Source organism: Enterovibrio nigricans DSM 22720 (assembly GCF_900167155.1).
Classification (GTDB): domain Bacteria; phylum Pseudomonadota; class Gammaproteobacteria; order Enterobacterales; family Vibrionaceae; genus Enterovibrio; species Enterovibrio nigricans.
This window is the reverse complement of sequence record NZ_FUXU01000029.1, coordinates 1-50,651: the sequence shown is the minus strand read 5'-3', so window position 1 is coordinate 50,651 and position 50,651 is coordinate 1. Positions and strand designations below refer to the sequence as shown.

Genomic DNA, 50,651 nt, shown 5'->3' with positions numbered 1-50,651 from the left:
AGACTACGACGTAGATAGGTCAGGTGTGTAAGCGCTGCGAGGCGTTGAGCTAACTGATACTAATTGCCCGTGAGGCTTAACCATACAACACCCAAGGGGTTTTAGCGGACTCAAGTAAAGAACATTGAATGTGTAGAGACACTGGTCAGTAATTTCCCAGATTTTAGTTTTTCGCGATAAGCGGGGAATACAACAAATTTGCTTGGCGACCATAGCGTTATGGACCCACCTGACTCCATGCCGAACTCAGTAGTGAAACGTAACAGCGCCGATGGTAGTGTGGGGTCTCCCCATGTGAGAGTAGGACATCGCCAGGCTTCAAATAAGAAAAAGCCCTGACCATTTGGTCAGGGCTTTTTCACGTTTATTACCCAAGATAGTGGTATAGCTTTACCTTTCTGTAAGCAAATCTCACTTCAAAACTCAGTCATTACTCCCGTTTCTGGCGCGCTGCTACCGACAAATGCTGGCTCTCCACCTACACTGAATGCACTTTGTGACCCGACTGGAGCATTGCTATGCCATCACAACGTTCTCGACGACTAAGAAAGAAGTTATATCTGGATGAGTTTTCGGTCTTCGGCTTTGTTATCACCTTAAAGCTCAATACGGACGATGATGAAGCCCTCGATAATTTTATTGAATCACTGGCTGACTATGCAGAATCTCGCCATCTGCTCGTTGGAGGCGGTGGTATGAAGAATATAGAACTCGTGATTGGCTCCGCGTTGCGCTATGGCTCTGCGACCGAACAGGATAGAGAGTTGCTCAAGGCGTGGATAGAAGAGCGAGAGGAAGCAGAACTGATTGCGATGGGTCCTTTATTGGATCTTCACCAAATCGAATTCGCTGAATAGTAAAAAGCCCAGCAATGCTGGGCTTTTTTGTGTTTGTTTATCGCAGTGCGGGATGGGTTCTTGCCATATAGAAGACGTCGACATATTCGCCGTTTCTAAATGCGTAACTTTTTGTGCGGCCTTCTTCTACAAATCCAAATTTCTTGTAGAGTGCAATTGCTGGTTCGTTGTCGCAGTATACGGAGAGTTCAATACGACGCAGGTTAATCCAATTGTCTGCCAACTCTATCATTACCGCTATTAGTTTACTGCCTACACCTTTTCCCGTGTGCTCATCATGCACGGCCATACCGAACTCACCAACATGATGGCGGCGCATGTTCTTGCACACCTCAAAGCCAAGCTGGCCAATGATTTGTCCCTCTTCTTCGGCGACTAGGCAGTAATGGTCATCCGGTAGGTGACTAAGTCGCTTTTCCCACATAGCCAATGACGGCATTGGTAGCTGTAGCGTACCCGTATGTGCATTGGTACAAGAATACAGTTTGTGGATGGCGGGGATATCGCGAGGCTCTACAGGACGAACAGTTACAGGCATGGTTACTCCTTCATGCTATGCCAAGGGAGTTTTGATATTTGCCTGTAACTGTCAGAAAAGCAAGAGAAAAGCTCTTTGAGTAATCGCTTACTCAAAGAGCGAGAGACTCTCAGTTCAATTTACTCAAGGTGCAGGTCGAGCGGGGTTTTACTGTCGCGGCCACCGATCTCTCGGGTAAGGCGAGGGACCAAATAGCCGGAGACTTCTTTGATGAGACCCGCCATCAATCTCTTCGCTTCCTCGTCATCCACCAAGAAGTGCGCCGCACCTTGTACCTTGTCTAATACGTGGAGGTAGTAAGGCAAGATACCAGCGTCAAACAAAGCATTACTGAGGTTTTTAAGCGTATCAACAGAATCATTCACCCCTTTAAGTAACACACCCTGATTCAACAGAGTGACCCTCGCTTGTTTTAGACGTGTCATCGCTGCACGAAGCTCTTCGTTGATCTCATTGGTGTGATTGATATGGGTGACCAATATCACATCAAGGTGCGTTGATGCCAGCATGTTAGTGAGTGCTAACGTCACCCGACTTGGAATAACCACAGGTAGTCGTGAGTGAATACGCAGCCTTTTCACGTGCGGCACAGACTCAATGGCCTCAATCAGCCACTCAAGCTCGTGGTCTTTCGCCATCAAGGGGTCGCCACCAGATAGAATTACTTCATCCACTTCAGGATGTGCTTGTAGGTAAGTGATCGCTTCGCGCCATACTGATTTTCCGCCTTTGTTCTCTTCATAGGGGAAGTGACGTCGGAAACAGTAACGACAATTAATGGCACAACCACCTTTGAGGATCATCAAAACGCGGTTTTTGTACTTATGCAGAAGGCCTGGTTGTTCATTACCCTGCTCTTCTAGCGGATCGGTGGTGTAACCGGGTACGTCTTCAAACTCGTCGATGACGGGCATTACCTGACGCAATAGTGGGTCATTAGGGTTACCCTTTTCCATGCGATCGATAAAGCTTTGCGGTATGCGCTGCGCGAAAAGATCGCGAGCTCTGAAGCCGGACTTCCATGCCGTGGGCTCTAATTCAAGCTGTTGCAACAGAATTTGAGGATCTGAGACAGCATTTGCCATTTCTTTGAGCCAGTTTTGCTCAACAGGCGGCACGTTTCGGGTTATTATGTCCGGCATTTATGACAACTTCGAAGATGTTAAGAGGATAGACATGGCGTCTTTTAGCACCAATGAATTCCGCGGCGGAATGAAAATTATGCTCGATAACGAGCCTTGTGTCATTATCGAAAATGAGTTCGTGAAGCCGGGTAAAGGCCAAGCGTTCAACCGCGTGAAGATCCGTAAACTTCTTTCAGGCAAAGTGCTGGAGAAGACGTTTAAGTCTGGCGACTCTGTGGAAGCTGCAGATGTTATCGATATCGAGCTGGATTACCTGTACACCGATGGTGAATTCTGGCACTTCATGAACGCGGAATCTTTTGAGCAAATCGCAGCTGATGCAAAAGCAGTTAGCGAAAACATCAAATGGATGAAGGAGAACGATCGTTGTACTCTGACGCTGTGGAACGGTAACCCAATCGCAGTAACTCCGCCAAACTTTGTTGAGCTGGAAGTCACAGAGACTGACCCTGGTCTAAAAGGTGACACTGCAGGTACAGGTGGTAAGCCAGCGACGCTGATTACTGGTGCTGTTGTACGTGTGCCGCTGTTCATCCAAATCGGTGAAACGATCAAAGTTGACACTCGTTCGGGTGAATACGTAAGCCGTGTGAAGTAATTACACAGCGATATAAAAAAGGCCGCTTTCGCGGCCTTTTTGCTTTGTAGGGGGAGGTATGATAATTAATTCTTAGCGTAAGAAACCAGCAGCACGCATTTTCTCGGCAACGATTTCTTTTTGTTCTGCAGTGAGTGCACGTAATGGTAGACGTGGGTTACCTGCATCGATGTCATGCAACGCCATCGCGGCTTTACCTGCCGCAACACCACCGAATTCAACCAACACGCGTATCAAATCGATTACGGTATCCATCGCTTCAATTACGGCATCATGGTTGCCCGCTTTGAAGTCTTCAATCATCTTAAGGTTGTGCTTAGCTGCGTAATTGTAAGTACTGCCCACCGCACTTGTCGCGCCCACTGCCAAGGCACCTGGTAGGTGTTCATCCACACCGAATGGAATATCAAACTTACCGTCGCAAGCGCGAAGGCAGCGTTGGTATTCATACAGATCACCACTGTTAAATTTCAGGCCAGACAAGTTTGGAATTCGTTTGTCTGCTTTGATCAGGAATTGCTCCATATCGAAATTCACGCCAGACATGCCGGAGTGGTAATAGTAGAAACCTTTTGAAGGTGCTGCAGCGGCAACAGTTTCGCAGTACGCCACCAGATCGTCCAAGCTACCAGGCTTAAAGAAACAAGGACCAATGACAGAGGTTGCTTCAATATCCAAGGTTTCAGCGTGGCGAGTCAGCTCTAGTGTATCCACAATACTTAATGCGCCAGTGTGGATAATTAAATCTAGCTTTCCTTCCGATGCCGCAACCCAGCGCTGTGCAATAGCTTTGCGTTCTTCTACCGAGCAATGAATACCTTCACCAGTGGTACCACAGATGTAAGCGCCCGTGACGCCATCTGCGATCAGGTGCTTGGCGATCTGATCGATCACGCTAAAGTTAACTTCACCGTTTGCATCGAAAGGTGTATGAGGAGCAGCAATAAGTCCAGACAGTTTTTTCATCGTAATATACCGTGAAGTTAAACTTCATTAATGATTGATGAAGTGGAGTTTGGGTTTATGTTATGGAGTAAAGTTTCACTGTGCAATGCAAATTCATCGATTTAAGCAGGATTGAATTCAAACTGTGATATGCATAACAACCTATTGCTGTTAATAAAATTGAGAGGGCTAAGTTCGTGAACATAGACTGAATTTGTGGAGCTTTACTTCACAAAAGCATAAGGAAATGTGAGAATCGACGGTAAATCGCCTTCATCAATCGGAATCGAAACATGCCATCCAAACACTTGCCGGTAAAGACAGGAAAAGTTCTCGACATGATGGGCAGCATGCAAGAAAGCATGACGCCGTCAGCTCGCCGCATTGCGGATTACGTAAACCGTCATGCGGAAGATGTGACCAAGCTATCCATCGCAGAGCTTTCTCAGCAGGTGAGCGTGGGCGAGGCGACCATTATTCGTTTTTGCCGCATGTTGGGGTTTAAAGGTTTTTAGGATTTTAAAATGGATCTGGCGATTGAGTTGTCATCAATCAACCAAAGTGACAAATCCATACTCGATACAGATATTGCGCCACAAGACAGTGCGGAGCTTATAGGGCAGAAGCTACAGCAAGGTATCAACAATGTTCTGACAGAGACCTTGAACTTGTTGAACTTTGACACATTGGAACAGGTTGCTCACCAGATCAAAGCATCAAAGGGTGTGTATTTCTTTGGCGTAGGCTCATCAGGAATTACCGCAGAGGATGCGAAAAACAAATTTATGCGGATTGGCTTCAACGCTGATGCACTGACCAATAACCACTTCATGTACATGAAGGCTTCTTTGCTGGATAAGAATGACTTAGCGATTGGCATCAGTCACTACGGGAATTCTGTTGAAACCACCAAGGCATTGAAACTGGCAAGAGAGGCGGGAGCGAAGACTGTCGTATTGACGCACAATCCGAAATCCACGATTTGCCAGCATGCTGATTGGGTGCTCTTGAACGGTAACCGTCAGGGCCAAATGCAGGGCGACTCAATAGGCACCAAGATTACTCAGCTATTCGTGCTCGACTTACTTTATACCTTGCTTGTTAAAGAAGACGTGACAGGGACAATGGATAAAAAACTCCGAACTACGCGATCTCTTGATATCTAGAACTTTCGAAGCCGGGCGAATTCGTCCGGCTTTTTCTTTCCGCATTACCCTTTCTCAAACCCACTGATCCTCGCTAACTTTCGCACAAATACCCTCACCACATATTTGGATTTATCCTCGTTAAAAATGAGGTGTTTATCTCCATTTTGAAATTTATAGTTTGAAGTTTAACTCCACTTTCATTAGTTTGAAATAAAGCTTCACGAAAATCTGTGCTATTGGAGTTAAACTTTATGTCTGTTTCTGGCGATAAATTGTTAGCCACTTTAAAAACGGGATTCGTGTCTTCTTGCCAACCGGTGGATGATGGCCCGATGGATGTGCCGGAGATTGTGGCGGCAATGGCTCAAGCCTCGATTGCGGGCGGTGCCGTTGCACTGCGGATTGAAGGTGTTGAGAACGTCAAAGCCACGCGAAACAAAGTCGAGGTGCCAATCATCGGCATCATTAAGCGTGACCTTTCCGACAGTCAGATCAGAATCACGCCTTTTATTGAAGACGTTGTCGCGTTGGCAGAAGCTGGCGCAGACATTATCGCCATTGATGCGACACATCGTGATCGTCCAGTCTCCATTAAGGAGTTGGTGGACGCGATACATGATGCAGGTTGTATCGCAATGGCGGATTGCTCCAATTTTGATGAAGGCATGGCAAGCTATGACCTTGGTGTTGAAATTATCGGGACGACCATGTCTGGTTATGTCGGTGAGTCGGTGCCAAGCGTCCCTGATTTTGCGTTTGTGACAGCGCTTAAAAATGCAGGGTGTTTTGTCATGGCTGAAGGGCGTTACAACAGTCCCGAACTCGCCAAACAAGCCATTATCGCAGGCGCCGATTGCGTGACTGTTGGCTCAGCCATCACGCGTATTGAGCACATTTGCACCTGGTTTGCAGGTGCCGTTTCTGATGCAAAAGGCTTATGCCACGAGGCTGTGGCATGAAAACCACCCTGGCCGTCGATCTTGGCGGAACGAAACTCGCTGCAGCGCTGATTCGCGGCAACGAGATCATTGAGAAACATCAAGTAGAAACACAGTCTTCAGATAACTCTGATGTGTTGCGCGGTGCATTGCGTGATCTTCTTATCCCTCTTTCTGACCGTGCTGACAATGTTGCTGTGGCATCAACTGGCATCATTGATAACGGTGTTTTGACGGCACTTAACCCTGACAATCTCGGCGGATTAAATCGCTTCCCTATTCAAACCGTGATTTCAGACCTCACCGGCTTACCTACGCAAGTTATCAACGATGCGCAAGCGGCGGCATGGGCAGAGTTTCAGGCATATAACGCGCACTATTCAAATCTGGCGTTTATCACTGTTTCCACAGGTGTAGGAGCCGGTTTGGTGCTGGATGGAAAACTTAAAACGGGTGCACGCGGCGTTGCGGGACATGCAGGGCACATGCTCGCAGACCCTTGGGGTTCGCGCTGTGGCTGTGGTCGCACAGGCTGTGTCGAAGTCATAGCATCAGGTACGGCAATGGGCCGTGCGGGTGTGCCTTTCTTTGGTGTGGAAACCACCGGACGTGATGTGTACACGCACTACCTTGCTGGCAGTGAGGATGCGGCAGTGATCGTGACGCGATCAGCGTCGACAATTGCACAGCTTATTGCCGATTTAACGATTTTGCTCGACCTCGATGCAGTCGTTCTTGGCGGCAGTGTTGGACTGGCCGAAGGCTATCTGCAACTCGTCAAAGACGCACTGTCTTTGCTGCCAACGGTTTATCAACCTGAATTACTGCCTGCTTTGAGTGGTGCCGACGCTGGACTCATCGGTGTATCGCTTTGGGCTGGCACTGAAACAAAATAATAAAAATAGAAATATCAATTATCTCACCCTACACAAATTGAGGAAAAACTCATGGAGATACAAGCATTCGGGACGCTGAACTATATAGTTCTCATCGCCTATCTCGCCGTCATCATGTTGGTTGGCGTGTATTTTGCCAAGCGCCAGAAATCGGCAGACGATTATTTTAAAGCAGGTGGTCGTATTCCTGGTTGGGCGGCGGGTATTAGTGTATTCGCGACTACCCTGAGTTCCATCACATTTATGTCCATTCCGGCAAAGGCCTATACCGATGACTGGACGTTCTTGATTGGTCAGTACATTGCGATTGCGATCCTGCCTTTTGTTTTCATCTATTACATTCCGTTTTTCAGAAAACTGAATCTGACTTCTGCTTATGAATATCTGGAAAAGCGTTTTGATGTACGTATGCGTTTGTTTGCCAGTATCTCGTTCATGCTTTTCCATATCGGGCGGATTGCGATCATCACATATCTGACTGCTTTGGCTCTGATGCCGTTTGTCGATATCGATCCACTGACGATTGTGTTTCTGATTGGTGTACTGTGTATCGTATACACCTTCATGGGGGGTATTGAGGGCGTTATTTGGACGGACGTTATCCAAGGTATCATGCTGTCCGGTGCTGCAGTTCTGATTTTCGTGATGATTTGTTTTAATGTTGACGGTGGTGTTGGCGAGATCTTCTCGTTGTCAGCAGAAGAAAACAAATACTTCCCTAGTGACAAAATGAGTTGGAGCTGGACTGAAAGTACCATTCCTGTGCTGGCTATAGGTTTCTTCTTCTCAAGTTTGCAGCAGTTCACGGCAAGTCAGGATGTGGTTCAGCGCTACATCGTGACTGATTCAGTAGAAGAAACGAAAAAAGCACTGGTGACCAATGCGAAGCTGGTGGCGTGTATTCCAGTGTTCTTCTTTGCCGTTGGTGCCGCGCTTTATGCCTACTACACACAAAATCCACAGTTGCTGCCTGATAACTTTAATACTGGCGGTATCCTGCCGTTTTTCGTGATATCTGAAATGCCAGCAGGCGTAGCAGGTCTGATTATAGCGTCAATTTTTGCAGCCTCTCAATCGAGCATATCGAGTAGCCTAAACAGCATCTCTGCGTGTTATGCGTCGGATATTTATAGCCGCTTTGGTGTCGAAAAAACCGCAGAACAGAATTTAAAAATTGGCCGCATCATCACAGTGATCGCGGGTTCGCTAGGTGTGGTCGCATCAACCTACCTCATCATGTCGAACGAAAGCGAGTTGTGGGATGCGTTTAACAGTCTGCTTGGCTTAATGGGTGGCCCAATGACAGGCTTGTTCATGCTGGGTATCTTTGTCCGCCGAGCAAATGCAAACAGCGCAATGATGGGTGTGATTGCCGCGGTAGCCGCAACGCTTTGGGTTCGCGCAAACACAGATCTGAACTTCTTCTTCTACGGCGTGGTTGGCACCATGACAGTTGTCATTGTGGGTTACTTGACTGCACCACTGTTTAAGAGCAGCAAGCAACCGCTAGATGTTGAAGCCCTGTCTCTTTAGTTCTAATTAATTAAAAAGCCCGGCATTGCCCGGGCTTTATTGTCAGAGAGAAAAAAATGATCCTAGGCCATATAACTCAACCAGATACATATTCGTACTTGCCTGACGCGTTTCGACGCAGCTTGGCATTTTTAGCTGAAACTGACATGGTGGCGTTATCGACAGGCCGCCATGACATTGATGGCGACAATATTTATGTCAACGTGATGGCGTTTGATACCCAGCCCGCAAATGAAAAGTTGGCGGAAGTGCACAAGGAATACATTGATATCCAGTTTTTGATCAGTGGTGAAGAGCGTATTGGCTTTGCACTGGCAAATGGGAACAACCCAATCGCGAAAGAATACGATGGGGAGTCTGACTTCTATTTAGTCGAGTCGATGGAAGGAGAATGTGAAGTCATCATGTCTCCGGGCATGTTTGCCATTTTCCTGACAGAGCAGCCTCACAAGCCGGGTTGTAACGTATCTGCATCGACACCGATTAAGAAAGCGGTAGTGAAGGTACACAAATCATTGCTGGTGTAAGTTTGCGGAAACAAGCATTGGAAGAGAAAGGGAGCGGTTGCTCCCTTTTTCGTTTTTAAGGGAGCGTTAAAGAGGATTCGAAGAGCATGAGTGCGCAGCAAAAGCGTGAAGGAGAATCGGTGAGATGTGAGGCAAGAAGAGATAACGCCAGTTATTTGCCGCTTTTCAATGCGTATAAATGACGATTAAATTGAATTCACTCACTAGCGGAATAAAAAAGCACCCGAAGGTGCTTTTTTTATGTTTGTCAGCTGTCTTTAGATCATGAAAATGAAAATCACAGACAGTGCAGACACGAGGAATGCAGCCGCATAGCAAGCAATCTTGCCGGCAGTTCCGGTGTGGAACTTTAGGTCATGCATGCCGTGGTGCAGACGGTGCATTGCATGCCACATTGGCAGAGACAATGTACCGATGGTGAATAGTGCACCAATGAAGCTGGTCACGAAATCAGTGACGCGATCGTAGCTCATTGCATCTGCATCGATAATGCCCATTGGAACCAGAATACCCAGTACCAGAACGGTCACCGGTGTGATCATGGCAAACCAAGAGCCACCCGCACCAAACAGACCCCACCATACTGGTTCATCAGAACGTTTTGGATTTAAATCGACCACGTTAACTCTCCTTTAATGCTGGGGTTAAACCAAAAACAGGATAACGGCAGAAATTACTGCAACCGCTGCCCATTGCGCTGCCACGATCACTTTCTTCTCTACCTTTTTGCCGCCAATGCGAATTGGCATCACTTGCGGCATCATGCTGAAGAAGGTTTGTGCATGGTACAGGCTACCAGCTAGTGCCACGATGTTGATCGCCACAACCACAGGGTTTGCCATAAAGCCCAAGCAGCCTTCCCAAGCTGCTTCGCCAACAACCAGAGAGCCCAGACCGAAAGTCAGACACAGGGTGAAGAAAATCAGTGGCAGTACAGTGGCTTCACGCACCATGTACATGCGGTAGAAAGGATGCTCTTTCCACCATGTACGCTTCATTTCACGAACGTAAGGTTTACGGTTAGACATCCTTATGCCTCCTGAGGTTTGATCATCGCAATCACGAAATCCTGAGAAGATGCGATCTTGCCCTGGTTAACAGCAGCAGCGGGATCAACGTTCTTCGGACACACTTCAGAGCAGTAACCCACGAAGGTACAGCCCCACGCACCGTTTTCACCGTTGATCAGCTTCATACGCTCATCAGAGCCGTTGTCACGGCTGTCCAGGTTGTAGCGGTGTGCCAGAGTCAGAGCTGCAGGGCCAATGAACTCAGGGTTCAGACCAAACTGAGGACATGCTGCGTAGCAAAGACCACAGTTGATACAGCCAGCGAACTGCTTGTAGCGTGCCAGTTGCTCAGGGGTTTGGTTGTTCGGGCCGTCTTCAGGCTTACGATCATTACCGATGATGTAAGGCTTAATCGCTTCCAAACGCTCGATGAACGGCGTCATGTCGACGATAAGATCTTTCTCGATCGGGAAGTTTGCCAGTGGCTCGATGGTCAGGCCGTCTGGGTAGTCACGCAAGAACGCTTTACACGCCAGTTTTGGTACCTTGTTAACCATGATGCCGCACGAACCACAGATCGCCATACGACAAGACCAGCGGTAAGACAGGTCTTTGTCTAGGTTGTCTTTGATGTAACCCAGCGCGTCCAGCACTGACATGGTTTCATCGAACGGTACGTCAAACGTTTGCAGACGTGGCTCGTTATCTTTAGACGGGTCGTAGCGAAGAATGCTGACTTTCTGAATGCGATTTGCTGACATTATGCCTGCTCCTTCTCTGCTTCTTTCTCAGCTTTTTTAGCGGCAGCTTCTGCTTCTTCTGCTGCGGCACCGTACAGGCGCGCTTTTGGCTGAGATTTCGTAATGGTGACGTCGCCATATTTAATTGTTGGCGCACCTTCAGGGTTATAGAACGCCAAAGAGTGTCTTAGGAAGTTCACATCGTCACGCTCAGTACAACCATCATCTAGACGCTGGTGGGCACCACGAGACTCACGACGCATAATGGCTGAGTGTGCCATGGATTCGGCCACTTCTAGGCCATAGCCCACTTCGATGGCGTACAGTAGATCAGTGTTGAAGACCTTGCCTTTGTCTTTGATGCTGATCTTCTTGTAACGCGCTTTTAGCTCAGTTAGCTTGTCGATGGTTTCTTGCATCAGATCTTCGCGGCGGTAGATACCACAGCCCGCTTCCATGGTGTGGCCCATTTCTGTGCGGATATCTGCCCAGTTCTCATCACCTTCTTGCGTAAGTAGTGCATTAATGCGGTCTTCTACTGCAGTGATTTGACGGGTGATTTCATCGTCGTTCCAACCTTGGAAATCGTTTGCACGCTCGACTGCACCTTCACCAGCAAGACGGCCAAATACAACCAACTCAGCCAGAGAGTTAGAACCCAGACGGTTTGCACCGTGAAGGCCAACTGAAGAACACTCACCAACCGCAAACAAACCTTTGATAGCCGTTTCGTTTTTACCGTTAGTTTCGATGCCACCCATGGTGTAGTGCGCGGTAGGGCGAATTGGAATAGGCTCTTTCGCGGGATCAACATTCACGTACGCTTTCGCCAATTCACAGATGAATGGCAGACGCTCGTTGAGGTACTCTTCACCCAGATGACGTAGATCCAGAAGCACAACATCCCCCAGAGGATGCTTGATGGTGTTGCCTTTTTGTTGCTCATGCCAGAATGCCTGAGATACTTTATCTCGTGGGCCTAGCTCCATGTATTTGTTCTTTGGTTGGCCTACCGGCGTTTCCGGTCCCATACCATAGTCTTGCAGATAACGGTAACCGTGTTTGTTCACGATGATACCGCCTTCACCACGACAACCTTCGGTCATCAGGATACCTGTGCCAGGCAGACCTGTTGGGTGATACTGAACGAACTCCATGTCGCGCAGTGCAACACCGTGACGGTAAGCCATCGCCATACCATCACCGGTTACGATGCCACCGTTGGTGTTACAATTGTACACACGACCTGCACCGCCAGTCGCCAGAATGACTGACTTGGCTTTAATACAGACCAGTTCGCCTTCTGACATGTGAATGGCAACCAGACCTTGAACCTCGTTATCAACCACCAGCAAGTCAACGACGAAGTATTCGTCGAAGCGCTTGATTTGCTCGTACTTGATTGATGTCTGGAACAGAGTATGTAGCATGTGGAAGCCGGTTTTATCCGCAGCAAACCAGGTACGTTCTACCTTCATGCCACCAAAACGACGTACGTTAACGTCGCCGTTTTCCTTACGGCTCCATGGGCAACCCCATTGTTCCAATTGCGTCATTTCACGCGTAGCGTTTGCAACGAAATATTCAACAACATCCTGTTCACATAGCCAGTCACCACCGCCAACGGTATCGTTGAAGTGGTTGTCGAGACTATCCTCGTCCTTGATGACTGCAGCGGAACCGCCTTCAGCAGCTACCGTGTGGGAGCGCATTGGGTATACTTTGGAAATCAGAGCAATTTCTAGTTCTGGATTTGCTTCAGCAGCAGCGATAGCAGCACGTAGGCCTGCGCCACCAGCACCGATGACAGCGATATCTGTGGTAATTGTCTTCACAGCTATCCTCCGGAGGAAAGTTAAAATTTGAGATGCAAGGTCTGCATCGAACTTAAAAAACTGCCTCCATATTAGTGGACTTAATAACCCTAAAATTTGACCTAAACGGGTATTTCTCCCCACTTTCCATGTGCCTAAAGCGCTGTGCATGAAAATTGTGATCTGGGTCGTTAGACAGCAAGATAACAGCTTGTTAAATCGGGGTTGCGTGGTGTTTTTACTTGTTTCTAACACGTAAAAAGCGTCACTTTGAATTCTGGTTTAACTATTTATTTTGAAAAGAATTTTCCCCATGAATGAGAATGATTGCGATATGAAAACCGTCGATTTCAAATGCAATGTGCTTCATAGGTTGACCAACATATAAAAACATCATTTATGTTGTTGCTGAGATAGAAAGCAATACACAAACCCCATTCCAGTTTCTATCTATACCTTTGACGGCTACAATGCCGCCGATTGAACAAAAAAGAGAATGTTACTGATGACTCAGACATGGCGTCCAACCTCTGACATTGAGACGTTGAAACAGCGTTCGCGCCTTATAGGTGCAATCCGACAATTTTTTGCTGAGCGTGAAGTGATGGAAGTGGATACGCCTTCCATGAGCCAGTCGACAGTGACTGACATTCATCTGCATACGTTCAGTACCACATTTGTTGGACCGGGATTCGCGTCAGGTGTCCCTCTGTACATGATGACGAGCCCTGAGTTTCACATGAAGCGCTTATTGGCTGCGGGTAGCGGGGCTATCTATCAAATCAACAAAGCATTTCGTAACGAGGAGGCGGGCCGCCACCATAATCCTGAATTCACGATGCTGGAATGGTATCGCCCTGGGTTTGATCATCATGCGTTGATGGACGAAATGGACGCGTTGCTGCAAATGGTGCTGAAGGTTGGCATGTCGGAACGCATGACGTATCAAGACGCCTTCATCAAGGTGCTGGGCGTATGTCCGCTTGAAGGTTCAATGGATGAGCTGAAAGCTTCGGCAGTTCCGCTTGGCTTGTCGGACATTGCCGATCAGGAAGAAGACCGAGACACCTTGCTGCAATTGCTGTTCAGTGTGGGTGTGGAAGCAAAGATTGGCCGTGATGTGCCAGCATTTGTGTATAACTTCCCTGCGTCTCAAGCGGCGCTGGCCCGCGTTTGCGAAGATGATAAACGCGTCGCCGCACGCTTTGAGGTTTACTTCAAAGGGATCGAACTGGGGAACGGTTTTTACGAGTTAGACAATGCAGACGAGCAGCTAGCCCGCTTTGAAGAAGATAACCGTAAGCGCGAGAAAATGGGTTTGAAAGCTCAGCCTATCGACCATCATCTGATTGAAGCAATCAGACATGGCCTGCCGGATTGTGCAGGTGTAGCACTGGGTATTGATCGCCTGATCATGCTGGCATTGGGTAAAACGCATATTGATGAAGTGATTGCGTTTCCTGTTGGCATTGCCTGATGGGTTGCCGAAAAATACAAAAATGCCGCATCTGATGCGGCGTTTTGTGTTTCAGTTGGTGACAATCAATCCCGTTCCAACGACGGCAAGTGCCGCACCTAGCCATGCACTCGGTGCCGGGCGCACTCGGGTAAACAGCCAAATTAGCGGCAGCAACATGACAGGCGTGGTGGATGACAGTACGGCAACCATACCGACATCGCCCGACTTCAGGGCAAACATCACCAACGTCATACCCAGAGCCAGTGAGAGGAAGCTGTTCGCCACCACCATGCCGAAGATGCGCCAATTGATAGGTTTGATAGGCTGCGCGATACGCACCTGCAGAAGGAGCAAGGTGCCGTGTGCCAAAAAGGTGGTCATCATTCGGATGGCGGAAGCGGCTATCGGGTCGAGACCTTGTGTTAGTACTGGCTTGGCGATAACGGCACCCAATGCTTGACCAAATGCGGCGAGAAGACCAAGCGAGATAGCAACCCACAGGCTGCCTTTGGTTTCTTCCCACTGATGCGCTTGACCGCTAGCTCGGAAGAACACCGCCACCATCACACCAGAGAACACCAAAATCGCACCCAGCAATTTCCAGCCTTCCAGTGTTTCACCGAAAAGCCAAATCCCCATAAGGGCTGAGAACACCGCATGACACGAAAAGAGCAGGCCAGAGCGGCGGGGGCCGATACGATTCAAACAGGCGAACAGTGCGGTATCACCAATAAAGATACCAATAAGACCTGATAAAGCCATTGGCCACAGCATGCCCATGGTGACAGTTGCCCATCCCCCAGTGATCATTGCACCTATACCAAGAATGACCGATGCACAGGCCATACGCCATCGACTATAGGCGAATGTACCTAAGTGACCAGCGGGTTTGACAGAGATAAGGCTAGAAAACCCCCACAAGAAGGCAGCACAAAGGGCGAGCCATTCGTAACCCAAGATAACACCTCAACACAACGATAAGCAGCGACAGGCCGCCGCAAAAATTAAATAAGAAAAGGAGCGCGAGTGTATCTGTTGAAAGGGTGAGGGAAAAGTGTGCAATACACTTTCCCTCAAAAAAATTGTGGATTGTTAGGTGAGAATTAACATTGCTGCATAAACAATGGAAAGTCCGACGATACCGACGATGATACCGGCTTTTGCCATATCCTTACTTTCAATTAATCCCGTAGAGTAGGCCAGACTGTTTGGTGGTGTCGAAACAGGAAGGATCATACCCAGTGACGCGGAAAAGGCGACAACGACTAAGAGACCTTGCATTCCACCTACCGCCACCAAGCTCTCCATAGAGGTAGCAACCGCGGCGGCGATTGGCATGATGAGGTTGGCAGTTGCGGTATTTGACATGAAATTAGCCATGACCCAACAAATGAGGGACAGCGTCAGAACCACGGCCACAGGAGACAAGGTGTCATAGTCCACCGCGTGCGCGACCGCTTCGGCAAGCCCCGTCTTATCTAACGCCAAACCAATTGCGATACCACCGGCAACCAGCCAAAGTACATCCCAGTTAATGAGCTTTAACTCTTCCTTGCCCATGATGCCTGTCAGAGTGAAGACTGCAAGAGGCACAATGGCAACCACGTAACTGTTCATACCGTGCAGGCTGGTGGTCATCCAAAGGAGAATGGTTGCCGCAAAAGTGGCGTAAACCGTATAAGCACGCCAGCTTTTTTGAAAAGTACCGCTAAGTTTCAGAATCATCTCTTGCTGTTTGGCCGGGAAAAGCTTTTGTAATAGCCACCACGAGAAAGCGAGCTGCACGACAACAAATGGTAAGCCCATTGCCATCCAATCAATAAAGCTAATGGCGTTTTCCCCGGTAAGGTATTGCAACGCAATGGCATTGGGTGGCGTACCAATTGGGGTCGCAATACCTCCTGTATTCGCCGCAATAGGAATACACAGCACCAGCGCTTTTACGCCCGTGTCGCCTTTTGGCACAGACGCTACGATGGGGGCAAGCAGGGCGAGCATCATCACGGTGGTAGCGGTATTTGACATGAACATTGAGAAAACGGCAGTGATCAGCATTAGACCTAGCATGATTGCTTTTGGTTTAGTGCCAAAGGGTTTGAGCAATACGCGGGCAAGGTTGTTATCGAGCTCGTATTTTGATGCTGCTATCGCTAACGCAAACCCGCCCATAAACAGAATAATGATGGGCGAAGAAAAGGCACTGAATATGTCGGTATATTTGATCAGTTCACCAAAGTCATGACCCGGTGCGCCTTCCCTGAACCAATTCAGCCCTTTGTCAGAAATCATGATGAGTTCAAGTGCGATGATCAGGATTGATGTGGCAAAAACTGGAACAGGTTCCAGCACCCAAAGCAAAGCGGCAAGCAGGAAAATCGCTAAGAGGCGATGTTGAATAATGGTGAGATTGTCTAACGGGATCCAGTCTGAGGGCATAAGGAGAACGCCCAAAGGAATACCAAACGCAACGACAAACTTGAATACTTCAGCACGAGAAAGTCTTGGCATATACACCGATTCCGAGATTGACTAAGCCTGATACCTTAATCTTCCTTTAATTCATAAGGTTGGAAGGCGAAAAGACTTACAGAGTACAAAGGGAATCGGTGAAAAAAGCTGCGTTTGGATAATGTTTGTGTATAAAAAAAGGGCAATGCTGCCCTTTTCGTAACAGATCTCAATTTTACCGTTAGACGGTCTGAGTTTCCGTTTCTCGTTCTACGGTTGCGTTTTGATGCGCATAAGCTTCACCCATACGGGTTGGTTTACCCGGGATGATACTTTCGTCAAAGGTGATCGCATTTTTAGAGAACAAATTGATCACGGTTGATCCCAGTTTAAAGCGCCCCATTTCCTCACCTTTCTTCAAGGTAATAGCTTGGTCGCCTTCAGCAGGGTAATCCCAGCGACGAACACTCTGACCTGTAGGTGGCGTTACGGTACCAACCCATACGGTTTCGATGCTACCAACGATGGTTGCACCCACTAACACTTGAGCCATAGGGCCAAATACCGTATCGAAAATACACACAACACGTTCATTGCGTGCAAACAAGTTAGGTACGTTTTCGGCAGTCAGCGGGTTGACTGAGAATAGATCGCCCGGCACGTAGATCATTTGGCGTAACGTACCATCACATGGCATATGTACACGGTGGTAGTCACGAGGAGACAGATACAGCGTTGCAAATTCACCGTCTGCAAACTCTTCGGCCAATTTCATGTCACCGCCCAGCAGTTCACACGCGTCAAAAGTGTGGCCTTTAGCCTGAATCAAGCGGCCTTCTTTAATTGGACCCGCCTGACTGACACACGCATCTGCGGGGTGGCTGAGCACGTTAGTATCTGCGTTTAGTGGACGAGCTCCGTCTTGAAGTTCTCGAACAAAGAAGTCATTGAAGGTTGGATAGCTTGCCGGATCCGGATTCTTCGCTTCGCTCATTTCCACCTTGTACTGGCGGGTAAACCACTTGATCACTGCTGTGGTCAGGAAGCCCGCTTTCGCTGATGCCAGTTTTCCAACAAGGCGAGTTAGCAGATGTTTTGGCATGCAATATTGCAGGCCAATTTTAAAATCGTTAGACACGGTAATATTTCCTAACTTGTCGTTTGTCCAAGGAAAATCCTAAGACCGGAAAGTAAAAAGCGGCCTAGTTTACAAAATTAACAGGCCGCTAACCAGAAGAAGGTCAATTACTGAACGTGATCAGTTTTCTTTATTGCGTGAAAACTGACGGTTTGCCTTCATTTCAGACATGCTATCGATGATTTTGTGATAGCTCTCGAAACGCATCTCACTGATCTTTCCGTTTTCGACTGCCTCTCGGATCATGCAGCCAGGATCGTCTTTGTGTTTACAGTCACGGAATTTACAGCCACCCAAATAATCACGAAATTCTTTGTATCCTTTCGTGACTTGCTCTGGCTCTAAGTGCCACAGACCGAATTCACGGACCCCAGGGCTGTCAATAAGATCACCGCCGTCAGGGAAGTGGTAAAGTCGAGCCGTGGTGGTGGTGTGTTGGCCAAGGCCTGAGTTTTCAGAAACTTCGCAAGTGTCCGCATTTACTTCTGGCAGCAGTGCGTTCACCAAACTTGATTTTCCGACACCAGATTGCCCGACAAAAATACTGGTCACATCAGCAAGACGTGCTTTTAGTTCGTCCATACCTTCGCCCGTTTTGCGGCTCACCATCAAGACGTCGTAACCAATTTCTTGATAAATTGAAAGGGCATTCTTAACCATTTCAAGGCCTTCCGCATCTAACAGGTCAATTTTATTGATGACGATAAGCGGCTTAAAATCGACCTGTTCTGTGGCGATCAGGTAACGGTCTATAATGTTCGTAGACAATTCGGGTAATATCGCGGAAACGATCACCACTTGATCAATGTTAGCCGCGACCGGTTTCACGCCGTCATAGTAATCAGGGCGGGTGAGAACAGTGCGGCGTTCGTGGACGGCTTCAACGACGCCAGCGATACCTTGCAGCGTTTCCACACCTGGACGCCAAACCACGGTATCACCGGTCACCAAGCTTTCGATTGAGCGACGCAGGTTGCAGCGATGGATATCGCCGGTTTGAGTATCTTCAATATCGGCGTGCTGTCCGAAGCGGGTAATAACAACCCCTTCACGGGCAGATTCCAGAAGAGATTCGTCCCACTGGACATCATCTTGCTGACGATCGATACGTTTTCTTTGGTTTGTCCGTACTCGGCGCAATTGGCCTTTTGTGAGCTTTTTCTTTTTTGCCACGAGAATGTCGCTAGTTTAGTTGGCTTTCAAGTCAGGCTAAGTATGATACATGGTTTACTTGTAAAATAGGCAAAATGGATGTCTTTCAGCGATAAGAATTTAATCTGGATTGATCTCGAAATGACCGGACTCGACCCAGAAGTCCATAAAATCATAGAGATCGCCACTGTAGTAACAGATGCTGAACTTAACGTGTTAGCTGAAGGGCCAGTTATTGCCATTTATCAGCCAGACGAAGAGTTGGCGAAAATGGATGAGTGGTGTACCAATACGCACACAGGCAGTGGGCTGGTGGATCGCGTTAAAGCCAGCACTATCAGTGAAGAACAAGCGATCAAAGCCACTATTTTGTTCCTGCAAAAATGGGTACCTGCAGGTGTGTCCCCTATATGTGGCAACAGTGTGGGTCAGGATCGTCGTTTTTTGTACAAACACATGCCTGATTTAGAACGTTTTTTCCATTATCGCACTGTCGATGTCAGTACCATCAAAGAATTGGTTCGTCGTTGGCAGCCAGAAGTACTGAACGGATTTACAAAACAGGGTACGCATTTGGCTCTGGATGATATTCGAGAATCGATCGAAGAACTGCGTTATTACCGCACCAAGATCTTTACGATCTGACGCTAAAGTAATCAATACGAAAAAAAATTAAAAATATATGTTTTTAAGGGCTTGCATCCCGAATTTTTCTTCGTATAATTCGCAGCCCTGACAGAGACAAATGTCTTTGACAGAGCGACACTAGCTCAGCTGGTAGAGCGCAACCTTGCCAAGGTTGAGGTCACGAGTTCGAACCTCGTGTGTCGCTCCACTTTCTCTTAGTAGAAAGCGGGACTTCCCTTAGGGAAGCGCAGAGTAGGCAACGCCTAAACTGCTAAAAACAATAAATAATCCAACACTGTTGGAATATAATGCGACACTAGCTCAGCTGGTAGAGCGCAACCTTGCCAAGGTTGAGGTCACGAGTTCGAACCTCGTGTGTCGCTCCAATTTCCTTACAGATAATCACCTGTAAGCACCAACACTTCGCAAATAACGTATCAGTTGATTCAGGGTACGGCGAATCGTTGTCTTTAATGCTGTGAAGCATTATCTCTGGGCAAGGTCTAGCCCAATACAATCAGTCAATCTTCTTTGTCGTCGTTTTCTAACTTAGCGTCAAAGCACTAATATTTCGTGTTTATCAACAGAGTTATCCACACAGTGTTACCTGTGGGTAAAGTCGTTGATTAATATTTAATGATGTGACATTGAGCGATGCTTTTTGAGCGGAACTTGATCAGCTGAATACTTGCACTTGTGTGTAACTATTGTCGTATCTCATTGTTTTTATTGAGCATTGAATTCGAAGGTAAGTGCTTTTCAAACTGATATCCCCAGCTTCTTCACTTTCCGTGATATGCGTCATCAATAACCCACAGCGTGTGTTTAACTTTATCAATATGCATCTAATTACGCCGTACTGAAAATGTTTTCCACATTACGTAGCAGAACTGAATCTGTGTCTTATTTTTGGAAAAATGTCTCTGGAAAATTGATATGGTTATCAAGGTTTAGATGGATTAGGCATCTCTCGGCAACCCTTTTTTTACTATGCGGACCAATCTTCTCGTTGAGGATGGCTGCACATTTGTCGTTAGAGCATCTTTGCTAGCAAGTTGTTGAGCAAGGGCCCAATCAATATGCTGATCAAGCATAGCAGAGAATCCCTTTGCTGCTTGTAAAAGCTCAATGATCTCTGGGTCATAGGGAGCGTTCCCCATGGCGACAGAAAGGTTTCTTTGCCACTTTTCATGGCCTATTCGGCGGATCGCTGAACCTTCAGTTTCTTTCAAAAATGTAGGCTCATCCCATAAGAAGAGCGTTTTAAGTGGCTGCTGTGTCAGGCTAGGACGCGCATAAAAATCTGATTCCAGAGTCACCTCAGATTCTCGGTTAAATGGGCACACCAACTGGCAATCGTCACATCCGTAAATGCGATTACCCATGGCCTTGCGGTACTCTTCAGGTATTGCTCCATCTAGTTCGATCGTAAGATAGGAGATACAACGTCTGGCGTCTACGATGGTTTCGCCAACGATGGCACCTGTCGGGCAAGACGTCATACAAGCCACACATTTTCCGCATTGGTTTTCGACAGGTTGGTCTACAGGCAAAGGAAGGTCTATCAATAACTCCCCAAGAAAAAACCAAGAACCTGCATTCTTATCCAATAGTAGAGAGTGCTTACCTGTCCAGCCTAAGCCAGCTTTCTCTGCCAACGGTCGTTCTAGTACTGGAGCAGAGTCGACAAAAGGGCGATATCCGAACTTTCCCACTTCCTGCTCAATACGTTCACCCAATTTTTTCAGACGGTTACGCACCAGTTTGTGGTAGTCACGTCCGAGCGCATATCGACTGATGTAGGCAATTTCTGGGTTATCCAATGTTTGTGCAAAGCCGGCATGAGGGGGGAGATAGTCCATACGCGCACTGATCACACGCACGGTACCTTCGACGAGCTCACTAGGTCTTGCTCTCATCATTCCATGACGTGCCATCCAGTCCATATCACCGTGGTATCCCGCATCGAGCCAACGCTGTAAAAGGGCTTCATGCTGACGGAGATCAATATCAGCAATACCAATATGCTGAAAACCTAGTTCATCCCCCCATTGCCTGATACTTTCAACAAGGTGGTGTAGGTTGATCGATGATGTAGATCGAGAGTCGGGCATAAGATCAGAATGGATAGCTGAAGATGACGGCAAGTTTACCATATTCACTCTACCGAACGGATCAAGTTCGAGATGGGGAACGCAAGATCGCCAGCGATCTTGGCGTTAAAATGTACACTCTGATGCTCCGAGCAGGGATTGCTGCGTTTCACACGCTTCGTAAACGCTGGCCGGATGCAAAAACGATGCTGATCTGTTGTGGTGCAGGCAATAATGGCGGTGATGGCTATGTTATTGCGAGGTTAGCACTGGCGGAGGGGATAGGTGTTCACGTCTGGTCACCTGTCGACCCACTCACCTTACAAGGTGATGCATTGGCTGCACTTAAAGCGTATCAAGCTCAAGGAGGGAGGATCTCAACAGGATCCTTGCCACCACTTTCTTTCGATCTTGTGGTAGATGCACTTCTTGGTACGGGCCTGAATCGACAGGTTTCGTCTGCTTATTTGGAAGTGATCGCTGCAATCAACCGTAGTCAAATACCTGTTTTATCGGTTGATGTGCCAAGTGGCTTAGACGCTAACACTGGCACCATTTGGGGTAAGGCGATAAACGCAAGTGTCACCATTACCTTTGTTGCACTGAAGCAAGGCTTATTTACGGGGATGGCGAGGGATCATTGTGGCGATATCGTGTTTGACGGGCTTGAAATTGATGACACATTTGCCTCGACATTTACACCGTCGGCCATCCTCCTTCAACCTAAAAACATACAACACCTTGAACCCACACGGAAGAAAAGTGCCCATAAAGGTCAATTCGGCCGTTTGATCTGTATCGGCGGTCAAAAAGGCATGGGTGGGGCGATAACATTATGCGGCCAAGGCGCCCTTCGCACTGGTGCGGGTTTGGTGACACTGTTGACGGCGGAAGTGAACATGCCTGCTATTTTGGCTCGTCAGCCTGAACTTATGACCCAGTTCTGGCGCGAGCGTCAAGGCGGCGAAGTGTTGGAACACATACTTGCGTGGGCTGATGTTATTGCGGTCGGACCCGGACTTGGCTTGTCGAATTGGTCCCGTCACTTGTTCGACGGGGCATTGGCGATGAATGTCCCTATGGTCCTTGATGCGGATGCCCTGAATTTGCTAGCACAATACCCGTGCCGATATGGGAATTGGGTACTCACGCCACATCCGGGGGAAGCGGCAAAGCTATTGAGTAAAAGCGTAAGAGAAATTGAACGGGATCGATTTTCTGCCGTCAAAGAGTTACATAACGTTTACGGTGGTGTTGTCGTGCTTAAAGGTGCAGGTACAATCGTTTATGATGGCGTTACATTGTCGATCGTCAATGCGGGAAATCCTGGCATGGCATCCGGCGGAATGGGGGATGTGCTCACTGGCTGTATTGCCGCACTCATCGCTCAGACAAAAGATATTCGCCGGTCAGCTTTGTACGGTACGTTCTTACACAGTTATACCGCTGATATCATCGCACAGCAAGGGGAGCGAGGATTACTTGCCAGTGATTTGCTGCCGTTGCTCGGGAAAAAAATAAATCAAATGCCAGCCTGATGGAAGGTCCCATCAGGGGGAAAAGCAGTGAGAAACATGACCAAGATTTTTAATGCTGCGCTTGCCGATGAGCAGGCGACTGTTGCTTTGGGTGCGGCTATCGCCGCGGCATGCAACCAACATACAACCCTTTACCTCCATGGTGATTTGGGCGCTGGAAAAACCACGTTTTCACGTGGCTTTATCCAATCTTTGGGTCATTCAGGTAATGTGAAAAGCCCGACGTATACCCTCGTTGAACCGTATCAACTGGCAAACTGGCAGGTTTACCATTTCGATCTTTACCGCCTTGCCGATCCGGAAGAACTCGAATTTATGGGGATCCGTGACTACTTCACAGCTGACGCATTATGTTTGGTGGAATGGCCCGAAAAAGGCCAAGGTTTGTTGCCGGAGCCGGATCTTGATATCACACTGAAATATATCGGCGAAACACGCTCAGTGCAGGTGGTGGCAAATACGCCTGCAGGTGAAACGCTACTCGACAAACTGGAGTGGAACTGACGATATGCTTTGGCGGGGTGCGCTGGCAGGAATACTGTGTTGGGTTGGGACGATGTCCTTTGCGTGGGCTAACGAATTAGAGAACGTCCGTGTTTGGCCTGCGCCAGATGAAACACGGGTAGTGATGGACATGGCTGATGTCCCGTCTTTCTCCTATTTCACGTTAACTAAACCGAATCGCTTGGTGGTAGATCTCAAAGATACATCTTTGGGTATGACGCTACCTCATGCGGTAAAGGGCAGTAAAATTCTGACCAAAATTCGTAAGAGTAGCCCGCCAGAAAAAGGGTCTTACCGTCTGGTTTTTGAGTTGAAGGAGAATAGTTTACCGCGCATTTTTACTTTGGCGCCCGGCGGCGAATATGGTCATCGTTTAGTTATCGACTTGCCGCACGGCAAATCGGCAGCCCCACTCCCTGTCGCGAAAAAGTCAACGCCCTCTGAAGCGCAGGCGGCATTACCTTTTGGAACGGATGATATTATTGTCGCGATTGACCCCGGTCACGGTGGTAATGATCCTGGTGCTATTGGACCTCGCCGAAAATATGAAAAGCATGTAACGCTTTCGATTGCGCGTCGTGTTGCCGCAAAAATAAATGCTGTTCCTGGTATGAAAGCGGTACTGACCCGAAATGGTGACTATTTCGTTGATCTCAATAAGCGCTCAGAAATTGCGAGAAGACAAGGCGCACATTTGTTGGTGTCTATTCACGCTGATGGTTTTCATAAACCGCAACCGAATGGCGCGTCGGTGTGGGTATTGTCGCGTAAGCGTGCAAACAGTGAAATCGGTCGCTGGATTGAAAAACATGAAGAGCAATCCAACCTACTTGGTGGTGGCGCTTTGCTTGATGACAATGAAGACGAGTATTTAAGCCGTGCCGTGCTTGATTTGCAGTTTAGCAACTCCCAAAAAGAAGGGTATGACGTTGCAGTGCGTGTTTTGAAAGAAATGGGCCGAGTAACCAAACTGCATAAACCTAACCCTGAGCATGCGAGTTTAGCCGTTCTAAAATCACCGGATATCCCATCACTTCTGGTCGAAGCTGGATTTATCACTAATCCGCAGGAGGAAAAACTGCTTCTCAGTTCAAGCCATCAGCAGAAAATCGCCAATGCGGTATACAAAGGCGTGCTGGGTTATTTTGAAGCATTTCCGCCAGATGGCACCTTGATGGCGGCGAAAAAGAACGGCATCAAGCACACCGTGTCGTCAGGACAGTCGTTGTCAGTCATCGCGAAAAAATATGGCAGTTCAGTATCAGCCATTAAGGCGGCCAACAGCCTCAAATCCAATTCGCTACGTATTGGACAAGTGCTAACGGTACCGAACGTCAATTTGGATGTACTGCAATCTACTGCCTCTCGCTCAACGGCATCGAGCAGTCGTAAATCACCAACGGTATCGGCAACCACCTCGACGTTTCACACGGTCAAACGTGGCGAGTTCCTTGGGAAGATCGCCGCGAAATACGATGTCTCTGTCGCGAGTATTCGCAGTGCAAACAAGCTGCGTTCGGACGAACTTGCTATTGGCCAGAAATTGAAGATTGTCGGTATTAAACCGAAAGACAAAAAGCATAAAGTGAAACGTGGAGAATATCTGGGTAAAATTGCATCAAATTATGGCGTTTCTATCGACAGCATCCGACAAGTGAATAAGCTTCGTTCGGATGAGCTAGCGATCGGCCAGACATTGATCATTCCCGGGAGTTAATCATGGCAATTCAGATATTACCTGCGCGTCTGGCCAACCAGATTGCTGCAGGCGAAGTGGTTGAACGCCCTGCTTCCGTGGTGAAAGAGCTGGTGGAAAACAGCATTGATGCAGGCGCCACCCGGGTTGATATCGACATCGAAAAAGGTGGCAGTAAGCTAATTCGCATTCGAGACAATGGCTCTGGCATTGTGAAAGACGAGCTGGAGCTAGCGTTAAGTCGCCATGCCACGTCCAAAATCTCCTGTCTGGACGATCTGGAAGCTATTGTGAGCTTGGGCTTTCGCGGAGAGGCACTGGCGAGTATCAGCTCAGTTTCCCGTTTGACCATGACCTCGCGCACAGTCACGCAGGCAGAAGCGTGGTCGGCTTATGCCGAAGGGCGTGATATGTCTGTCCAAATAAAACCAGCTGCACACCCAGTTGGCACCACGGTTGAAGTGGTGGATTTATTCTTTAATACACCAGCTCGCCGCAAGTTCCTGCGTACCGATAAAACTGAATTTGGTTATATTGATGAGCTAATAAAGCGCATTGCACTTAGTCGTTTTGATGTGGCGATTACGCTGCGCCACAATGGCACGATAGTTCGTCAGTACCGCGCCGCCGAAAATGGCGTACAGAAAGAACGTCGTCTTGCGGCGATTTGTGGCAGTCAGTTTGTCAAAACCGCGGTTGAAGTAAGCTTAGAGCACCAAGGTTTGACGTTACACGGTTGGATTTGCACCCCTGACGGTGCGCGCGCACAAAACGACATTCAGCATTGTTTTGTCAATCAACGGATGATGAAAGACAAGCTCATCAATCATGCGATTCGGCAAGGTTATGAAGCGTCGCTTCGCCCTGACCAATTTGCCGCCTATGTGTTGTATATCGATATCGACCCACATCAAGTTGATGTCAACGTACATCCCGCCAAGCACGAAGTACGTTTTCATCAAGCGCGACTTGTTCACGACTTTATCTACCAGGCTGTTGCAGATGCACTGATGCAGGTGATGGCCGAACAGCAAGCAGAGTTGGCAGGCATGGAACAGGAAGCCTCTCAGCAAGAAGCCCCTGACGTTGTGTCGCCGACTGAAAGCTATATACCAGCAGAGGAAGCGTCGTCACAGCATGTAGCAGAAGTGGCAAAGGCGTCATATACCGCCGGAAGTAGTGAAGCAGCATGGCGTTCTCAAACGCCGTCACCGGGTGCTACCCGGGGGGCGGCGAGTTATGGCTCAAGCGAGCGTTCAAACTATGGCTCGAACAGTGACGGCTTTGCAGGCAGCGGTTCATCAAAAGGTAATTCGTCAGCTGGGTATTCTGGCGGTCAATCATCGGGTGGTCATGCTTCAGGAAGCTACACATCCGGTCGTCAGGAACGTTTCGGTGAGAGTGCGCCGTCCAAGCGTGACCAGCGTGTTTACCGCGAGCTGATGACAACGCCTGTTGTGCCTCAAGAGTCCAAGCAATATGTGCCTAGGCAAGATGCACACGCCCGTGAGTTCATCGGCACGTCTCAACATCAAACACCTGTCAATCATGCTCCTGTCTCGATCGGGCATGCAGACAAAGGGTTGGGCAAAGCACTGACTGTCATGGCGTCCAAGTATCTGCTGCTTCAGCGACAAGAAGGCCTCGCATTGCTCGATCTGGATAGTGCCACTGAGCTCAATATGCTTGGGCAATTTCGCGCGGCAGAGCAAGAGGGACTGAAAGCACAGCCGCTTTTGATCCCACAGGCGATCCCCGCATCTTCTGAAGAGATCGCGTTATTGACGAAATGTGATGGCTTACTGACACAGTTTGGTATCATAATTCGCCAAAAATCGTCCAATCAAATTATGGTGATGGCTGTTTGTCAGCCTATCCGGCGACACAATTTACAGCAGTTTGTACCCGCACTGTTGACGCAACTTCGCCACCTCGAAGAGCAAGAGCGATTATCCGGTGACAACCTTGCTCGTTGGTTAGCGAGTGAGGCGGTGCAAAAAACAGACGTTTACGGGTTATCGCAAGCCGTTACATTGATCACGGAATTAGAAAACTGTTGGCAGGGTGAGCTGGCAGAGTATTTTTCACTGTTGTTGCGTCCGGTTGACGTGGCGGCAGCAATAGAAGCGTTTAAACATGAGTAATGCTTTGCCAAAGGCAATCTTCCTGATGGGTCCAACGGCATCAGGAAAAACAGATTTAGCGATCGCACTGAGAAAGCAGTTCCCAGTGGAGATCATTAGCGTCGACAGTGCGCTGATCTACAAAGAGATGGACATTGGGACTGCAAAGCCAACGGCTGAAGAACTGGCATTGGCACCACACCGATTGATCGACATTAAAGATCCATCGGAAGTCTACTCGGCTGCTGATTTTCGAGCGGATGCCCTGCGAGAGATGGAAGAGATTGTCGCAAAAGAGAGAATTCCACTTTTAGTTGGTGGTACCATGCTTTATTTCAAAGCATTGTTGGAAGGATTGTCTCCTTTACCGTCAGCGGAACCAGCGATTCGAGCTAAAATTGAGCAAGAGGCTAAAGAACAGGGCTGGCAAGCGTTACACGATGAATTGTGTCGCATTGATCCTGTCGCAGGCGCGAGGATCCATCCAAATGATCCTCAGCGACTGTCCAGAGCGCTGGAAGTTTTTCGTATTTCGGGTAAAACTCTCACTGAGTTGACCGAAACCAAGGGTGAACCTTTGCCATTCGAGGTTCATCAATTTGCAATAGCCCCTAAGGAAAGGGGAGAACTGCATCGCCGAATTGAGCTGCGTTTTGACAAGATGATCGAAGCCGGTTTCAAGGAGGAGGTTCGTGCGCTATACGATCGAGGCGATCTGCATCCAGACATGCCTTCGATCCGATGTGTGGGATACCGACAGATGTGGGATCATTTGGCGGGTAGCTGCTCACTTGAAGATGCAGTTTATCGCGGAGTTTGCGCCACTCGTCAGTTAGCCAAGCGGCAGATTACCTGGCTACGTAGCTGGGATAACTTGACTTGGCTTGATAGCGACGACGCACAGCTATCGTTACAAACAGTCACAAAGAGTTTGACCTGATCGTTGTTTGAGCAGGGTATACTTGGCTGGTTGTAGGCAGCGTTGTTGAATTTTATGTTGCTTTATACAACTACAAACCAATAAGGAAAATTAAAAATGGCTAAGGGGCAATCTCTACAAGACCCATTCCTGAACGCACTGCGTCGTGAACGTGTGCCTGTTTCTATCTACTTGGTAAACGGAATTAAACTTCAAGGCCAGATTGAATCTTTTGACCAATTCGTGATCCTGCTGAAAAATACTGTTAACCAGATGGTATACAAGCACGCCATTTCAACAGTGGTCCCTGCTCGCCCGGTGAATCACCATCACAATACCCAGGATCGTCCACAAGGCGATCGCCCAGAAAAGACAGAGGAGTAAACATCCTTTGGTAAGGAGTTGATTGCTTGTTTGACCGTTACGAAGCCGGTGAACAGGCTGTTTTAGTTCATATCAACTTCACCCAAGAAGGCGAATGGGAAGATCTCAGCGAATTTGAAATGCTGGTATCGTCAGCGGGGGTTACAAAGCTGCAAACTATTACAGGCAGCCGTCAATCCCCGCATTCCAAATACTTCGTTGGTGAAGGTAAAGCCCTTGAAATCGCTGATGCAGTTCGAATGAACGGTGCCGAGATTGTGATATTCAATCACTCACTGTCACCTGCACAGGAACGAAATCTGGAGCGCTTGGTCAAATGCCGTGTACTCGATCGTACCGGATTGATCTTAGATATTTTTGCCCAGCGTGCGCGTACTCACGAGGGCAAGCTTCAGGTTGAGCTTGCGCAATTACGTCACCTTTCTACCCGTCTTGTTCGTGGCTGGACTCACTTAGAGCGTCAAAAAGGCGGTATCGGTCTTCGTGGCCCGGGTGAAACCCAGTTGGAAACAGACCGTCGGTTATTGCGCGAACGCGTCAAAGCGATTCTGCGTAGACTGGATAAGGTTGCGAAACAGCGAGAGCAAGGCCGACGCGCTAGAAACCGCGCAGAAGTACCTACAGTATCATTAGTTGGATACACCAACGCCGGTAAATCAACACTCTTTAACTGTATCACCCAAGCTGGTGTTTATGCCGCTGACCAGTTGTTTGCCACACTGGATCCGACGCTGCGTAAAATCGAGGTTGAAGATGTAGGCGATGTCATTCTGGCGGATACAGTAGGATTCATCCGACATTTGCCGCACGACTTGGTGGCAGCGTTTAAAGCAACGCTAAAAGAAACACAAGAAGCGCAATTACTGCTTCATGTGATCGATGCAAGTGACGATCGATTCCGCGAAAATGTGGATGCAGTTAACGTTGTGCTCGAAGAAATCGAAGCGAATGACGTGCCTACCTTGTTGGTCATGAACAAGATTGACAGTATGGAAGGTGCTCAACCGCGTATAGAACGTGACGAGGAAGGCGTTCCACGTATTGTATGGGTTTCTGCACTTGCAGATCGGGGCATAGATCTTCTTTTTGAGGCACTGACCGAAAGGCTGTCTGGGACTATGGTAAGCTATCGTTTACGTATCCCACCTGCAGCTATTGGCAGAATGCACAGTAAATTCTGTCAGTTGCGTTGTATTTTGCATGAAGAATACGAACAAGACGGGCATTTGCTGGTCGATGTGCGGTTATCTCAAACTGATTGGTTGAGATTAAATAAACGGGAAGGCAGCGAGTTCGGCGACTTTATCGTCAGCTAGTAGGCTGTTAAAGTATAAAAACTATCGTCATATCATACTGATGGAGTGCTCTAATGGCGTGGAATGAGCCAGGAAATAATGGCGGTCAGGACAAAGATCCGAGGGGTAACAATAACCGCGGTGGCCGTGACCAAGGACCGCCTGACCTCGATGAGGTGTTTGGCAAGCTCAGTCGTAAACTGAGCGGATTGTTTGGCGGCAAGGGTCCGTCTTTCGGTGGCAGCAGTGCTACTGGTTTGGGCGCAATTGCTGTTGTGGGTTTGGTTATCTGGGGCGTATCCGGCTTTTACACCATTGGTGAAGCGGAGCGTGGTGTAGTGCTACGTTTTGGTGAGTACAACCGCATCGTCCAGCCTGGTCTGAACTGGAAGCCAAACTTTATTGATGAAGTACGAACTGTCAACGTAGAAGCGATTCGTTCACTACGTGGTTCCGGTCAAATGCTGACCAAAGATGAAAACATGGTCAACGTTGAAATGGACGTCCAGTACCGTGTTGCGAACCCAGAGAAATATCTATTCTCGGTGACCAATGCTGATGACAGTCTTCGTCAAGCGACTGACTCTGCACTTCGTGCAGTGATTGGTGATGCGGAAATGGACGAAGTTCTGACAACGGGTCGTCAACAAATTCGTGAGCGTACCGAAGTTGAAATCAACCGAATCATTGACCGCTATGACATGGGTCTTTTGGTTGTTGACGTGAACTTTGATGCTGCACGCCCACCAGAGCAAGTGAAAGATGCGTTCGATGACGCCATTGCTGCTCGTGAGGATGAAGAGCGTTTCATCCGTGAAGCGGAAGCATACCGCAACGACATTTTGCCTAAAGCAACAGGTCGTTCTGAGCGTCTGAAGAAAGAAGCTCTGGGTTATAAAGAAAAAATCGTTAACGAAGCAGAAGGTGACGTTGCTCAGTTCGACAAGCTGCTACCTGAGTACCAGGCTGCGCCAGAAGTGACGCGTAATCGACTGTATCTGGAAACCATGGAAAACGTCTTTGGTAACACCAGTAAAGTGCTGATTGATTCGTCAGAAGGTGGTAACAACCTGCTGTACTTGCCTTTGGATAAGTTGATGTCTCAAGCTCCTCAGCATCGTGCGTCGTCAGACACGTCGGCAAGTGATTACGGCATTGAGCTGGAAAGCTCACAGCCAGTTGCACCGGCAAGTAATAATACCCGTCAGTCGACAACACGTCAGGGGAGATATTAATTATGCGTAAACTAATAATCCCTCTCATCATCGTCTCGATTGTCGTGGGCTTGATGTCGGTGTTCGTGGTCGATGAAGGTGATCGCGGTATTGTTATCCGTTTTGGTCGAGTACTGAAAAACGATGACGATCAGGCGCGTATTTACCCGCCAGGTCTGCAGTTCAAAGTACCACTGGTTGATCGTGTTCAAATTATGGACGCACTTATTCAGACCATGGACGACCAATCTGACCGTTTTGTAACGTCAGAGAAAAAAGACGTGATCATCGATTCCTACGTGAAGTGGAAAATCAAAGATTTCGGTCAGTACTACCTGTCGACTGGCGGTGGTAACCGTTTGACGGCGGAAGCCCTTCTGCAACGTAAAGTGGCAGATGGTTTGCGTGCAGAAATCGGTTCCAAGACCATCAAACAGATCGTGTCCGAAGAACGTGAGCGCGTAATGTCTGACGTTTTGGAAGAAGTTCAGGAAAGTGCGAATGATATTGGTATTGAGGTTATTGACCTTCGTATCAAGAAAATCAACTTGCCAGAAGAGATCAGTGACTCTATCTACAAACGTATGCGTGCAGAGCGTGAAACGGTAGCGCGTCGTCACCGTTCACAGGGCCGAGAGAAAGCGGAAGTTATCCGTGCTCAAGCGGAACTGGAAGTGGCTACAGTACTTGCAGAAGCTGAAAAAACAGCGCGTGTAACACGTGGTGAAGCGGATGCAGAAGTCGCGAAAATTTACGCAAATTCTTTCAACAAAGAGCCAGAGTTCTATAACTTCCTGCGTTCCTTGCAAGCGTATGAGAAGAGCTTTAACAGTAAGGGTGACATTTTGGTTGTCGATCCGAACAGTGAGTTTTTCCAATACATGAAAGAACCAAACGCTCGCCTTAACTAAGACGTAGCGATGAACAGAAAGACAAGGCATAACGCCTTGTCTTTTTTTTACCCGGAGGTTAGGAATTTATATGGGTAACGAGCTTTGGATAGCGTTGGGATTGGTGTTGGTAGTGGAAGGTTTAGGCCCCATGTTAGTACCGAAAAAATGGCGTGCAATGGTCAGTGAAATGAGCCAGTTGCCCGATACAAGCCTGCGTCGGATTGGAGGCTGTTTGGTCGTTGCTGGAGCAGTGATTGCATATATGATGTGGTCGTCTAAGTAAATGAAAACCGGAAAGAAATGTGACAGTTAGATGCTTGAAAACGGGACGGCGGTTAAAAAATGACTGCATCGTTTAATCGAAGGTGCTAGAATCCCGTTTTAATCATCAACTGACTGGAAAAGATGAGTAATAACGTAGTCGTTCTCGGCACCCAATGGGGTGACGAAGGTAAGGGTAAAATCGTTGATCTGTTGACTGAAGACGCTCAGTACGTCGTTCGCTACCAAGGCGGTCACAACGCAGGTCACACTCTTGTCATTGACGGTGAGAAAACCGTTCTGCACTTGATCCCTTCTGGCATTCTTCGCAACAACGTGAAATGCATCATCGGTAACGGTGTTGTGCTTTCTCCTGACGCACTGATGAAAGAAATGGGTGGACTTGAAGAACGCGGTTTCCCGGTTCGTGAGCGCCTGTTCCTGTCAGAAGCTTGTCCGCTAATTCTTCCTTATCACGTCGCTCTTGATATGGCGCGTGAGAAAGCACGTGGTTCGAAAGCCATCGGTACTACCGGTCGTGGTATTGGTCCAGCTTACGAAGACAAAGTTGCACGTCGCGGTCTTCGCGTGGGTGACCTGTTCGATAAAGAAGCGTTTGCCGAGAAGCTTAAAGAAGTGATGGAACTGCACAACTTCCAGTTGGAGCATTTCTACAAAGCTGAGCCAGTAAGCTACGAAGAGACACTTGCAAAAGTGATGGAGCAGGCGGACATTCTGACCAGCATGGTTATTGACGTAACTCAAGAGCTGGACGACGCGCGTAAGCGTGGCGACAAGATCATGTTCGAAGGCGCACAAGGTACGCTGCTGGATATCGACCACGGTACCTACCCATACGTTACTTCTTCTAATACCACTGCTGGTGGTGTTGCTGCGGGCTCTGGTTTTGGTCCTCGTCACCTGGGTTACATCCTGGGTATTGCGAAAGCATACTGCACCCGTGTAGGTTCTGGTCCATTCCCGACTGAGCTATATGATGGTCTGGACAAGCAAGATCCAGTTGGTAAGCATCTTGGCACGGTTGGTCACGAGTTTGGTGCGACTACCGGTCGTCTGCGCCGCACTGGTTGGTTTGATGCGGTTGCTATGCGCCGTGCTATTCAGGTTAACTCTATCTCGGGCTTCTGCCTGACTAAGATGGACGTTCTGGACGGCCTAGAAGAAATCAAAATCTGTACGGGTTACCAGAAAGCGGACGGCACGATTCTGACTGTGTCACCAATGGCGGCTGACGAGTACGAGAATATTACTCCTATTTACGAAACCGTTCCGGGTTGGAGTGAGAAGACCTTTGGTGCTAAGTCTATTGAAGAGCTGCCACAAACAGCACTAGACTACATCGCTCGTATCGAAGAACTGACCGGCGTACCTGTAGACATCATTTCTACTGGCCCAGACCGTAACGAGACCATCATTAAGGTTCATCCTTTCGCGTCTTAATCAGTTTGATATTGAAAAGACCAGCCATTCGGCTGGTTTTTTTTTGCCTGTACCGTTCTATACTTTTGGTCGTACGGCACGAAAAAAATTGCTATTAAAGGTAAAGTTGCTTTGACTGGTGCCGATACAAGTTAGGCAAGACATACGGTCTCAAATAACATCACCGTCAAAAGTGGGAAGGCATGAAACTGCGAACTTTATTTCTTTCAATCATACTCGCAAGTGGATCGGTCAGAGCTGAGCTTGGGCCGGCTTTACCTGTGTATGATGATTCGCAGTTGATCCGACTGTTTGAAACGAACTCGCACTTGAAAAAAATCAAGCAAGACGAGTGTCAGCTTTTGCAAGATATCGAAGCGCGCGCACTACGTGTGGAATCTCCTGCGTACCAATTCTTGTATGGTGACATGCTAGCGTGGGGTGTGTGTGTGGATCGTGATGTTGAAAATGGCATTTACTACATGCAACTTGCGGCGCAACAAGGTTTGCCAGCAGCTCTAGAGCAGTTGGGGCGTTATTATTCTCGTGGCACGTTAGTGCAACAGGACAGAGAGCGTGCCATCCCGTACTTTCGAGAGGCTGCGTCACTTGGAGACACGCGAGCTAGATTGCAACTCGCAGAGTTACTGGTGGAGGATTACGGCAGCCCATTGGATTACGAAGACGCCTACCGTTGGCTCTATCACACCATCACCGCTGATCAGTCCACGCACAATCAAATCTCCTCACTGAGAAAGGCATTAGAAAACAAAATGCCACGCAATGTGATCGCCAGAGCTAAACGGCGAGATACCTACTGGTAAATATTTAAGCATCCCCCCTTCAATACTTGTCACTTTTTGTCTCATGACCGCCGATTTTCGGTGAACGATGGGAGGTGGCTGACGATATGTGGAAAAAGCCCACTTGAGCGGGCTTTGATATCAATCAGTGACTTCTCAACCAATCACTTTATGTGGGCCAAAGCACTCATAGAAAATACGGTCGGTAGCAACACCTGCATCGGTCAGCTGTTTAGCAATAGATTGCATGAAAGCAACGGGACCACACAGATAGAAATGGCGTTCAGAGGATGCTGTCAGGCCTTCCACCTCAGTGACATTCATCAATCCTACGCGGTCGAAGTTTTTGCCTTGTAAGTCATTACTGGCGGGCTCTCTGTACCACACAGAACGTTGTATCTTGGTGTCTTGCTTCATTAGTTCACCAACGCGGGACGCAAAGGCATGTTGTTGACCATTCTCAGCTGCATGTAGCCAGTGCACATCGGCACAGTGCTTATCTTTCAAGGCTTCCAGCATTGCCATCATTGGTGTCTGACCCACGCCGCCTGAAATGAGTGCAACGGGTGTCTCACTTGGTGATTGGAAGAAGAAGTCCCCAGTCGGTGGTGCAAGATCAACGATATCGCCTTCACGGATGTGATCATGCAGGTAATTGGATACCACCCCTAATGGGTCGCGCTTAACGGAAATTCGGTATGTTTGGCCGTTTGGAGCATCGGATAGGCTGTATTGGCGAATTTCTCGGTTCTCGAATACTTCTGGGTGCAAGTAGATACCGATGTACTGGCCTGGTTTGTGTGACGCAACAGGTTTGCCGTCTTCAGCCGCAAAAACAAAACTGGTGATCACCTCGCTCTCTCGGGTTTTGGTGATCACTTTGAACCGACGCGTGCCGCGCCAGCCTCCGATTTCATCGGCCTTTTCTTGATAAATGGCCTCCTCGCGTTGAATGAAGACGTTCGCTAGCACACCATAAGCTTCCGCCCATGCGTCGATGACTTCCTGACCTGGCGAGAAGAGTTCATCAATGGTAGCCAGAAGGTTTTCACCTACGATGGCATACATCTCTGGGGTGATGGCAAGGCTTGCGTGTTTTTGGGCAATTTTCTCGACCACGGGCAACAAGGCTTCAAGGTTATTTATATTGGCGGCATAGCCATAAACCGCGTTAAACAGGGCTTCGCGTTGCGCCCCGGAAAATTGGTTGCTCATGTTAAAGATGTTTTTCAGTTCAGGATGCCGAGCAAACATCCGATCGTAGAAATGCGCGGTTAGTTTAGGACCTGTTGCAGCAAGCAAAGGGGCGGTGGATTTTACTATTTCAATGGTATTTTGATTGAGCATGACTGACCTTCTTATCGTTATTTAAAGTGACATTTTAAATGCACCTTTAAAGTTGTATCTGAAATGAATGTTTAGATCAACAATAAAAAGTAAAGAGTGAAACACGACGAATATTGACGTGAGCAGAAAGAGAAATGCGATGAGAGGTTGTGTTGCGAACTATACGCTTATGTTTTAATAACGTGGAGAAAAAAGCGGCTGAAAAAGAAATGTGAGCGCGCGCGCCTTTTACTCTAGATAAGAGTACAATGGCACCGAGGAGATTTGAAAACGTGCAATTAACCAGTTTTACAGATTATGGCCTGAGGGCACTCATGTATCTGGCTATGCTCCCTCCCGATGAACTGACCAGTATCACTGTGGTCACAGAGAAATATGGGGTGTCACGAAACCATATGGTGAAAATTATCCACCGTATGGGTCAGGCCGGCTACGTCGAAGCTGTTCGTGGCAAAAACGGGGGGATCCGACTTGGCAGACCCGCAGACGAGATCATTATTGGTGAGGTGATCCGCGTATTGGAGCCACTGCAAATTGTTAATTGTGGTGCGGATAATTGTCATATCACGCCAGCCTGTCGATTGAAGAATGCGATTGCAGCAGCAACAGAGGCATTTTTGGCAGAATTGGACAACCACACACTTCAAGACATGGTGTCGGGCAATGATAACCTGCGCCATCTTCTAATCCCTATTCGCCCGTCATAAAACCAAGAAACTGAGACGATTTTCCGGTTTTTGTTGGTAATTATTACGGGTGCCCAAATTCTTTAATTCAAAGCGATATACTGATTAACACATGTCGCTAACGGGAACCTTATATGTCCAAGGACAAACATCAACATAGCAACGATCCGTTTAGCGGTCGTGAAGCAGAAAAATATGAAAACCCAGTACCAAGCCGTGAGCACCTTCTTGACGTTATCAAGGGTTTTTCGACGCCTGTAAACAGAGACCAGCTATTTGAAGTGCTGGGCCTGAAAAGCGACGAAGAATATGAAGGCTTACGCCGCCGCCTACGCGCCATGGAACGCGATGGGCAACTGATTTTTACCCGCCGTCAATGCTACGCATTGCCAGAGCGCCTTGATCTGGTTAAAGGAACCGTTATTGGTCACCGTGATGGGTTTGGTTTCCTTCGTCCAGAAGGTAAAGGTAATCGCGAAGATTGGTTGCTGCCTCACCACCAGATGAAGGGCGTGATGCATGGCGATTTTATCTTGGCCCAACCTGCAGGCACGGATAAACGTGGCCGTAAAGAAGCACGCGTTGTCCGTGTTCTTGAAGAACGCAAAGGACAGATTGTTGGCCGTTACTTTGTCGAAAACGGTCAAGGATTTGTGGTGCCAGATGATTCGCGCCTTAGCCAAGACATCGTGATCCCGCAAGAAGATCGCAAAGGCGCGCGCATGGGCAATGTAGTGGTGGTGGAAATTTTCCAACGCCCAACTCGTCAGCACAACCCGGTCGGCCGCGTGGTGGAAGTCCTTGGTGAAAACATGGCGCCAGGCATGGAAATTGAAATTGCGGTTCGTACGCACAATATTCCGCACGAATGGCCAAATGACGTAGAACAACAAACCAAAAACTTTACCGAGCAGGTGCCAGAAGACGCGAAAAAAGGCCGTGTCGATCTGCGCGATTTGCCACTGGTTACTATCGACGGTGAAGATGCGCGTGACTTCGATGATGCGGTTTTCTGTGAAAAGAAAAGATCGGGAGGCTGGCGTCTTTGGGTTGCGATCGCGGATGTGAGTTACTACGTTCGTCCTGATTCTGCCCTTGATAAAGAAGCCATCAATCGTGGTAACTCGGTGTACTTCCCATCGCAAGTAATTCCGATGCTGCCGGAAGTGCTATCGAACGGTCTTTGTTCTCTAAACCCGCAAGTAGACCGCCTATGTATGGTGTGTGAAATGACCATTTCGGAAGCGGGTAAACTATCAGGTTTCAAACACTATGAAGCCGTAATGAACTCCCATGCTCGTCTGACCTACACTAAGGTTGCCGCGATGCTGGAAGGGGATGAAGAGCTGCGCGAGCGATATGCGCCGCTGGTTCCGCATCTTGAAGAGTTGAACAACATGTACAAGACACTCAAGGGCGCACGTGAGCTACGTGGCGCGATTGAGTTTGAAACAGTCGAAACCAAGTTTATCTTTAACGCCATGCGTAAGATTGAACGTATTGTTCCGGTTGAGCGTAATGATGCGCACAAAATCATCGAAGAATGTATGATTTTAGCGAACATTGCATCAGCAAGATACGTTGAAAAAGCAAAAGAACCTGCACTGTATCGTGTGCATGAGGCACCGGGTGAAGAGCGTCTTACAGGCTTTAAAGACTTCTTAAAAGAAATGGGCTTAACGTTGGAAGGGGGTCTTGAGCCGTCGCCAACAGATTACGCTAGATTGGCTCATCTGATCAGCAGCCGTCCGGACAAAGAATTGATTCAAACGATGCTGCTTCGTTCCATGAAGCAGGCTGTGTATCAAGCGGATAATTCAGGCCACTTCGGCTTGGCGTTAAAGCAATACGCGCACTTCACGTCGCCAATTCGTCGTTACCCAGACTTGTTGTTGCACCGTGCAATCAAGTATCTGATTGCGAAGGATGAAGGCCGTAACACGGATCGTTGGACGCCGACGGGTGGCTACCATTACTCCACGGATGATATGGATGTAATGGGTGAGCAATGTTCTGTGACTGAGCGTCGTGCAGATGATGCAACCCGCGATGTGTCTGATTGGCTGAAATGTGAGTACATGCAGGACCACGTGGGCGAAGTGATGGAAGGTACCATTGCTAACGTCACTGGCTTTGGTTTCTTTGTCCGTTTGAATGAATTGCATATCGATGGTTTGGTTCACATTTCCAACCTGGATAATGATTACTACAACTATGACATGGTGAGCCAAAAGCTGGTGGGCGAGAGCTCTGGCCGCATATTCCGACTTGGCGATCAGGTCACGGTCAAAGTATTATCCGTCAACCTTGATGAAAGGATGATCGATTTTGGTCTGGATGGCGTGACGCGTAAACCACGTGGTGAAGGCAAAACCGCGCGAGACAAAGCCAAGAAAGGCCGTGCAGAATCAGGCAAAAATGCAGAGGCGGGCAAAGAACGTATGTCCGTTCGTCAGCAACTAAAGCGTGGCTCTATTCCTAAGGCCGCAGGCGATGATAAAGCGTCTGATGGTAAGGGAAAGAGAAAAGGAAAGCCTCATCGTAAAGGTCCATCTGCGAATAAGGGGCCTTCCGTCGCTAAAACGGCTGACGGCGCTCCAGCGAAGAAAAAGAGCAAGGCTAAGAAAGTGCGTAAGAAAAAAGCGCAGCAAAGCAAACCCGAAAAAGCAGGCAATCAAAAGAAGTAACCCATGAGCAATGAAATGATTTATGGCATTCATGCCGTCAAAGCCGTGTTGGAATCCGATCCTGCACGCTTTATCGAAGTTTATGTTCTAAAAGGTCGTGAAGACGACCGTTTACTGCCCGTGCTAAAGGAATTGGCTGATCTGGGTATTACAACCCAGGAAATGGGACGCAAGGCGCTGGATGACAAAGCCGATGGCGCGTCGCATCAGGGATTGATTGCCCGTGTTAAGCAGGGGCGTCAATACAATGAAAATGACCTTGATGCGATCTTAGAAGGCCAAGAAAGCCCATTGCTATTGGTGCTAGATGGCGTTACAGACCCGCATAACTTAGGTGCGTGTTTGCGAAATGCAGACGCGGCTGGTGCATGTGCAGTGATTGTTCCGAAAGACAGATCTGCACAGTTGAATGCAACGGCACGTAAAGTGGCCGTAGGTGCTGCAGAAGTGGTGCCTTTGGTTCGCGTGACTAACTTGGCGCGTACCATGCGTGCGTTGCAAGAAAAAGGCGTGTGGTTTGTCGGTACTGCCGGTGAAGCGACGCACGATGTGTACGACGCGAAACTGACAGGTCCTTTGGCTATCGTGATGGGTGCGGAAGGTGACGGCATGCGTCGTTTGACCCGTGAAACCTGTGATGATCTGATTAGCATCCCAATGGCGGGCAGCGTATCAAGCTTGAACGTGTCGGTAGCAACCGGTATCTGTCTGTTTGAAGCGGTACGTCAGCGTCGCGTGTAATCAAAGACTGTGAATGAAAAAGGAGCCTGAGGGCTCCTTTTTTTATCGCTGAATTCTTGGATGAAAGGCTACACCAGCTCTTGATGTGCCAGTGCTTTAAAGTTCTGGAACGCACTGCACTGCGACAATGCTTTCCCCGCTTTGTTGTTTACCAATGTCAGGAAAAGATCATACAGCCCCATTGCTTCTTCATAGTCGTTTTTACTTAAGGCCATAAAGAACACGAGATAGGCTTTTTCTCCGTTACCCCAATCGATGCCTTTTGGCGCTGCCACGGTATAAACCAAGGAGCGTTTTGCAAACAACTCAATCGAGTGAGGCAAGGCAATATGCTCGCCCATCATGGTCGAGACAATCACTTCGCGCTCTTTGAGTGAGTCACCGAAGCCCACGTCGACGAGTCCTTCTGTTTCCAGTTGCTCACACACCATGTCAAACAAGGACGACTGATCGATGGGTTCATCGATATACAGAAATTGCTCTGCCGAGAAGTATTTCTCCAGCATGTAAGGGCCCGTTCGGTCAACCAGTACCAGTTTGCCAAGTTCTTCAAGCTGGTGTTGCGTCGGAAAAGGATCGAGTACAAACACAGGTACACTGACACCTTCTGGATTGCTGGTGGCAATGATCATGTCTACGTGAGGTTGCTGTGCCGTGCGAAGAAATTCAGTGGAATACACGGTTTCTAATTCAACCTGTGGGTAGTGACGACGGATAATCGCTTCAAGACCACGAGAAATAGCATTTCCGGCATCGCAGTACAGCATGGCTTTGGGCGCACTGTGACCCAGATAATGGTTTCGCTCCAGACCTACACCAACATGGATGACCAGATATCCAATTTCATGTTGGGTCATGCAGTAGCCTGTTTCCCGAATCCAATCTGCAATCGCAGCAAGGGTGATGTCGTAAGCCAGTGGGTAGTGCTGCTTAATGTGTTCGGCGAGCGGGTTCACGGTGGCGACATGGTGCTTCACACGCACAATCATTTTGCTGATGTGAGTTTGCAAGTCGCGCCTTAGCTGCATGTCTTGGCGAATGTCATAAGGGTAGTGCCGATGGACATAGTCCAGAATGTGATTAACCAGCTTTTCGGCCTCAATTTGGCCGAGGATTGTTTGCGCGTGCTGGCTGGCTGAAATCCGTGCCTGAATATTGATCGCCAATGCAGCTATCTCATGTTCATTGGCAGGAATTAGCGTCGGCAATGCATCAAACACGGCCTGTGCAACAGGGAGGATTTCGTTAACGACATCCTCTTTCGGAAAGCCCTCTAATGCTTGTCCGCTGGCCAATCGTTGCAGCGCCACCGCGGCATAGATAGAAAGCCAATGCAGGCCGTCATCATTGATATACAGTTTGTTGGCAACAAGGATCTCGCGAAAGCGTGCGGCAAAAACTTGCTGGGAGTTGCTTGGGAATGGGGTGCCGATCAATCCTCTTGCCCGTTGTGACTCTTTATGTTCGGAATAAATGATTTGTGACAATCTGGCGCGAATGGCGGTTTCACTGCCTTTAATGCGCATCCCGAGTCTTGGCTTGCTGTCGATTTTAATACCGAAAGGAGAGAGCTGAGCTCTAACATCTGCCATGTCGCCTTGGACCGCAGCGCGGCTTAAGTTCCATGTGTCAGCCAAATCTTCCAGTTTTACCCAGTCGTCAGCAGTCAGCAATAGCACCTGAATTTGCACAATGCGTTCTTTGCTGGTACGTGGTGCAGGATCGGCATCTCTTGCTGTGAGTTGAAAGGTTTCAAACGCTTCTTGGTTGTAAATTTTGAGCTGATAGCCTGAACCGCGTTGGTGGATCAGGTGTGCGCCATGATTCACCATCACGTTATTGAGTGTGGCGACATCAGTGCGTACGGTACGGGTTGATACATTGAGGCGTTGAGCCAGTTCTTCTTGGATTAATGGCGAGTTGGATACGGCATCGAGTAACCGAATAAGGCGCGGGTGAGGTAACGTTGACTGCAGTAAATTTGGCATTGCGTGTTCCTGTTGCAACACTGCCAGTTTGCCGGGAAGTTCCATCGTAAAGGGGGAGAAGGAAGTCTGTCCCGGCAAAGCTAAAATCTTTACGGCATGTTGGCTACGCAGCATGCCGACACTTGCTTAACGATTAAGCAGGCGTTTTGAGATTTCTAACAGTGTTTTTACATCTTCTGGGCGGGTCTCGCCAGTGGAAGAATCTATGATTGAGCTGTACACGTGAGGTATAACTTTCTCAACGCCCGCATCCAAAGCAATTCGTAAAATTTCCTCGAAATTTGCTAGGTCTATCCCACCTGTAGGTTCCAACCAGAAACCGTTGCGTGCACAGGCATTGGCGGCTTCTTCATATTCATCGACGCTGTCCAGACCACCCATTGGGAAGTATTTAACAGAGCTGCAACCCATGTCCTGAAGCATCGCAATCGCGGTATCAACAGGCACGATAGCATCGGCCATGTCAGCACTCTTAGGACCGGTAGAAATTTTCACCATCCCGACGGTACCCGTTGGCGAAATCAGGCCGTTCACAACAGTCTCATTTTGGCCAAGTGCATTGCGGCTTTTGCCGACACCCGTGAACACTTGGTTCACGTGCTGAGGCTGAAGGATACCTGCCAATTCGGTAACCATATCAGATTGCTTTGGATCGCCAGCACCCAGGCCAATAGACAGTGCATTGTTGATTTTCTCTGCGCACGCTTTCATGTCTTCTACGGCACTTGGTACGTCTGGGTAGCTTTTTGATAGCATGCCAACCAGTACATGACCTTCTGCTGCTTCGTAAACATCAACAGCGTTTTGATGAGAGCCTGCCAGTACGTTCAGACATACGCGGTCAGCGATATATTTTGGGCTTAAAGACATGTTTGTTACTCCTGAGTCAGCTTGGTCATGGCAGCGAGAATCTGTTCAAGTTCTTCTTTTGAAACGCTGCGCACGTCAAATTCAATGGTGCCTTCGTTGGCTTTGTATGGGCGGCAGTAAACCGCTGGGTTGCCGTTTTGAAGCTTGGCAACAGCGTCTTTGGCTGTCATGCCGAACGCGTTAGCGTCGAAATTCACTTCTGCACGGGCGATGTCTCGGCCTGCACTGTCCCATACCACGCGAGAGGTGATACCAGGCAGTGCGTTTAGGCCATCGATGAATGTCGTCATTTTGTCGACCATGGCTGCGCCCGTTTCTTGTTCGCGTTCTAGGTACAGTTCAATGGCGTGGGTCAGGCCAAGAATGCCTTCTTTACCGACTTTCATCGCGCGGCCAAAGCCCATCGATTGTTGTTTTATCCACTCAACGTATTGGTGCTTACCCAGCACCAGACCACTGGTTGGGCCTTCAATGGCTTTTGCACCAGAGTAAATGACCAGATCCGCACCTTGTTGGTAGTAAAGGCGCAGGTCTTCTTCTGCAGCAGCAGCATCGACAATCAATGGCAAATCATGGGCTTTCGCTACTTCAGCCGCATCCGCGACGGTCAGCATGCTCTTTTGCACACAGTGGTGAGATTTGATGTAAAGGATGGCTGCGGTGTCTGGATTAATGGCTGCCGCCAATTGTGCACCTGAACATTCGTTTGCCCAACCTGCCTCAACCAGCTTACCGCCGCCAAGATTAACCATGGTGCCGACCGGTGCACCAAAGTTAACGTTGTGGCCTTTTGGCATCACGATTTCAGTCGGTACGTTGTGGGCGTGAGCGTGCAAATTTTCTAAGCGGTATGCGTCGCCACGTACAATAACCGCAGCGACACTTTGTGCGATACCGGCTGACGCACAAGAGACGACAACCGCGTTCTCTACGTCCAGCAAACGGGCGATGTACTCACCAGTCTTGTTCACCAGATCTTTCATTTCAAAGTAGCTGTTGATGCCGAAATTGACGGTTTCCACCACTTCAGGCAACGGCGTTGAAACGCCCAGCGCCGTCATGCGACCAGAGGCGTTGATCACCTGTTTCAGGTTGTATTTTTCAAGAATTGAAGACATGGTGAGTTTGTCCTTTTTCTGTCAGTGTCATCTCGCCGCCAACGATGGCAGCAAGCGGTGCAAAGCGTTGTTCACCAGTACGGGTATCACCCTCGGTATCGGTGAAGGTCACTTGCGTTTGTTCGATGTCATACAGCGTGAGGTCGGCATCGCTGCCCAACGCTAGCTGACCTTTGGTTTCTAGGCGTAACGCATGAGCAACGTTGGTCGTCACACGCTCGATAATTTGCTCGTGGCTCAGGCCAAGCGTGAAAAACATCGACATCAAATGTGCAAGACCGAATACCGGGCCATTGATGCGGTTTTTGCAGTAAATGTCAGAGCTGATGATGTCGGGCAAAATACCTTGGTTAATCGACATCTCTGCGACGTCAAAACTGAAGCTTGCGCTACCGTGACCAATGTCCAACAACATGCCGCGTTCCATTGCCGCTTTTACGGCATCACGCAGTTTGCCGTCTGGCGTCAGAATGCGGTTAGGTTTGTCATTGAAACAATGGGTAAGAATGTCGCCCTCGCCAAGCAATACCGCGATGTCTTCAAGTGTCGGTGGCGCGTTACCAACGTGCACCATCAGTGGCAGGCAACCACAGTCATGTTGAAGTTGTTTTGCTGATTTCAACGGAGCAAGGCCATTTTCGCCAATCACACTGCCGCTCATTCGGGCTTTTAGACCTACAACGAAGTCAGGGTGACGCTCAACCGCATCTTTGGCCAAGGTCAGATCGATATCGTTTTTATCAGCCAGCTCGTTCTGACGTAGCAGGCCAATGCGCGAAATATTCAGTAGTGCGCGGACCTCGGTTTTGCAGTTTTTCGCAATCTTAGCGAAGTCATCCACATCATCAGCACCTGTGCTGCCTGCGTCGATAACGGTTGTGACGCCGCCAGTAACGCCAATCGCGTCTGGCTCATCATTGTAAATCGGGGAGTTCGGATAGCAGTGTGTGTGTCCATCAATCCAACCGGCACTGACAAATACATTTCTATCCAAGTGAATTGTTTCTTTTGCGGTTGCCTTTTCAAGGCAGCCCATCGCGGCTATTTTACCGTCTACAATGGCGATATCGATGATTTCATCGGCGGCCATGCGGGCATGTTTAATCAGCAAGTCGTACATAGGAAGTCTCGATAGCCCCGCTCAACAGCGGGGCAAAACAGCATTACAGAGCGACAGGGAACATGGTGCCCAGTGCCATAGCACCAAGGATTGCACCACCCGTGATTGGCTTGCCCCATACGTAGAAAATCAGCGCACCAGCCAGAGAACCAAGGCCGATTGGAATAGACGCGCCCATTGCAGACAGAATGATCAGAGGACCAAGGAAACGGCCAGAGCTGTTACCTGCACCCATCATGACGTCTGCGCCATACGTAGAGTTACTTTGGTTGATGGTGAACTTACGGGCCACGATGATGATGGCACCGATAGCTAGGCCTGCGACCATGCCTGTCGCCAGCGCCATTGGGAAGTTCTCAACGGGGTAGGTGATACCTGCACCCAGAAGCAGAGCGGGAATGCCCAGGCCAACACCTGTCATGATGGCACCACCGATATCCAAGATACCGACCAGTGAACCTTCGATGATACGAGCAAACAGGAAGCTTGCACCAAACGCAGCGACTGCACCGTAAGCACCCGTGTCCATACCCGCACGCAGCATAGAAACGAATGCGACTTCGTTAAATGCGCCTACACCGTACAGGTAGTACATGTGCGTACCCGCAAATACACCGGCAGACAGCAGACCCACGATGATTGGGAAAGACCAGTCGGCGTACCAGAAATTGTTCTTCATTTTCTCATCCATGGTAGTTCCCCTTATTTACCGCTCATCATGAGGTGGATGTTTTCAAGCCACATTGGAACTTCCATGTGGAAAGACTTAATCAGTTGCATGTCGAAGCCACGGAAGAAGGCACTCATGGTGAATAGCGCGATGATGGCTGCCATCATGATTTTGGTGGCTTTGTTCCAGCCGCCGTCTTCTACGCCTTTACCAATCAGGATACCCAGTACCAGACCCGGTACGGCGTTACCCATGATCATCTGCGCCAGACCACCAAAAATGGTTGCCCAGAAGCCAGACTTCTTGCCTGCTTCAATCGCGGCTAGCCAGAAGATGACAGGCATGACGGTGTTAACCAGCAAGTTTGCAGCAGGTACCAGAACCTTAACGGCAGTGACCTGAAGTGCTTCTGGAACCGCAGCTGCTGTGGTGTTCAAGAAGGCCACAACCAGCGCACCCAAGATGGCACAGGTAATGCCCATGCGTTTTGGATCGTGCAAAGTGGTCGCTAAGTCGCGGTTTTTCATCATCAGCACAGCGGCGCCCCAATGAGGCAGTACGCGGTGGTCGATATCTTGTGTGAATGCACCGACAGCAACGGTTGATGCCCATGCGTTGAAGAAGAAGCCAAGGCCAAAAGAGAAGTGTGAAGCAGGATCGCCTTCACAAGAGTTAAGTTCGCCTAAAGTACGGAATGCACCCATACCTTGTACCGTTGGTGCGTGGAACATTCGCGCTGCACCGACGCCGACACCGAGGCCGACTAAGCCACCGATGATGAGTGACTTAAAAAGAATGACAGTGAACATGTCAGAGGGTTCCTTAGAGATTAACGTAAGACTTGAAAGTCAACTTGCTCCACATCGATGTAGGTAAGGTTGACTGTTACCTCCAGCTTGACGCGATATTGGCGTCGCTCTTTGGGAAAGAAGAAGAACAGAAACTTGTCTCTGGTTACCTTCTCTTCTGCTTCCAGCACATTGACGTCTTCGGGCTCAATCCGGAGTAAAATTTTCTGGTTTTCTTTCAGCAAAGTCGGTTGAATCTGGCTGAAGGCAGCAGCAAATGCTTGCTGCCTCGTTTCGCCTTTTCCACTGACGATGACTTCAGTGGTCAGCTGTTGTTTCATGCACCGATACCGTGTTTCGCGATAAACGCTTTCACCAGTTTCTCGCCCAGCTCTTCTTTGTCCATAAAGCCGAAGCCCAGTACCACACAACCGTCGTTGATTGCTGCAACACCTTCTTCGATAGAGCGCATGCCGTAGCGGCATTTATAGCCATATTTGGTTTGTGCTGTGATAGCACCCGCACCGCCAGAACCACAGAAAGAGATGCCCATCTGCGCTTCTTGCTGGTTCATGATGTCTCCCAGCTTCATGTCCGCAGCCATACCTGGGATAACAGTGACTTCTGCACCAGCTGCTTCTGCGCCAGCACCTACTTTTTGGCCTTTACCCATACGGTCGCCGATTACAAGTTTCAATACAGACATGGTTATTCTCCTTTGGCAGTGCTTAATTCGTTTTCTTTTGCCACTTCAAAGTGGACAGATAAAAGGTGTGCTTCTTCGTAAGCCAGGTTGTCCATCAAGCCGCAGACTTGCTCGGCAAGTTTCAGCGTCAGAGACGAGATTTCGTCAAACATTTCCAGCTCAAGCTCTGGCAGTGATTCGCCACTGTGTGAGCGCCACGCCATGGCTTTAATATGTGTTGCCAGCATTTTTTGCTGAAGGTCATCTGGGTAGATGCCGTTTTCGCCAAGCAGCACAATGGCACGCTCAGTGACGGATGCACCGTGTTCCACGATTTCAGTGCTGTCCGGGGTTAGGGTTGTTGCCGTTTGCAAAGTGTCTCTCCAGACGTTTTGTTGCGTTGGGAGAAAGATAAAGTGGAAGGACTTGTTGGAGCAGACGCTGTTTTTCCACTTGAAAGTGGAAACGACGAGGGTATTAGGGGAAAACCGGAAAAAATGTGAAAGTGCGCAAGAAAAATAGGGGGATTCCCCCAGAAAAACGTGATGAAAATGGCCTACAGGGCTTTTCCATCTTCTGTACTGGAATCTGAGAGTCATCACAAAAAATGCGTTTTACTGGAAAATTGTTACCTAGTGGCAAGGGGGAACTGTTGTTTGCATCTTCATGGCGAATAGTGATTGCTAATATCGACGATTCTCTGTACTATCCGCCTCCAAATTACCGGTCTTTTACTTTCGTTCCTTGCTTCCTCTGGACGACCGGCCAAGCGTGGAAGCTGAATAATCCGTAAGGAGCAACCAATGCGTCATTACGAAATCGTATTCATGGTGCACCCTGATCAAAGCGAGCAAGTTGCTGGCATGATCGAGCGTTACACTGGTTCTATCAAAGAGTCAGGTGGTCAGATCCACCGTCTAGAAGACTGGGGTCGTCGTCAACTGGCTTACCCAATCAACAAGCTGCACAAAGCTCACTACGTTCTGATGAACGTTGAAGCTGACCAAGCAGTAGTTGATGAGCTGGAAACTGCGTTCCGCTTCAACGACGCTGTGATCCGTAACATGGTCATGCGTACCAAAGGCGCTATCACTGAGCCATCTGTAATGATGAAGGCTAAAGAAGAGCGCGCGCCACGTCGTGAAGATCGTGAAGATCGCGGCGACCGTGCAGATTTTGCACAGTCAGAAGGCGAAGCCGCAGCTGAGTAATTTGACTTGATGACCAATCGAATTGCGCTGTCTGGTGTTATCACCAATGGTCCGATTCGAAAGCAGAGTCCAGCCGGCATACCTCATTGTCACTTTGTGATTGAGCATCGCTCGGAACAACTGGAAGCTGCACTGCCAAGGCAAGTCTACTGTCGATTACCGGTAGTGATAAGCGGGCAGGGGTCTCAGCACAAAACACAGCACTTAGCTTTAGGCAGTAACATTAAGGTTAGCGGGTTTCTCGCTTACCAGACCAGCCGAAATGGCGCGGGAAAATTAGTGTTGCATGCTGATGAAATTATAGACATTTAGATCAGGAGATAGCCCCATGGCACGTTTCTTCCGTCGTCGTAAATTCTGCCGTTTCACTGCAGAAGGCGTACAAGAGATCGATTACAAAGACGTAGCGACTCTAAAAAACTACATCACCGAAGCTGGTAAAATTGTACCTAGCCGTATCACTGGTACCCGTGCTAAGTACCAGCGTCAGCTGGCACGCGCTATCAAGCGTTCACGTTACCTGGCTCTGCTGCCATACACTGACAAACATCAGTAATCGGCACTGTCCAAGTTAATAGAGGAATAGATAATGCAAGTTATTCTGCTTGATAAAATCGCTAACCTAGGTGGCCTGGGTGATCAGGTAACTGTTAAGTCTGGTTACGCTCGTAACTTCCTTATCCCACAAGGTAAGGCAGTAATGGCTACTAAGTCTAACGTTGAGCATTTCGAAGCTCGTCGTGCAGACCTAGAAGCAAAAGTTGCTGAAACTCTGGCTGCTGCTGAAGCACGCGCAGAGCAAGTTGCAGCACTGGAAGCGGTAGTTATCGCTTCTAAAGCTGGTGACGAAGGTAAACTGTTCGGTTCTATCGGTACTCGTGATATCGCTGACGCTGTAACTGCAGCTGGCGTTAAAGTATCGAAGAGCGAAGTTCGCCTGCCAGAAGGTGCACTGCGTAACACTGGTGAATACGAAATCAGCCTGCAACTGCATTCTGAAGTATTCGCTACTGTTAAAGTGAGCGTTGTTGCTGAGTAATTCAGACACATCGTTGCTTTGAAAAAACCGGCCTTATGGCCGGTTTTTTTGTATCTGAAATTTGCCAATGGTCAGTATGAGGGCTTCTGGGTATCTTCTTGGCTTTAATTAGAAGGCATAGACCATGTTGACGCTAAAAATGGAGTCGCGCTTTTTCAGGCCTGGGGGGACTTCATTGATGTACTTTTGTGTGGTGGACAGTTTGATACCCAGATCAGCAATCAAGCTGGTCGATACCGACGCACGCGCTTCCAAGCTGGTATTGCTTGAACCGGAAATCATGGTTACACGCCCCTCGAACTCGGCATTTTTGTTGATTTGCCACGCTAGTTCGGCCTGCGCACGCACAATAAACTCTTGCACGTTGTAGGGCATGATGACGTCATCATCGTCGATTTCATCCACATTTGGGCGTTGATAGCGATAGCCGGGACCTAATTCCAATAACAACGATAAATCTTCTCGCCAAATTGCTTGGTAACCCAAACCTGTCGCAAACGTCAGGTCGGTGTAATACGGGCCGTATTTGTCATCGGTGTAGCTGACGTTACCCAGCACATACCTTTTCGGATCAAACTTGTAGTTCGCCTGACTTTCCGCTTCCGTTTTTCGCTTGTCCTCCTCGCCATCTTTTTCAACCAGCAGAAATCGCGCTTCGGAAGTGTGTCGATAAGGGCCTGAAATGTAATCGGTCGCTAACCGGCTGTTGATCGTCATCGAATCGGAGTTCCCCGTTAGTGCCTGAAAGCCAAGCTCCACTTCTGATTGCCAAGGTTCAAGGATGTCTGCATTCGCAAAAACAGGTAGTGCGACCAGACAAATCAGAGATGTGTTCGACAGCGCGGAGGCCATATGGGTTACCATTACTGCAAGAGGAGCAACATTCTATCTGAATCTTTCATTTGTGCGTCAGCAAGATGTTAAATTGGGTGAAAAATAAATCGGCTGCACTCTGGGTCGAGCATCTTGAGGTTGTTTGAGGCTTTGTTGCTTAAATCGATGGAACTAAATCTAGAAGCTACGAT

52 protein-coding genes, 2 tRNA genes and 2 rRNA genes are annotated in these 50,651 nt (G+C 48.6%); 33 read left to right on the top strand and 23 right to left on the bottom strand.

What is annotated here, in order from left to right; translation table 11 throughout:
* From B5D35_RS12025 to B5D35_RS12015, 3 genes are all read left to right on the top strand, one after another.
* A 23S ribosomal RNA gene (locus tag B5D35_RS12025) occupies positions 1–84 on the top strand; the annotation flags it as partial.
* Positions 85–201: 117 nt separating this feature from the next.
* Positions 202–317: ribosomal RNA gene (gene rrf / locus B5D35_RS12020) — 5S ribosomal RNA — on the top strand.
* Positions 318–518: 201 nt separating this feature from the next.
* Positions 519–857: a 50S ribosome-binding protein YggL gene (locus B5D35_RS12015; RefSeq protein WP_078752819.1), complete on the top strand. Its 339-nt coding sequence runs from the start codon at positions 519–521 to the stop codon at positions 855–857.
* 37 nt (positions 858–894) lie between these two features.
* Here B5D35_RS12015 and B5D35_RS12010 read toward each other — a convergent pair whose 3' ends face one another.
* Both B5D35_RS12010 and epmB read right to left on the bottom strand, forming a co-directional pair.
* Entirely contained in the window at positions 895–1,395 is a 501-nt protein-coding gene (locus tag B5D35_RS12010) for a GNAT family N-acetyltransferase (protein WP_078752818.1), read from the bottom strand.
* 119 nt (positions 1,396–1,514) lie between these two features.
* Positions 1,515–2,537 carry an EF-P beta-lysylation protein EpmB gene (epmB, locus tag B5D35_RS12005; RefSeq protein WP_078752817.1) on the bottom strand — a complete coding sequence of 341 codons (1,023 nt, stop codon included), beginning with the start codon at positions 2,535–2,537 and terminating at the stop codon, positions 1,515–1,517.
* 34 nt (positions 2,538–2,571) lie between these two features.
* On the opposite strand from epmB, the gene efp reads away from it, so the two are divergent.
* The gene (gene efp / locus B5D35_RS12000) at positions 2,572–3,138 is read left to right on the top strand and encodes an elongation factor P (RefSeq protein WP_078752816.1); all 567 of its coding nucleotides are present in this window, start codon (positions 2,572–2,574) and stop codon (positions 3,136–3,138) included.
* A 72-nt stretch (positions 3,139–3,210) separates the two neighbouring features.
* Here the strand turns inward: efp and B5D35_RS11995 are convergent, their stop codons facing one another.
* Positions 3,211–4,104, bottom strand: a complete 894-nt coding sequence (locus B5D35_RS11995; protein ID WP_078752815.1) for a dihydrodipicolinate synthase family protein — start codon at positions 4,102–4,104, stop codon at positions 3,211–3,213.
* A gap of 272 nt (positions 4,105–4,376) precedes the next feature.
* Here B5D35_RS11995 and B5D35_RS24870 point away from each other — a divergent pair, with 272 nt between their 5' ends.
* The 6 genes from B5D35_RS24870 (at position 4,377) to nanQ (ending at position 9,125) form a co-directional block, all read left to right on the top strand.
* Entirely contained in the window at positions 4,377–4,598 is a 222-nt protein-coding gene (locus B5D35_RS24870; RefSeq protein WP_244556573.1) for a MurR/RpiR family transcriptional regulator, read from the top strand.
* A 9-nt stretch (positions 4,599–4,607) separates the two neighbouring features.
* Positions 4,608–5,249 (top strand): MurR/RpiR family transcriptional regulator, encoded by a 642-nt coding sequence (locus B5D35_RS11990; RefSeq protein WP_244556572.1) that lies wholly within the window; start codon positions 4,608–4,610, stop codon positions 5,247–5,249.
* A 233-nt stretch (positions 5,250–5,482) separates the two neighbouring features.
* The gene (locus B5D35_RS11985) at positions 5,483–6,190 is read left to right on the top strand and encodes an N-acetylmannosamine-6-phosphate 2-epimerase (RefSeq protein WP_078752814.1); all 708 of its coding nucleotides are present in this window, start codon (positions 5,483–5,485) and stop codon (positions 6,188–6,190) included.
* The gene (locus B5D35_RS11980; protein WP_078752813.1) at positions 6,187–7,065 is read left to right on the top strand and encodes an N-acetylmannosamine kinase; all 879 of its coding nucleotides are present in this window, start codon (positions 6,187–6,189) and stop codon (positions 7,063–7,065) included. The genes B5D35_RS11985 and B5D35_RS11980 overlap by 4 nt, the downstream gene beginning before the upstream one ends.
* A 51-nt stretch (positions 7,066–7,116) precedes the next feature.
* A complete protein-coding gene (locus B5D35_RS11975) occupies positions 7,117–8,598 on the top strand; it encodes a sodium:solute symporter family protein (RefSeq protein WP_078752812.1) in 1,482 nt (493 codons plus the stop codon).
* A 56-nt stretch (positions 8,599–8,654) separates the two neighbouring features.
* A complete protein-coding gene (gene nanQ, locus B5D35_RS11970; RefSeq protein ID WP_078752811.1) occupies positions 8,655–9,125 on the top strand; it encodes an N-acetylneuraminate anomerase in 471 nt (156 codons plus the stop codon).
* A gap of 257 nt (positions 9,126–9,382) precedes the next feature.
* Here the strand turns inward: nanQ and frdD are convergent, their stop codons facing one another.
* From frdD to frdA, 4 genes are read right to left on the bottom strand one after another with little or no spacing between them, the layout of a single operon-like run.
* On the bottom strand, positions 9,383–9,745 hold the full coding sequence (frdD, locus tag B5D35_RS11965; protein ID WP_078752810.1) for a fumarate reductase subunit FrdD: 363 nt from the start codon (positions 9,743–9,745) through the stop codon (positions 9,383–9,385).
* A 24-nt stretch (positions 9,746–9,769) separates the two neighbouring features.
* The gene (gene frdC / locus B5D35_RS11960; protein WP_078752809.1) at positions 9,770–10,153 is read right to left on the bottom strand and encodes a fumarate reductase subunit FrdC; all 384 of its coding nucleotides are present in this window, start codon (positions 10,151–10,153) and stop codon (positions 9,770–9,772) included.
* 2 nt (positions 10,154–10,155) lie between these two features.
* Positions 10,156–10,896 (bottom strand): succinate dehydrogenase/fumarate reductase iron-sulfur subunit, encoded by a 741-nt coding sequence (locus tag B5D35_RS11955; RefSeq protein WP_078752808.1) that lies wholly within the window; start codon positions 10,894–10,896, stop codon positions 10,156–10,158.
* On the bottom strand, positions 10,896–12,710 hold the full coding sequence (gene frdA / locus B5D35_RS11950; protein WP_078752807.1) for a fumarate reductase (quinol) flavoprotein subunit: 1,815 nt from the start codon (positions 12,708–12,710) through the stop codon (positions 10,896–10,898). Before frdA ends, B5D35_RS11955 begins: the two co-directional genes overlap by 1 nt.
* A 484-nt stretch (positions 12,711–13,194) precedes the next feature.
* Here frdA and epmA point away from each other — a divergent pair, with 484 nt between their 5' ends.
* Positions 13,195–14,166, top strand: coding sequence for an elongation factor P--(R)-beta-lysine ligase (gene epmA, locus B5D35_RS11945; protein WP_078752806.1), 972 nt, complete (start codon positions 13,195–13,197; stop codon positions 14,164–14,166).
* A 51-nt stretch (positions 14,167–14,217) separates the two neighbouring features.
* Here the strand turns inward: epmA and B5D35_RS11940 are convergent, their stop codons facing one another.
* The 4 genes from B5D35_RS11940 to rsgA all read right to left on the bottom strand — a co-directional run bounded on the left by B5D35_RS11940 (position 14,218) and on the right by rsgA (position 18,907).
* Entirely contained in the window at positions 14,218–15,105 is an 888-nt protein-coding gene (locus B5D35_RS11940) for a DMT family transporter (RefSeq protein ID WP_078752805.1), read from the bottom strand.
* 135 nt (positions 15,106–15,240) lie between these two features.
* Positions 15,241–16,656, bottom strand: coding sequence for an SLC13 family permease (locus B5D35_RS11935; RefSeq protein ID WP_078752804.1), 1,416 nt, complete (start codon positions 16,654–16,656; stop codon positions 15,241–15,243).
* A 181-nt stretch (positions 16,657–16,837) separates the two neighbouring features.
* Complete coding sequence (gene asd / locus B5D35_RS11930) at positions 16,838–17,734, bottom strand: archaetidylserine decarboxylase (protein ID WP_078752803.1); 897 nt, start codon at positions 17,732–17,734, stop codon at positions 16,838–16,840.
* A 120-nt stretch (positions 17,735–17,854) separates the two neighbouring features.
* Positions 17,855–18,907, bottom strand: a complete 1,053-nt coding sequence (gene rsgA / locus B5D35_RS11925; RefSeq protein ID WP_078752802.1) for a small ribosomal subunit biogenesis GTPase RsgA — start codon at positions 18,905–18,907, stop codon at positions 17,855–17,857.
* A 78-nt stretch (positions 18,908–18,985) separates the two neighbouring features.
* Here rsgA and orn point away from each other — a divergent pair, with 78 nt between their 5' ends.
* From orn to B5D35_RS11910, 3 genes are all read left to right on the top strand, one after another.
* On the top strand, positions 18,986–19,531 hold the full coding sequence (gene orn / locus B5D35_RS11920) for an oligoribonuclease (RefSeq protein WP_078752801.1): 546 nt from the start codon (positions 18,986–18,988) through the stop codon (positions 19,529–19,531).
* Positions 19,532–19,645: 114 nt separating this feature from the next.
* Positions 19,646–19,721: transfer RNA gene (locus tag B5D35_RS11915), tRNA-Gly, on the top strand.
* Positions 19,722–19,823: 102 nt separating this feature from the next.
* Positions 19,824–19,899, top strand: a tRNA-Gly gene (locus tag B5D35_RS11910).
* A gap of 573 nt (positions 19,900–20,472) precedes the next feature.
* Here B5D35_RS11910 and queG read toward each other — a convergent pair.
* Positions 20,473–21,600: a tRNA epoxyqueuosine(34) reductase QueG gene (gene queG, locus B5D35_RS11905; RefSeq protein WP_139367757.1), complete on the bottom strand. Its 1,128-nt coding sequence runs from the start codon at positions 21,598–21,600 to the stop codon at positions 20,473–20,475.
* 50 nt (positions 21,601–21,650) lie between these two features.
* Here queG and B5D35_RS11900 point away from each other — a divergent pair, with 50 nt between their 5' ends.
* The 12 genes from B5D35_RS11900 (at position 21,651) to motX (ending at position 34,697) form a co-directional block, all read left to right on the top strand.
* A complete protein-coding gene (locus B5D35_RS11900; RefSeq protein ID WP_078752799.1) occupies positions 21,651–23,144 on the top strand; it encodes an NAD(P)H-hydrate dehydratase in 1,494 nt (497 codons plus the stop codon).
* A gap of 36 nt (positions 23,145–23,180) precedes the next feature.
* The gene (tsaE, locus tag B5D35_RS11895; RefSeq protein ID WP_078752798.1) at positions 23,181–23,648 is read left to right on the top strand and encodes a tRNA (adenosine(37)-N6)-threonylcarbamoyltransferase complex ATPase subunit type 1 TsaE; all 468 of its coding nucleotides are present in this window, start codon (positions 23,181–23,183) and stop codon (positions 23,646–23,648) included.
* A 4-nt stretch (positions 23,649–23,652) separates the two neighbouring features.
* Positions 23,653–25,365, top strand: coding sequence for an N-acetylmuramoyl-L-alanine amidase (locus tag B5D35_RS11890; protein ID WP_425291236.1), 1,713 nt, complete (start codon positions 23,653–23,655; stop codon positions 25,363–25,365).
* A 2-nt stretch (positions 25,366–25,367) separates the two neighbouring features.
* Complete coding sequence (gene mutL / locus B5D35_RS11885; RefSeq protein WP_078752797.1) at positions 25,368–27,488, top strand: DNA mismatch repair endonuclease MutL; 2,121 nt, start codon at positions 25,368–25,370, stop codon at positions 27,486–27,488.
* Complete coding sequence (gene miaA, locus B5D35_RS11880) at positions 27,481–28,407, top strand: tRNA (adenosine(37)-N6)-dimethylallyltransferase MiaA (RefSeq protein ID WP_078752796.1); 927 nt, start codon at positions 27,481–27,483, stop codon at positions 28,405–28,407. The genes mutL and miaA overlap by 8 nt, the downstream gene beginning before the upstream one ends.
* A gap of 96 nt (positions 28,408–28,503) precedes the next feature.
* The gene (gene hfq / locus B5D35_RS11875; protein ID WP_078752795.1) at positions 28,504–28,770 is read left to right on the top strand and encodes an RNA chaperone Hfq; all 267 of its coding nucleotides are present in this window, start codon (positions 28,504–28,506) and stop codon (positions 28,768–28,770) included.
* Between the two features lie 26 nt (positions 28,771–28,796).
* Positions 28,797–30,086 (top strand): ribosome rescue GTPase HflX, encoded by a 1,290-nt coding sequence (gene hflX, locus B5D35_RS11870; RefSeq protein ID WP_078752794.1) that lies wholly within the window; start codon positions 28,797–28,799, stop codon positions 30,084–30,086.
* 53 nt (positions 30,087–30,139) lie between these two features.
* Entirely contained in the window at positions 30,140–31,300 is a 1,161-nt protein-coding gene (gene hflK, locus B5D35_RS11865; RefSeq protein ID WP_078752793.1) for an FtsH protease activity modulator HflK, read from the top strand.
* Between the two features lie 2 nt (positions 31,301–31,302).
* Positions 31,303–32,190 carry a protease modulator HflC gene (gene hflC, locus B5D35_RS11860; protein WP_078752792.1) on the top strand — a complete coding sequence of 296 codons (888 nt, stop codon included), beginning with the start codon at positions 31,303–31,305 and terminating at the stop codon, positions 32,188–32,190.
* 70 nt (positions 32,191–32,260) lie between these two features.
* Positions 32,261–32,455, top strand: a complete 195-nt coding sequence (locus B5D35_RS11855; RefSeq protein ID WP_078752791.1) for a DUF2065 domain-containing protein — start codon at positions 32,261–32,263, stop codon at positions 32,453–32,455.
* Between the two features lie 122 nt (positions 32,456–32,577).
* Positions 32,578–33,894 (top strand): adenylosuccinate synthase, encoded by a 1,317-nt coding sequence (locus B5D35_RS11850; RefSeq protein WP_078752790.1) that lies wholly within the window; start codon positions 32,578–32,580, stop codon positions 33,892–33,894.
* 182 nt (positions 33,895–34,076) lie between these two features.
* On the top strand, positions 34,077–34,697 hold the full coding sequence (gene motX, locus B5D35_RS11845; protein ID WP_078752789.1) for a flagellar protein MotX: 621 nt from the start codon (positions 34,077–34,079) through the stop codon (positions 34,695–34,697).
* A gap of 135 nt (positions 34,698–34,832) precedes the next feature.
* On the opposite strand, the gene hmpA is transcribed toward motX, so the two are convergent.
* Positions 34,833–36,023, bottom strand: coding sequence for an NO-inducible flavohemoprotein (gene hmpA / locus B5D35_RS11840; RefSeq protein WP_078752788.1), 1,191 nt, complete (start codon positions 36,021–36,023; stop codon positions 34,833–34,835).
* Between the two features lie 272 nt (positions 36,024–36,295).
* On the opposite strand from hmpA, the gene nsrR reads away from it, so the two are divergent.
* The 3 genes from nsrR to rlmB all read left to right on the top strand — a co-directional run bounded on the left by nsrR (position 36,296) and on the right by rlmB (position 40,137).
* Positions 36,296–36,730: a nitric oxide-sensing transcriptional repressor NsrR gene (nsrR, locus tag B5D35_RS11835; RefSeq protein ID WP_078752787.1), complete on the top strand. Its 435-nt coding sequence runs from the start codon at positions 36,296–36,298 to the stop codon at positions 36,728–36,730.
* 113 nt (positions 36,731–36,843) lie between these two features.
* Positions 36,844–39,396: a ribonuclease R gene (rnr, locus tag B5D35_RS11830; RefSeq protein WP_078752786.1), complete on the top strand. Its 2,553-nt coding sequence runs from the start codon at positions 36,844–36,846 to the stop codon at positions 39,394–39,396.
* 3 nt (positions 39,397–39,399) lie between these two features.
* Positions 39,400–40,137 carry a 23S rRNA (guanosine(2251)-2'-O)-methyltransferase RlmB gene (gene rlmB / locus B5D35_RS11825; RefSeq protein WP_078752785.1) on the top strand — a complete coding sequence of 246 codons (738 nt, stop codon included), beginning with the start codon at positions 39,400–39,402 and terminating at the stop codon, positions 40,135–40,137.
* A 68-nt stretch (positions 40,138–40,205) separates the two neighbouring features.
* On the opposite strand, the gene B5D35_RS11820 is transcribed toward rlmB, so the two are convergent.
* The 9 genes from B5D35_RS11820 to B5D35_RS24865 all read right to left on the bottom strand — a co-directional run bounded on the left by B5D35_RS11820 (position 40,206) and on the right by B5D35_RS24865 (position 47,750).
* Positions 40,206–42,125 (bottom strand): BglG family transcription antiterminator, encoded by a 1,920-nt coding sequence (locus B5D35_RS11820; protein WP_078752784.1) that lies wholly within the window; start codon positions 42,123–42,125, stop codon positions 40,206–40,208.
* A gap of 126 nt (positions 42,126–42,251) precedes the next feature.
* Positions 42,252–42,995: a 2-dehydro-3-deoxy-phosphogluconate aldolase gene (dagF, locus tag B5D35_RS11815; RefSeq protein WP_078752783.1), complete on the bottom strand. Its 744-nt coding sequence runs from the start codon at positions 42,993–42,995 to the stop codon at positions 42,252–42,254.
* 5 nt (positions 42,996–43,000) lie between these two features.
* Positions 43,001–44,113 (bottom strand): DgaE family pyridoxal phosphate-dependent ammonia lyase, encoded by a 1,113-nt coding sequence (locus B5D35_RS11810; RefSeq protein WP_078752782.1) that lies wholly within the window; start codon positions 44,111–44,113, stop codon positions 43,001–43,003.
* Positions 44,097–45,233 (bottom strand): amidohydrolase/deacetylase family metallohydrolase, encoded by a 1,137-nt coding sequence (locus tag B5D35_RS11805; protein ID WP_078752781.1) that lies wholly within the window; start codon positions 45,231–45,233, stop codon positions 44,097–44,099. The genes B5D35_RS11810 and B5D35_RS11805 overlap by 17 nt, the downstream gene beginning before the upstream one ends.
* Positions 45,234–45,276: 43 nt before the next feature.
* Positions 45,277–45,924: a DUF4310 family protein gene (locus tag B5D35_RS11800; RefSeq protein ID WP_078752780.1), complete on the bottom strand. Its 648-nt coding sequence runs from the start codon at positions 45,922–45,924 to the stop codon at positions 45,277–45,279.
* 11 nt (positions 45,925–45,935) lie between these two features.
* On the bottom strand, positions 45,936–46,712 hold the full coding sequence (locus B5D35_RS11795) for a DUF4311 domain-containing protein (protein ID WP_078752779.1): 777 nt from the start codon (positions 46,710–46,712) through the stop codon (positions 45,936–45,938).
* A 20-nt stretch (positions 46,713–46,732) separates the two neighbouring features.
* On the bottom strand, positions 46,733–47,032 hold the full coding sequence (locus B5D35_RS11790) for a DUF4312 family protein (protein WP_078752778.1): 300 nt from the start codon (positions 47,030–47,032) through the stop codon (positions 46,733–46,735).
* Positions 47,029–47,397, bottom strand: a complete 369-nt coding sequence (locus B5D35_RS11785; RefSeq protein WP_078752777.1) for an SFCGS family glycine-rich protein — start codon at positions 47,395–47,397, stop codon at positions 47,029–47,031. Before B5D35_RS11785 ends, B5D35_RS11790 begins: the two co-directional genes overlap by 4 nt.
* 2 nt (positions 47,398–47,399) lie before the next feature.
* On the bottom strand, positions 47,400–47,750 hold the full coding sequence (locus tag B5D35_RS24865; protein WP_244556571.1) for a transcriptional regulator: 351 nt from the start codon (positions 47,748–47,750) through the stop codon (positions 47,400–47,402).
* A 429-nt stretch (positions 47,751–48,179) separates the two neighbouring features.
* Here B5D35_RS24865 and rpsF point away from each other — a divergent pair, with 429 nt between their 5' ends.
* From rpsF to rplI, 4 genes are read left to right on the top strand one after another with little or no spacing between them, the layout of a single operon-like run.
* On the top strand, positions 48,180–48,587 hold the full coding sequence (gene rpsF / locus B5D35_RS11775; protein ID WP_078752775.1) for a 30S ribosomal protein S6: 408 nt from the start codon (positions 48,180–48,182) through the stop codon (positions 48,585–48,587).
* A gap of 9 nt (positions 48,588–48,596) precedes the next feature.
* Positions 48,597–48,899, top strand: coding sequence for a primosomal replication protein N (priB, locus tag B5D35_RS11770; protein ID WP_078752774.1), 303 nt, complete (start codon positions 48,597–48,599; stop codon positions 48,897–48,899).
* A 16-nt stretch (positions 48,900–48,915) separates the two neighbouring features.
* The gene (rpsR, locus tag B5D35_RS11765) at positions 48,916–49,143 is read left to right on the top strand and encodes a 30S ribosomal protein S18 (RefSeq protein ID WP_002539422.1); all 228 of its coding nucleotides are present in this window, start codon (positions 48,916–48,918) and stop codon (positions 49,141–49,143) included.
* A 33-nt stretch (positions 49,144–49,176) separates the two neighbouring features.
* A complete protein-coding gene (gene rplI, locus B5D35_RS11760; RefSeq protein ID WP_078752773.1) occupies positions 49,177–49,626 on the top strand; it encodes a 50S ribosomal protein L9 in 450 nt (149 codons plus the stop codon).
* A 108-nt stretch (positions 49,627–49,734) separates the two neighbouring features.
* On the opposite strand, the gene B5D35_RS11755 is transcribed toward rplI, so the two are convergent.
* Positions 49,735–50,478 carry a DUF481 domain-containing protein gene (locus B5D35_RS11755; protein ID WP_078752772.1) on the bottom strand — a complete coding sequence of 248 codons (744 nt, stop codon included), beginning with the start codon at positions 50,476–50,478 and terminating at the stop codon, positions 49,735–49,737.
* Between the last annotated feature and the right edge of the window lie 173 nt (positions 50,479–50,651).

Bases quoted from the DNA above. Each gene is read 5' to 3' on its own strand.
- B5D35_RS11790 (WP_078752778.1), bottom strand. From the start codon at position 47,032: ATGAAACAACAGCTGACCACTGAAGTCATCGTCAGTGGAAAAGGCGAA.
- hfq (WP_078752795.1), top strand. From the start codon at position 28,504: ATGGCTAAGGGGCAATCTCTACAAGACCCATTCCTGAACGCACTGCGT.
- B5D35_RS11935 (WP_078752804.1), bottom strand. From the start codon at position 16,656: ATGCCAAGACTTTCTCGTGCTGAAGTATTCAAGTTTGTCGTTGCGTTT.
- B5D35_RS11805 (WP_078752781.1), bottom strand. From the start codon at position 45,233: ATGTACGACTTGCTGATTAAACATGCCCGCATGGCCGCCGATGAAATC.
- epmA (WP_078752806.1), top strand. From the start codon at position 13,195: ATGACTCAGACATGGCGTCCAACCTCTGACATTGAGACGTTGAAACAG.
- hflK (WP_078752793.1), top strand. From the start codon at position 30,140: ATGGCGTGGAATGAGCCAGGAAATAATGGCGGTCAGGACAAAGATCCG.
- rplI (WP_078752773.1), top strand. From the start codon at position 49,177: ATGCAAGTTATTCTGCTTGATAAAATCGCTAACCTAGGTGGCCTGGGT.
- hflC (WP_078752792.1), top strand. From the start codon at position 31,303: ATGCGTAAACTAATAATCCCTCTCATCATCGTCTCGATTGTCGTGGGC.
- B5D35_RS24870 (WP_244556573.1), top strand. From the start codon at position 4,377: ATGCCATCCAAACACTTGCCGGTAAAGACAGGAAAAGTTCTCGACATG.
- tsaE (WP_078752798.1), top strand. From the start codon at position 23,181: ATGACCAAGATTTTTAATGCTGCGCTTGCCGATGAGCAGGCGACTGTT.
- B5D35_RS11980 (WP_078752813.1), top strand. From the start codon at position 6,187: ATGAAAACCACCCTGGCCGTCGATCTTGGCGGAACGAAACTCGCTGCA.
- B5D35_RS11975 (WP_078752812.1), top strand. From the start codon at position 7,117: ATGGAGATACAAGCATTCGGGACGCTGAACTATATAGTTCTCATCGCC.
- rlmB (WP_078752785.1), top strand. From the start codon at position 39,400: ATGAGCAATGAAATGATTTATGGCATTCATGCCGTCAAAGCCGTGTTG.
- nanQ (WP_078752811.1), top strand. From the start codon at position 8,655: ATGATCCTAGGCCATATAACTCAACCAGATACATATTCGTACTTGCCT.
- rpsR (WP_002539422.1), top strand. From the start codon at position 48,916: ATGGCACGTTTCTTCCGTCGTCGTAAATTCTGCCGTTTCACTGCAGAA.
- B5D35_RS11820 (WP_078752784.1), bottom strand. From the start codon at position 42,125: ATGCCAAATTTACTGCAGTCAACGTTACCTCACCCGCGCCTTATTCGG.
- B5D35_RS11800 (WP_078752780.1), bottom strand. From the start codon at position 45,924: ATGGATGAGAAAATGAAGAACAATTTCTGGTACGCCGACTGGTCTTTC.
- B5D35_RS11810 (WP_078752782.1), bottom strand. From the start codon at position 44,113: ATGTCTTCAATTCTTGAAAAATACAACCTGAAACAGGTGATCAACGCC.
- B5D35_RS11890 (WP_425291236.1), top strand. From the start codon at position 23,653: ATGCTTTGGCGGGGTGCGCTGGCAGGAATACTGTGTTGGGTTGGGACG.
- efp (WP_078752816.1), top strand. From the start codon at position 2,572: ATGGCGTCTTTTAGCACCAATGAATTCCGCGGCGGAATGAAAATTATG.
- hmpA (WP_078752788.1), bottom strand. From the start codon at position 36,023: ATGCTCAATCAAAATACCATTGAAATAGTAAAATCCACCGCCCCTTTG.
- B5D35_RS12015 (WP_078752819.1), top strand. From the start codon at position 519: ATGCCATCACAACGTTCTCGACGACTAAGAAAGAAGTTATATCTGGAT.
- orn (WP_078752801.1), top strand. From the start codon at position 18,986: ATGTCTTTCAGCGATAAGAATTTAATCTGGATTGATCTCGAAATGACC.
- priB (WP_078752774.1), top strand. From the start codon at position 48,597: ATGACCAATCGAATTGCGCTGTCTGGTGTTATCACCAATGGTCCGATT.
- frdC (WP_078752809.1), bottom strand. From the start codon at position 10,153: ATGTCTAACCGTAAACCTTACGTTCGTGAAATGAAGCGTACATGGTGG.
- mutL (WP_078752797.1), top strand. From the start codon at position 25,368: ATGGCAATTCAGATATTACCTGCGCGTCTGGCCAACCAGATTGCTGCA.
- miaA (WP_078752796.1), top strand. From the start codon at position 27,481: ATGAGTAATGCTTTGCCAAAGGCAATCTTCCTGATGGGTCCAACGGCA.
- B5D35_RS11990 (WP_244556572.1), top strand. From the start codon at position 4,608: ATGGATCTGGCGATTGAGTTGTCATCAATCAACCAAAGTGACAAATCC.
- B5D35_RS11795 (WP_078752779.1), bottom strand. From the start codon at position 46,712: ATGTTCACTGTCATTCTTTTTAAGTCACTCATCATCGGTGGCTTAGTC.
- B5D35_RS11995 (WP_078752815.1), bottom strand. From the start codon at position 4,104: ATGAAAAAACTGTCTGGACTTATTGCTGCTCCTCATACACCTTTCGAT.
- B5D35_RS11755 (WP_078752772.1), bottom strand. From the start codon at position 50,478: ATGGCCTCCGCGCTGTCGAACACATCTCTGATTTGTCTGGTCGCACTA.
- B5D35_RS12010 (WP_078752818.1), bottom strand. From the start codon at position 1,395: ATGCCTGTAACTGTTCGTCCTGTAGAGCCTCGCGATATCCCCGCCATC.
- B5D35_RS11955 (WP_078752808.1), bottom strand. From the start codon at position 10,896: ATGTCAGCAAATCGCATTCAGAAAGTCAGCATTCTTCGCTACGACCCG.
- dagF (WP_078752783.1), bottom strand. From the start codon at position 42,995: ATGTCTTTAAGCCCAAAATATATCGCTGACCGCGTATGTCTGAACGTA.
- motX (WP_078752789.1), top strand. From the start codon at position 34,077: ATGAAACTGCGAACTTTATTTCTTTCAATCATACTCGCAAGTGGATCG.
- B5D35_RS11850 (WP_078752790.1), top strand. From the start codon at position 32,578: ATGAGTAATAACGTAGTCGTTCTCGGCACCCAATGGGGTGACGAAGGT.
- epmB (WP_078752817.1), bottom strand. From the start codon at position 2,537: ATGCCGGACATAATAACCCGAAACGTGCCGCCTGTTGAGCAAAACTGG.
- B5D35_RS11785 (WP_078752777.1), bottom strand. From the start codon at position 47,397: ATGTCTGTATTGAAACTTGTAATCGGCGACCGTATGGGTAAAGGCCAA.
- rpsF (WP_078752775.1), top strand. From the start codon at position 48,180: ATGCGTCATTACGAAATCGTATTCATGGTGCACCCTGATCAAAGCGAG.
- rnr (WP_078752786.1), top strand. From the start codon at position 36,844: ATGTCCAAGGACAAACATCAACATAGCAACGATCCGTTTAGCGGTCGT.
- B5D35_RS11985 (WP_078752814.1), top strand. From the start codon at position 5,483: ATGTCTGTTTCTGGCGATAAATTGTTAGCCACTTTAAAAACGGGATTC.
- B5D35_RS11855 (WP_078752791.1), top strand. From the start codon at position 32,261: ATGGGTAACGAGCTTTGGATAGCGTTGGGATTGGTGTTGGTAGTGGAA.
- B5D35_RS11900 (WP_078752799.1), top strand. From the start codon at position 21,651: ATGACGGCAAGTTTACCATATTCACTCTACCGAACGGATCAAGTTCGA.